Below are 57,671 nucleotides of genomic sequence, written 5' to 3'. Positions count from 1 at the left end.
GAGCTGACATTCCAACAGAACAACAAATCAAAGATAAATTAATTAATAAATATCCACACATAGCGGCTGAACAAATTAAAGTCAAAAATATTACTAGTAATTATGTAAATATTACTATAGATGGATTTTCTGGAGAAACAACACTTACTTTTATAGTTGATAAATCTATACCTTTAAACAATGTTATTGCAAACCATAATTTAGGAGAAATAGATTTTTCAAAATTAGTTAATAGTTATGAAGAACAAATTAAGTTTAGATTATTAGAATTAAACCCACAATTAGACACAACAAAAATTAATGTTACAAGTATTACAACAAGTAATGCTAAAGTTAGTTCAAATGATATAAATATTTATAATGGTGAATTAAATATTAAATATAGTAGACCAGTAAAATCAATCATTAGAAACATTGAATTAGGTTCAATTAGAACTAGTGGTTTAAATTTACCAACAGAACAACAAATTAAAGATAAATTAAAAGAAAAAAATACAGATTTAAAAAATAATATAAATGATTTTGAAGTTAAAAATATAACTTCTACATATGCAAAAATAAGTTTTAATAGAAAAGATATTTTAAGTGGTGAAGTAGTTGTTAATTTTACATCTAATATTAATTTAAATAAAATTATTAAAAATAATAATTTAGGTGAATTTAAAACTGAAAATTTATCTAATCCAACAAAAGAACAAATTAAAAATAAACTAAAAGAAATGTATACCGACTTAGATATTACAAAAATCAACGTTGAGAATATTAGTAACAGTAGCGCAAAAATCATTTCCGCTGATGAAAATGTTTATACTAATAATGTAAATGTTAACTATACTGTTTCAATAGATTCACTTAATTGATAATAAAATAGGAAATAATCAAATGAAAAAAATATTAAGCCTTTTAGGAACAATCACTTTAATTGGAACAAGTACAACAAGTTTAGTTGCTTGTAATACAACACAAAAATATACACCTGAAGAATTAGCAAAAATAAAACAAGAAAACAAAATTAAAACAAACAACCAAGAAATTAGAGATAATTTAGAATGAATAGCACCACAAGAAAAACCATTTAATAAAGTTGATAACAAATGATATTATGTGGTTTGAAAAGGTAAAACACAATGATATATAACAAATTTTTTAAATAATGAAAAAATAAATGAACGTGGCAAAAAAATCTTAAAAGAAGAAGAAGGATATGAAATTGGTTTATATCGTTATAGTTTAAATTATGAAGTTGATTTGTTTAATTATGAGCCATCTAAAATGACAAACTGACCTTGAAGAATAGACAAAGGAACTCATTTTAAATCTGTTTATCGTTGAAATTTAACTACAACAGAACCAAAATTAGTTATTGATAATGATGGTAATGTGAAAGTTAAAGGAGAATAAAAAAGAGATATTAAATCTCTTTTTCTTTTATCTTGGTGTAAATGTAATTTTAACAGGATTATTACTATTATTTATCATATTTAAAACACCTAAGGCATTTACATCTATTGTTATATCTTTATCATTACCTCATGAAGTATTATTTGTTAAACAATATCCTAATAATTTAGCAAGTAATACTTTTGAAAATCTAATTTTTAATTTCATATCATTTGTATAATATGCTTGTAAATATGTTTCTGTAATTTTATTATTATCATTATCAGATAATTTTGTTATTTGAAGTAAAAAGTTAATATCTCAGTTTCTTCATGAAATAGTATATTCACTTTGATAATTTCCACTAGATAATCCATTAGTATATGCAGTCACATATATTGTTTCAGTATCATTTACTTTTATATTCTCTGTATACAAAGTTTTTGTACTTTCAAAATTAACATTATCTTTTTGTGGCAATCCCTTTTTGTGTAAAGTTGCATCAGATAGTGGTCCAAAATTATATTCACAAGTAGAATAACCTCCTAAAATATTAACATTTCTATCACGAATAAAATGTTTTATATCAGGTTCAATACAACTAACTTGTAAATTGTCAAGATTACTTATTTCAATTGTTTTATAAGAATCTTGAAATTTACTTATACTTTGAATTGTTGGGTCAATTTGTCTTAAATCAATTTCTATTTCATAATATCCTTTATATTCTGTTGTATTATCAAATAAATTAATAAAACTTTTAGGATTATTTGAGTGTTTACATTGTGATGGTGCTGTAATTTTAGTTTTTAATGCTTGTACTGTGTTAGCATCTCAGATATCTTTTGTATAAGGTTTATAGTTATATGGTACTGGTGGCAAGACATATTCTGGGTAATTAAATGTTGGTATTTCATAGTCATGTGGTAATAAGAAACTAGTTTTATAATTAGTTGTCATATCGCGTAAATAATTATTTAATGTACTTTTTGTTTTTCCACGAAAACTTCATACTGATAATTTTAAGTAATCTTCTTCATTGTTAGTATATGGGTTATCAGCATAAAAGATAATTTCAAAATTACCTTTATATAATGCTTGGATTGAAAACATATCAATAATATAGCTACAATTTGTTCCATCAGGTGTTTGTAAAAATTCGCAATTATTATCTTTTTCACTATCACTAACTGGTGTTTGTAAATCTACTGCTCTTACTAATTCATTAATTAAATATATACGATTAGTTTTAGGATTTAATTGTTTTAAATTATATGTTGAATAAACTGTTCTTGTATCTAGTTCTCCATTAACATGTAAAACATCACCTAATACTTTATCAGTTAATAAAGTTGTAAAACCTAAACTAGTAGCATTTGCTCCAAAGATAGCACCAACTTTGTCGTTTCCTTGTTCTCTAAATATTTCAAATGGTAAATAACCTTTACCTTTTGATTTTTCAGACCAAAAGGCATCATTATAAAAACTATAAATATTAGCACTCATAAAACCATTAAGTCATTGAAAATTAGGTCAAGTTTTTTCATCTTGGTTAATTACTCATCCTCAGGGAATACCGAATGAAATAAAGTTTAAGAATTTACCAACTCCTCCTGGTATCGTAAAAGGATTAAATACTAATTTTTGTGTATAGTTTAAAGGCAATACTGTAATTTGGCGATTAATAAAATTATTCATATTTAAAATATCTCATATATTACATGCACCCATTTTATTATATTCAATTTGAACTTGACCAACAGTATTACCAAATTCATCTTTTCTTCTAAAATATGATGACGCTTGTGTACTAATAATATTATCAACATTACCACTATTTACTTTTACTTTATTTGGTGGTGTTATTTTTCAACTTTTAGACCAATAAAATTTAGAATCATTATCTTCTTTATGAATATTTCTACCAACAGTAGAATTAGATGCTGATGTTGTTGCAGGATCAGTTATTACAATACCTTCACTATTTTTTTGATTTCAAAAGTTGTATCTACTTTCCATATCTTTTTTTCAATCTTCATAACCCGTTATCATTGTTGGTTGTATCCCTTGAACATTATATCAACTTACTTCGGGTGATGAATAAGTATTGATTTTATCAGGAGGAGCAGGATACATATTATACATTAATAAATCACGGGAATTCATAACTTTTTTATTAAATTGACCTTTAATAATTGGTCGACCAATAACAGGCATATCAAAAAAGATCGGATTACCATAAAATTTAACTGCCATTGCTCTAACACCGGGGTCTTTTAATAAAACTTCATCTAATTCAACAATACCTTTATTTAGTTTTTCATCATAAGTTATTTTAGGAAAACAATATCCTTCGCCCGGGGCACTAGTTTGAATAAATTGTCGTACTGATAAACCACTATTACTAATTTTGTCATTAATACTTGAAAAAGTAATTTCTTGTCATAAGAAACTGCCATCATAAGGTGAATAATAATTAATAACATTTGATGGATATAATCATTGTCTATCTTGGGGAGCAGAATTAATATCACCACCACCAATATTTAATCCACGGTCATTAAATACAGTATAAAAATTATAATAATCATTAATATTTAATTTATCAGCATCTTCATCTAAAATTAATAAAGTATATTGTCTTTCAGTTGATTGCTGAGTAAATACTTGCTCAAATTTGGCTTCACCAAATTGAATTGAACTTCTATCATCAATCATATAAGCATCTCAATATTTACCAACCCTAACTTCTTTTGTATAAAAATTATCAGCTCTATTATCATTATTCATAAAATAACTTAATTTATATTGATTTAAGTATTCTAACATTTTATTAACATCATAAATGTTTTCACCATCAATTAATTTTCAATAATAATTAATATTTTCACCTTTTAATTTTATCGCAAAAGGTGTTTCATTATTGGTTCATATTGTTGAGTCAACTGGTTGTTTATTAAAATCATCAATCGTTAATATATTAATTTCTTCACCTTTATATTTTTGAACTATTTTTAAACTATCTTGTCATTGAGCAATAGTACTTTCCATATTATCAAATATGCGTGAATAACTACCATAATCACTAGGCTTTGCATTATTAGGTTTTCACCCAGTTTCTGTATCAGGGATATATGAACTATAAACATTAAAAGGAAATACAATTCAATGGCGATTATCTTTTATGTTTTCTCTGATATCTATTAAAGTATCGTGGGCTTGTCTTCTTAATTCTTCCATAACACGGGGGTTAATTCTACTCATTTTTTAATTCTCCTTAATTTCTGTTCTACCTTGTAAGGCATTTTGATTATTACCAGTTTCATCATATTCCATTAATTTATTATTATGTTCTATTTCTTTGGCTTGCATTTTATCTTGTCATTTTTCTATTTTTTCAAAATATTTAGTTGCTTCTAATTCATCAATATTATCATATTCAGTTATAGCTCTTATGGGTTCCATTGTGCCATTATCTAATCTAGCAGTAATTAATTCATTTTGTCGCATTTGGTCAACTAAACTAGCGCTAATAAAATCAAATCCATAAGGTCTTTCACCATTTCCATCTCATAAACCATAATATTTTAAAACTGTATCAAACATTTTAGTATAGTATTGCTTACGATATGCTTGTAAATATGCTTGTTTTTCTAAATCTTTTGTTTTAGTTAATAATGACTGTGTTTTATTTTGGTCATTATCTGATTTATCACCAAAAGGACTAGAAAAATGACATGCTAAGTATACTTGTTCAATAATTCCTTTTTGGTCTTCTGTATATGTTTCTAAGGTTGGTGTACCTTGTACTACTTGTAAAGATTGGGATAATTGACCATCTACGGCTGATTGACCTGATTGAATAAAAATATCATCAAAAGCGTCTTGTAATACTTTTTTATTGCCTTTGTTATAAGCAGTCATTAAATCATCATCTAACACCCCATATCAATGAGTACGATTTGCTCATCTTTCTTTTGATTTAATATTAAAACTATCTTCTAAATCAAATTGTAATTTATAACAATTCGCCATAGTAGGCCATAGGCTTAATGTTGTTGAAGTTGATAAAAATAATGGATTAGGTTCATTAATCATTTCTCAAAAAGGGACAATACCTAATTTATTTTTAAATTCTTGTATTAATACAGGTCTTACATTATCTTTAATTTCTGTTTTGCTTTGCCCAACAACTACTTCATTATTTTTAGGTCAACCTTTAATAACTATTTTATCTTTGGTACAAATTAAATTTAAAATAAAACCACTATCTGATTGATGATAATTTAATCAAATATCAGCACCTTGTTCAATTTCATTTATTTTACTTACTCGTGATGTAAAGTTAAAAGGGTTAATTCATAAATCAATATTGCCGTCATTAGTCTCTAATAAACCAAAGATAGTTTTACCCATTAAACTTGCTGTTAATTCATTCTTATCTAATTTTTCTTTTATTTTATAAGTTTCATATCATCAATTTAATTTTTCTAAAATGTCTTTACGATGAGACTTAAATAAAATATCTTTACCATTTACTAGTCGCATTTGATGGCGAGCAATAATATTTGCTAAATTAATAGTTCAATCATAATTATAAAATTTTAAAACACTATTAATATCATTTAAGTTTGGTAAACTAGGGAAAGTATTATTCATTGTTATTTTTCTCCTTTAATTTTAAGATAAGTGCATAATTAATAATATTTACTGTTAATAAATTTGGTTCATTTGCTAAAACTTGTACACATACTTTAACTTTTTGATATTTCTTAATATATTCGTTATATAAATTTAATTTACATATTGCGATATTATCTTTTTTTAATTCTTTACAAAGTCTTTTTTTAACTTGTCCACAAACAGACATATAAGGTCTTTTTGCATTTATTACACGCTCATCATGTATTACATAAATATCTTTTTTCATTAAGTTAATCACTCCCTTTGTTGTCATAATTTATAATCTGCTGAACTATTATGTTTAACCATTGGTACTAATTCAAAGTGTAAAGCATAAAAATCACTATCAAATGTATCATCATATAAATCTAACATTCGTTCTTCTCTGGCATCTGGTTTATCTTCTCATTGAATTAATTCATATTGGGTTTTACTTACAGGACATTTTTCTCATAATCATTTTAATTGATTAGTATTAATTAACATTGTAATTGCCTCAATACGATGCTTTATTTTAAACTTCTGCTTTTGTGCTGGTTTAAAATTCATGTATTGACCAAAAGTATAATTATATTTTTCTCTATTTAAACTTTCTAATGTTGCATAGGCACTATCATCAACATTAATTGATATACCTTGCTGAATTAAATGAAAATATTGATTTAATTGATTGTTGTAAAATTCTAAAATATCTTTTACTTGTTCTAATGGTCCTTTAAATTGTTGAGTAGCATTTGAGTGTGTATATTCTGCTACTTTATATGCTTTTTTATCAAATGAATTATATATTCAAAAACTCGCTGCTGTTGTATGTCCTTTGGGACTAGTAGAGTTTGCTAAATCAACACCACCTAATAATTTCGTTGGTTGAATAATATCTGTTGCTTGCATAATATCAATATATCTTGCAAAGATTGAACCACTAGTATTACCGGGCAATCCTCAACTTCATACTCTTGCTCTTTCAATATCTAATTGTTCTAATCTTAATTGTTCATTAACTTTATCTTGTGGTAATTCATAATTAAGTCTTCAACTAGAATAATGAATAATAATCTTCATATTTCATTTTTCAATATATTTAATTTGTTCATATTTACTACGCATTATTTGTTCATCAAAAGGCATTAATTCATTAGACTTCTTGCGATACCCTTTTTTATTAAAATATTATTATAAAATATAATTTATGAGGACATAAAAATATGAACAATAATAAATTTAATACTCTTAATGATAGAGAATGGTTAAGATTAACAGGAATAAAAAAATCCACTTTTAATAAAATGTTAGATATTTTAAAAGTTGCTGAAATAGAAAAATTTAAAAAAGGTGGTAAAACTAATAAACTATCATTAGAAAATAGATTATTGATGACTTTATTATATTGACGATAATATCAGACTTATTTTCATCTTGGTAAAAGTTTTGATATTAGTGAGGCTAATTGTTATCGTAATATTAAGTGAATTGAAGATATTTTAATTAAAAACTCTGATTTTCAACAACTTGCTGGTAAAAAAGCACTAATAAATGATTATTTTAATGATAAAACTATTATTATTGATGCTACCGAAACTCCAATCCAACGCCCAAAAAAAGACAAAAACAATCTTATTCTGGTAAAAAGAAAAAACACACGATCAAAACACAAGTAATTATCGAACAAGAAACCAAAAAAATTATTGCAACAAGTTTTTCGCTCGGAAAAAAACATGATTATGCTTTATTTAAAGAATCAAAAATCCCAATTTTAAAAAATACCAAATTAATAGTTGATAGTGGTTATCAAGGAATACAAAAAAATCACAATAATGTTCTAATACCTACAAAGAAAACAAAGAAAAACCCTTTAAACAAAGAACAAAAGCAATATAATAGACTAGTTTCAAAAATGAGAATTATTATTGAAAATATTTTTGCTATTCTTAAAAAATTTAAAATTATTACAGAAAAATATCGTAATCGAAGAAAAAGATTTGGTTTAAGATTTAATTTAATTGCCTCAATTTATAATTTACAATTATTATATTTAACATAAAATATTTATTTAAAATTAAATAATTTAAATAATAAATTAATTTTTCGTTGTGGAAAAATATTAAATTTTTAAATAAAAAACATAATTAATTAAAATTATATTTTTCTATTAGTATCTTTTTTACAAATATTTGCAATTTTTTAACAAGTAATGCAAGAAGTCTATTACAATAACCAACAATATATCTTTTTAAACTCTCAGGATTACATGTATTAATTGTTATTTTATTTTGATAACCACGAATAGCAAACTCTAAATCACTTAAATCTTTTTGTTGAAATTGGTCACATTCTTCTCTTCAATCAATAACTAATTTATATTTATTCAAATCAGCAAAAGCTTTTAATTTTTCTTTCCGACTTGGTGAATGTAAACCTTTACAATATATTTTGCTCCCATTTGATAAAGTAAAAGTAAAATTAGATAAATTAATAGTATAAGGAATATTATTTTCATCTAACATATTTCATATATTTTGAAATACACTATCTTTTAAATCTTTACTCCAATACATACTAGCAATGATACAAATTGGTTCTTTAATCAATAAACTAATTTTTAATAATTCACCAAACATTTTAATATTTGAAATAGTTTTACCACTATATCGTGTTCCAATTTGATTAATTTCATTAACTAACTCATATTTCTTAGCAAAGGGATATTTATTACCAACATTACTATTTTGTAATAACCAATAAGGTGTTTCTAACAAATAAGTAAAATGATTAAGCATTATTATCACTTTCTTTTTTAATATCTCTAATATCCGTTTGTAAATTAACAATTATTGGCTGTTGATTATTTAAGTTTAATTCTTGTTCTAACTGTTTTTCTTGCAGTGAATATTTATAATTAAATGCTCGTTGTCAATATAATTTAGCACCATCAGGTGATTTCATCATAAAATTAATTATTTCACTTTCAATTCTATCAACTTGTTTTTCAAGCAAAGGAACTATCTTTTCGCTCGCATAAGTATCATATCTTCACTTGCGAGAAAGATTGAATTCATTGGTTAAATCATTCAAAGTATATGGTTTATTAGGTGATTTATTTTCTCAAAATTGCTCTATTTTACGATAAAAAGTCGCCAAACTTGCTGTTTTTGGATTAAATTCTTTCATTTTTACTCCTTTTATATGGTTAAATATAAGTAGAGAAAAACATGTACAGAAGAACTTGACAGTGTTCTTTTTTTATTATCTATATTTTACATCAAAATAAAAAAAAGTAAATTACTTTACTTTTTTCAGTTAAATTAATTTGCTAATAATTAACACTTAAATTATAACATAATAAATAAAAAATAATATCTTTTTTTGCATTTTTATTATTTTTGTGTTAATGTGTAGAACTAAGGAAAGAGGGTAAAAAATGATGAATGTTGATAACAATTTTTTTAATAATTTTATTAATTTATTATATATACAGAGTATTGAAATTATTCAACAAAGTTCAGAAGATTATGATGAATGAATTTTTAAAAATTACAAAATTGATAAAACTTTAAAAGAATTTAAAGATTATAAAGTAAAAGATAAAATTGAAAGAACATTAGTAATTTTAAATGGAAAAATAACTTTTAAAAGAAGAAGATATTATAAAATTAATCCAGAAACAGGTAAAGAAGAATATATTTTTCCTTTGGATAAACTTTTAGGAATTGAAAAATGACAAAGAATAGATAATTCTGTTAAAGAAAAAATATTATCATTTATTACTGAGAACAAAAGATATAAAGATATTTTAGATACTATGGAGCATGTAAAAATTAGTTTAATGACAGTATCTAATATTATGAAAAATGCAAAAACTGACGAAGAATATTACTTTAATAAAAGTAATAAAAAAATAGATATTCCACACACTTTATATATTCAAATGGATGGGACTTATTTGAAAATGTTAGATTCAACAAAGCAAGGAAGAAAAAAGATAAAAAAACATACGATAGCATGTACTGTACATACTGGGTATGATGAAGAAAAATATACTGTAAAAAGACCTGTAATCGCAAATAAATTAGGTGTTTTTGAAATGGATAATATTCCAGATTATCTTAAAAAAGAAGCAAATTTAAAACCAGTTCTTATAAAATTATTTACTTTAATTGAAACTCATTTCAAATTGACACCTAATATTGAAATTATGATTTTAGGTGATGGTGCATTATGGATTAAAAATACTAAAAATTTTATGCGTCAATATTTTCCTAAAAATAAAATTCACTATACAATAGATAAATTTCATCTTACAAGTAGATTTAAAAAACTATATCCATATCAAAGTAAAAACAAAGAAAATAGAGAAATATATCATAAAGCAGTTGATAATTTTTATAATGGTAAATATGAGGGATTATTACAGTGTTTAGAAGATAGTAAATCTTTTATAAGCGATGCTAAATTAATTTTTTTGAATAAAACTATTAGATTAATTAAAAATAATAAAGAAGGAATTGAAAACCAAACACTATGGAATAATATTGGTTGTGATATTGAAGGTGATATTTCTCATTATTGAAAAGGCACTATAATTAAAAAAGCTATTTATAGTGAAAAAACTATTAGAAATAAATTAAATGCTAGTATGATGGGATTAAAAAATAAAATTAATTTATTTAATACTAATGAACAATTGTTAGAAGAAAATAAATTTAATTATTCAGTTAATAATTTTGTAAATAATAATTTACAAAAAAACTTATATTTTTATTAGTTTTATCTAAGAAATTAAATAACTTTAATAAAAATGTATTTTTTTTGTGAAAAAATTTAAAAAAATAGAAAAATATATTGACAATAAAATTAAAAGTAATACAATCTAAATAAGTAAGTGGTATATTATTCCACAATTTCTAAGATATTAATTTAAGACCCCAAAATAATTTATACGACCTAATTTTATTAATTTTACTAATATTAATTTTTGCAACGATATGTTTAATAATTCCTTTGGATTCAACTACTGCTCCACCTAAATATAAAACTCTTTCCATAATCAAAATATTACCCATTCCAGTACCTAACGCAGCAGCACCAACTCTTAACGGAGTATGGTCTTTTTTGCGTAAAATAAGGGGGTCATATTTTTTGCTAAATTTAAAGGCAATTGCATTAACTCCATTTGATAATAATTCAATTGTTCCTTCTGAACCATCTTTATTAATAATTGGTAATTTTTTAGGAACCATATAGTATGTTGTTCCTTCAACAGTTTTCATTGCTCCACTCGTTTCAATTATGCTATTTATTTGGTCGTTTGCTCCAAGTTGTAACTGTAATTTATTACGAATTCCACGAATAAAATCAGCCGAACCTAATACAACTGTTTCTGATGGGGTAAAGCCGTTTTCATATATTTTATCCATAATTTCATCGTGGATTTGTAAAGCATTTGTATCATCTGCTTTTTGTCCTTGAATAGTTGTAACTGTTCCTTTATTAATAATTTCTAAAATTTTATTGCGTTTATAAGCAACCTCAGTATCCATTGCTTGCTCAATATCGGCAGCCCAAAGATTAGGATTAAAATCACTTTCTACGGGGTCTAATTTACGAGCAAAAGTTAAAATTGTATCTAATTCAACAATTCCATCTTAAAATTCCACTGTTGAATATTTTAGTAGGTTATCATCAGTATTAAATACTTGACCGTTTGCTCCTAGACCTTCATTGTATTTAATATTTTTCTTTCTTTTATATGTTAAACCAAACTTATTTGCTTCTTTTCATGCAAATAAAGCTTCTCAACTAAATTTTTGTTGATAAGTTTGTAAATATCATTGTTCAAATGTTTCTCGGTCTCTTTTTGTTGCTTGATTAGCAATATCTCCGAAAATTCTTTGTGGGTTTTGTGCCATAATTTACTTCCTTCTTTCTATTTATTAAATACATTGTCTGTATCTAAAATATTGTTTTCTTTGTTTTCTACTTTTGGTACGCCACCAGTATTAACTGTTTGTACCTTAATTAATTCATCATAAACACTTTGTAAGTGTGCTTTAATAACTTCAATATCATCATTAATATCATAAGATTTTAGTAAGACATTTTTAAATTCGTCATTATCAGTTAAAAAATTATTGAAGTTATTAATTTCAATTTGTTTTAATTGAAGTGTTTGTTGTTCTAATTGTGAAATTAATTCATTATTTTTTGTTTGTAGTTCGTTGATTTGTTGATTGCTATTCTCTAAATTACCTGTATTAAATTCATTAATTTCTTCAGAATTTTCTAAAATAACTTCTACCGTTTTAATATCAAAACTATCATCTTCATTTTTAATTGGTTTATCATGTTCATCAATAAGAACATATTTTACATTTTTTAATGCCATGTTTTTTCCTCCTTATTTTTTAATATTTTTGTTTGTTCTTTTTCTAATTGCTTTTTGTATAATTTCAAAACTATCTACTCTAAAAGATAAAAAATAGCGTTTAGTTTTTATATTTAACTGATTAAATACTGAGCCTTTAATTTTTATCTCATCATCTTTTTTTAATTTCAAAAACTCAGTTAAAATAGATGGGTTATATATTGATAATGTTGAGTAATTTAATCCGTCTCATTGACATTTAGCCGAACAAGCATCAACTTCAACACCACCAGCAACCAGTGCCTTAATTTTAGTTTTAATCGGATTTTCATGTAATCTAACAGTTAATTCTAATTTATTAACTTTTTTATTTTTTATTTTAGGTTTATTAGTTATTGATTTTTTAGGTAAATTACTTTTTGCTTGTGCCATTTTTATCAACTCCTTTTGTTATAAAATATTGTAAATGTTTCCAAGCATCGTGTTCGTGTTCTGTCATTTTAATATTTCCTTTATAAAAATAATTTTTCTTAATAACTGGTGATTGTAAAACATAATTTAAATTAAATAGATATTTGCATAAAACTTTTAAACCACCAATGAATTTAGGAGTAGATAATGGGTTTTTTATTTTTAAACCTTTATGAAGTTGATAATCTTCAATTATTACAATAACTTTATTTAAATAAGAACAAATTTTATTTTTAAACTCATTTAATATTAAATACATATTATTTATTGCTTCTTCTTCATTTTTGGAATTAAAAGTAATATTATTAATTATTTTCTTTTGCAAAACATTATAAATAATAATACCAGTTTGTCCAATTCCAGCAGGGTCAATTGCAATAATATATTTTAATTTATTTGTTTTATTTTTTTGTCAATTTGTAATATTTTTCATCCATCTGATGCTAAATCTAAAATATCGTTAATTTTATAATATTGCATATAAGAAGCAATAACATCTCACTTGTCTTTAAATAAATTTAAGTACATTTTGGCTCATTCTAAACATTGCAAATCATAATGATTTTTATGATGTGAAATACGACAATTAACAGGCTGACAATTAGCTCATTCAAAAGATGTTGTTATTTCATTTCAAGTTTTATTAATATACAAACTTTTATATTCTGTCATTTATCTATACTCCTTAATTCTTTTTATTTGTTGCTCAAATTTCATCATTAATATCATTTACCGTTACTGGATAAGCTCGTATCATTAATTCTTGTAATTTATTTTTAATTTTTTTATTTCATTTTTTCATAAAATATTTTCCTTTCTGTAAAAAAACATAATATTCCTTTATTGGTTAATATTTTGATATTTAGTAAATAATTTATTTTAGTATTTAATTACTTCGCCGCCCGCTTCACTTTGAAGGTGAGCGGGGGCGGTAGGATATTTTAATAGAGTTTTACCCCCACGGAAATAAACAAAAAAAACAGTTTACCCAGTTATTAATTACGCTTCATCCATCCCTAGACAACTTTATATAAAGAAAATAACCTTTTGGAGCTCCAACCCTCTTGTTTTTTTAATGTCCAATATTGTTTTTTTCAGTTTAACAACACTCTTTTTATGAAAACAAGCCAAAAAACACGCGCTCTGACATTTCGCAAGTGATTAATCTTGCCGAGAATTAAAGAAATAAATAGGAGAGTAAATCCAATCGCTTTCACACTTTCTTTAAGGCTTCGTGCCATAGATGAGTTATCCATCTTTAAGCATCAAAATATTAAGTTTTAGATTGCATTATTCATCAGATAGTACCTTTATTAAAAATGATATTATTAGTTGTTAAACCGAAAAAATATAATAAATCACAGAAAGGAAATTATAAAAATTAACTAGTTTGTAGGGCAAAATAGGTTAATTTTTAATTTTAAAGATACTATCTGATGAATAATGCAAATAAAAAAATCGCTCTAATAAGCGATTAATTTAATTTGTATTTAATTACTTTATTTATATTTTTTATAAAACCTCAACTTTTTTCTTACTACCATTAACTTCTTGCATTACTTGTTAAAAAATTGCAAATATTTGTAAAAAAGATACTAATAGAAAAATATAATTTTAATTAATTATGTTTTTTATTTAAAAATTTAATATTTTTCCACAACGAAAAATTAATTTATTATTTAAATTATTTAATTTTAAATAAATATTTTATGTTAAATATAATAATTGTAAATTATAAATTGAGGCAATTAAATTAAATCTTAAACCAAATCTTTTTCTTCGATTACGATATTTTTCTGTAATAATTTTAAATTTTTTAAGAATAGCAAAAATATTTTCAATAATAATTCTCATTTTTGAAACTAGTCTATTATATTGCTTTTGTTCTTTGTTTAAAGGGTTTTTCTTTGTTTTCTTTGTGGGTATTAGAACATTATTGTGATTTTTTTGTATTCCTTGATAACCACTATCAACTATTAATTTGGTATTTTTTAAAATTGGGATTTTTGATTCTTTAAATAAAGCATAATCATGTTTTTTTCCGAGCGAAAAACTTGTTGCAATAATTTTTTTGGTTTCTTGTTCGATAATTACTTGTGTTTTGATCGTGTGTTTTTTCTTTTTACCAGAATAAGATTGTTTTTGTCTTTTTTTGGGCGTTGGATTGGAGTTTCGGTAGCATCAATAATAATAGTTTTATCATTAAAATAATCATTTATTAGTGCTTTTTTACCAGCAAGTTGTTGAAAATCAGAGTTTTTAATTAAAATATCTTCAATTCACTTAATATTACGATAACAATTAGCCTCACTAATATCAAAACTTTTACCAAGATGAAAATAAGTCTGATATTCTCGTCAATATAATAAAGTCATCAATAATCTATTTTCTAATGATAATTTATTAGTTTTACCACCTTTTTTAAATTTTTCTATTTCAGCAACTTTTAAAATATCTAACATTTTATTAAAAGTGGATTTTTTTATTCCTGTTAATCTTAACCATTCTCTATCATTAAGAGTATTAAATTTATTATTGTTCATATTTTTATGTCCTCATAAATTATATTTTATAATAATATTTTAATAAAAAGGGGTATCGCAAGAAGTCTAATAAAAGTTATCCGAGTAGGATGACACAGTAGCTATTGGAGTGGTTAGCTCTCACTTTTTTATTTTTAACCACATACATTATAAACATTATTTTTTGCATTCACAAGTATTATTTAGTTAAACCCAACTATTTTTATGGTCCAATTAATTTGCGAATAGCATCATAAGCCAATAATAACAATAATGGTACACCCATCATCCTCAACGATATAATTGACATTTGTCATGATAATAATGGCGATGTTTCAAAATTATTTTCATTAGCTGTTGATAAGAAGATTAAATTTAACCCTGGAGTATATATTATTAAAAAGTTTAATGTTAAAGCAATTAATGATGCTCCTAATAAATAATAATTAGTTGGTTCCATTTTATGATGTGCTTTAATCTGATAGTTTGGTAATTGGATTGCAAAAGCAAAAATAACTGGGGCACAAGCCATTACTAAAATTGTTGCAATTTTAGCATCTTCAACATTATTAAAAACTTCTTTTCCAATAAAAAATGTTGCAATAACAGTTCCCGCTGTAACAAATGCTAAATATAAAATCGTTATTAAACTATTAGTAAAAAAGGATTCTTTTTTATTCCGTGGTTTATCTAACATTAAACGATTATCATTATCTCCTAAACCAATTGGAATTGCCATTAGTGTTTCAACAACCAAGTTAAATCATAAAATGTTAACCGAATCAAATGGTTTGATTTGCGTCGAAACAGAAATAATAATAAAGGCCAGAACATTAGCTAACTGTGCTGCACAAACAAACGCAATTACCCGTTTGATTTTATGATAAACATTTCTTCCTTCTTCAACACCACGAATAATGGTTGAAAAATTATCATCTTGCAAAATAATATTTGCTGCCTCTTTTGAAACATCAGTTCCTGTAATTCCCATTGCCACCCCAATATCAGCTTTACTTAAACTTGGTGCATCATTAACCCCGTCACCCGTCATTGACACAACATAATTCATTGATTGTAAACATTCAACAATTCTTGTTTTATGATCAGGATTAACTCTTGCAAAAACCGAAACATCTTTAAATTTTTCTTGTAATTCTTTATTATTCATACTATCAATTTGATGACCAGAAATAACATTTGCTTCAGAAGTTACTAAATTCAAATCTTTTGCAATCGCCAAGGCTGTTGCCTTATGATCTCCTGTAATCATAATTACTCTAATGCCAGCTTCATGTGCTTTTTTAACTGCCTCAACCGCTTCTGGACGAGGCGGGTCAATCATCCCAACAGCACCCAAGAAGATTAAATCAGTTTCAATTTCTTTTTTATCATACTCTTTAAACGCAAAAGCTAATACTCGTAACGCTTGACTTAATAATTCTAAAGCTTTTTGTTGTAATTCTTCTTTCATTGCTGTTGTTAAAGGAATAATTTTATTATTTAAATAAATTTTATGACAATGTTTTAATAATTGATCAAGTGCCCCCTTGGTATAAACAAATTCTTGTTTATTAATTTGATTAACAGTTGACATTAATTTTCGATCAGAATCAAATGGAACTTCTAAAGTTCGAACATATTGCTCACGATATTTAACTTCACTAATTGTAAATCTTCTTGTAAAATCAATTAAAGCAATTTCAGTTGGATCACCAATTCGTTCTTTTTTTTGATTAATAGCATCATTACATAATGTTAAACAATTAATAAAATGAAAGGCTGCTCGATTGTCTGTTTCAAACTGAAAGTCACTTTCTTTCATCGTTTCATTATTAAAAATTACTTCCTTAACTGTCATTTTGTTTTGGGTTAAAGTTCCGGTTTTATCTGAACAAATGACATTCACAGACCCCAATGTTTCAACAGCATCTAATTTTTTAACAATAACATTAACACGAGCCATTCGTTTCACCGATAATGATAAGATTACTGACACAATAACAATTAATGACTCTGGAATAACAGCAATAGCAATTGTAACAGATGTCATTAAATTGATTGGTCAACTATTTTCATCCGTCAAGAGGAAGAACACAAAGACAAAAATCGCTAATAAAACAGCAAAAATACTTACTATTTTTGTTAATTTTGTTAATCGTATTTGTAAAGGTGTTTTTTCTTGTTTTGCTGAAATCACTCCTGCAGCAATTTTACCAATTTCACTATTAACAGCATCAGCATTAGCAACAACAATCCCAACTGCTCTCCCGTTTGTAATAAAAGTTGACATAAAAGCCATATTAGTTTGATCAGCTAAAACTAATTTTTCTTTTTTTTAAAATATGACTATTTTTTTCAACCGGAACTGATTCACCTGTTAAAGCGGCTTCATCAATAAACAAATTATTTGCTTCTAAGATACGAATATCAGCAGGAATATATTTTCCCGCTTCTAAAACAACAATGTCACCAACAACCAACTCATTAGCTGGGACCTCAATGATGTCACCATCCCGTTTTACAACAGCAAGTGGAATTGTCATTTTCTTTAATGATTCTAATGATTTTTTTGCTTTAACTTGTTCAATTGTTTGAATAAAAGCATTTAACAAAACAATACATAAAATTACAATAAAATCAATCACATGAATTTTATTATTAACAACTTTTTCAATCACAACCGAAGCAACAACAGCAATTATCAAAATAATTGACAAAGGATCTAATAATGAATATAAAAAAATTAAGCTTCAATAGACTTCTTGCATTACTTGTTAAAAAATTGCAAATATTTGTAAAAAAGATACTAATAGAAAAATATAATTTTAATTAATTATGTTTTTTATTTAAAAATTTAATATTTTTCCACAACGAAAAATTAATTTATTATTTAAATTATTTAATTTTAAATAAATATTTTATGTTAAATATAATAATTGTAAATTATAAATTGAGGCAATTAAATTAAATCTTAAACCAAATCTTTTTCTTCGATTACGATATTTTTCTGTAATAATTTTAAATTTTTTAAGAATAGCAAAAATATTTTCAATAATAATTCTCATTTTTGAAACTAGTCTATTATATTGCTTTTGTTCTTTGTTTAAAGGGTTTTTCTTTGTTTTCTTTGTAGGTATTAGAACATTATTGTGATTTTTTTGTATTCCTTGATAACCACTATCAACTATTAATTTGGTATTTTTTAAAATTGGGATTTTTGATTCTTTAAATAAAGCATAATCATGTTTTTTTCCGAGCGAAAAACTTGTTGCAATAATTTTTTTGGTTTCTTGTTCGATAATTACTTGTGTTTTGATCGTGTGTTTTTTCTTTTTACCAGAATAAGATTGTTTTTGTCTTTTTTTGGGCGTTGGATTGGAGTTTCGGTAGCATCAATAATAATAGTTTTATCATTAAAATAATCATTTATTAGTGCTTTTTTACCAGCAAGTTGTTGAAAATCAGAGTTTTTAATTAAAATATCTTCAATTCACTTAATATTACGATAACAATTAGCCTCACTAATATCAAAACTTTTACCAAGATGAAAATAAGTCTGATATTCTCGTCAATATAATAAAGTCATCAATAATCTATTTTCTAATGATAATTTATTAGTTTTACCACCTTTTTTAAATTTTTCTATTTCAGCAACTTTTAAAATATCTAACATTTTATTAAAAGTGGATTTTTTTATTCCTGTTAATCTTAACCATTCTCTATCATTAAGAGTATTAAATTTATTATTGTTCATATTTTTATGTCCTCATAAATTATATTTTATAATAATATTTTAATAAAAAAGGGTATCGCAAGAAGTCTATTGTAAGGCTGATAATAAGACCTTTTTCTGTTTAAAATAAATACTTACTTGTTTATGAAGAAAGTACGATATATGGAAAAAGGTTTTTATTATGATAATAATTATTTGACTTTTAAGAAAAATTATAATATGATAATTCTTGGTATTATACCTTAGTCATCAAAATACCAGAGACAGCAACGGATTTTTATTAAATCTTAATTATGTTGCCAAGGCATTATTGAGATATTGAACAGTTACATGTTTTTATATTATTATAATGTTTCAGGCAATTAATCTATTTGGTTAATTGCCTTTGTTTTATTGAATTATTATGGGGAGGCAAAGAATGAAGCCAGCAATGAAAATTAAAACAGCAGTTGTTAGTGAAATTGTTAATAACTTCAAAACTGCTAACTCAGCAGTTGTTGTTGAATATCAAAAATTAACAGTTGCTGAATTTACAGAACTAAGAAGAATGCTTACAAAACAGGATGTAACCATTAAAATATATAAAAATAACTTAGTGAGCTTGGCTGCTAAAGAAGCGGGATTTGCAGAATTAGATCATTATTTAACAGGTCCTAATGCTTTTGCGTTTGGTGTAGGAGAACAGATGGCTGCCGCAAAAACTTTGGCAAAATTTGCAAAAACGCATCCAGCTTTAAAATTAAAAGCCGGAATTTATGAAGGTAAAGTCTTGGATACAAAAGCAATTATTGAAATTGCTTTATTGCCAACAAAAGACGAATTACTTGCAATGTTTGCATCAAGCTTATTATACCCATTACGTATGTTCGCGATAGCGGTTAAAGAAATTGCTAAAGCGAAAAGTGAGTAATTAATTTATTCAATATTTTATAAAAATGTAATTCTTAATGAGGAGGAAAATATTATGGCATTATCAAAAGATGATATTATTAAAGCATTAGAAGAAATGAAATTATCAGAATTAAATGACTTAGTTAAAGCAATTGAAGATCATTTTGGCGTTGTTGCTGCAGCAGCAGTTGCCGCAGCACCAGCAGAAGGTGGAGCAGCAGCGGGACCTTCAGAAGTTGATATTGTTTTAACAAATCCAGGAGCATCTAAAGTTGCAATTATTAAATTAGTAAGAGAAATTACTGGAAAAGAATTAATGGAAGCGAAAGCAATTGTTGATAAATTACCAGCAGTAATTAAATCAAAAGTAAAATCTGAAGAAGCTGAAGAAATTAAAGGTCAATTAGTGGCGGCAGGTGCTTTAGTTGAACTTAAATAGTTTAATTTTATTAAAATAAAGCAGGGGTACCCCTTTGCTTTTTTTGTAAAATTATATTATGTAAAAATGAGAGCGATAAAAATGTTAACAGATTTTTTATTTGATAGTAAGTTTTATAAATTTATTACTCTAATGAATAATATTTTTTAATCAATAACATTTTGAATTTTTATTTGTTTTAGTATTAGCATTTTTATCCGTATTACTTTTTTAAAAGCAAAATCTCTTAAAACTATTAATAATAGTTTTTAATGTAAATTGTAAATGCCAAACCATAAAAAGTTAACTATCAATTTAGTTAACTTTTTTAAGTTAATTATAGGAGGTTGGAATTATGCAAACAAAGCAATATTTGATTTTGCGGTCGTTAGTGAAAAAGTATGGTAAAGATATTGTTATTAATACTGTCAATAAGATTGCAAAAGATATTGAAATTAAAAAGTAAAAGAATAAATTATTCCGCGTAATTTATTAGCGGATAATTTATTCAACAATGTTTTTTAATGGAGCAAAGCGACAACGAGCAGAACTAGTTTGCAAATTTCAATTTTTTAATTTATTGAAAGGAGATATATTATGCCAGTTTGATTAACGACAATTTTTAGTGTTGTTATTATATTAGGTATTTTTGCTTGAATTGGTTTATCAATTTATCAAAAAATTCGCCAAATTCGAGGAAAGAAAAAAGATAAAAAAGAAATTGAAAATAAGGAGGATAAAAAATAATGTTAGGTATGTATTTAACAACAGCAATTAATTTTTTAGCAGTTGGTGATAAATCTACTATTTCAGATGGAATGGGTTCTATTTGAAGTGGTTTAGGACAAGCCATGATGAAAGTTAAAGAAGCAATTTATGCTGTGTTACCACAGTTAATGACCTTTTTAGGTGATGCGTGAATTATTTTAATTCCATTTGGTATTTTTGTTATCATTAAGATTTTAAACTTTTTCCGTGTTATGGTTAAAGGATTTTAATATTTATTATTACTGATCATATATCTTAGCTATGGCACACTAGCTTTTATGTGAGTTGATTAAATAATTTTGTTGTTTATTTTTGTATTACACACTGTCTATAAGTTATTATTGAAATTATTAGTAATGAAATAATTTTTTTAAAGTAGGATTTAATAAAAATAAGAATATTTTTATTAAGGGTCATATTAATAGTAGTTTTGGAATATAAATTTTTATAATAGACTTCTTGCGATACCCTTTTTTATTAAAATATTATTATAAAATATAATTTATGAGGACATAAAAATATGAACAATAATAAATTTAATACTCTTAATGATAGAGAATGGTTAAGATTAACAGGAATAAAAAAATCCACTTTTAATAAAATGTTAGATATTTTAAAAGTTGCTGAAATAGAAAAATTTAAAAAAGGTGGTAAAACTAATAAATTATCATTAGAAAATAGATTATTGATGACTTTATTATATTGACGAGAATATCAGACTTATTTTCATCTTGGTAAAAGTTTTGATATTAGTGAGGCTAATTGTTATCGTAATATTAAGTGAATTGAAGATATTTTAATTAAAAACTCTGATTTTCAACAACTTGCTGGTAAAAAAGCACTAATAAATGATTATTTTAATGATAAAACTATTATTATTGATGCTACCGAAACTCCAATCCAACGCCCAAAAAAAGACAAAAACAATCTTATTCTGGTAAAAAGAAAAAACACACGATCAAAACACAAGTAATTATCGAACAAGAAACCAAAAAAATTATTGCAACAAGTTTTTCGCTCGGAAAAAAACATGATTATGCTTTATTTAAAGAATCAAAAATCCCAATTTTAAAAAATACCAAATTAATAGTTGATAGTGGTTATCAAGGAATACAAAAAAATCACAATAATGTTCTAATACCTACAAAGAAAACAAAGAAAAACCCTTTAAACAAAGAACAAAAGCAATATAATAGACTAGTTTCAAAAATGAGAATTATTATTGAAAATATTTTTGCTATTCTTAAAAAATTTAAAATTATTACAGAAAAATATCGTAATCGAAGAAAAAGATTTGGTTTAAGATTTAATTTAATTGCCTCAATTTATAATTTACAATTATTATATTTAACATAAAATATTTATTTAAAATTAAATAATTTAAATAATAAATTAATTTTTCGTTGTGGAAAAATATTAAATTTTTAAATAAAAAACATAATTAATTAAAATTATATTTTTCTATTAGTATCTTTTTTACAAATATTTGCAATTTTTTAACAAGTAATGCAAGAAGTCTATTGTAATTTATAAATATTTTTATCAATCTTTGGATTATTATCAAACCATTCTTGACTTTTTTCCTGACATTCTGCTACAGTATTAACATACAAATATTCAACAAATGGTGAAGTTAATAAATTATTTTCATCAGCACCAGTTTTTTTAACAACATAAGCTACACAATGTGGATTATCATTATCAACAATTGCCATCGGAATGCTTCCAATTTTAGCTAATGGATTTCAAAAAGCTCACGTACAAATGAAACCATACAAAAATGGCACAAAACAAATTAAGATGTACTTAATTATTTGCAACCGATTCTTCCCTTTTTTTCTTTTGCTTCTGTTTTAAAAACATCACTAAATTTTGGATTCTCTATCATAATGTCATCCCTTAACTTTTTATTATGCCTTACAGCATATTAATTCTACACTAAAAAAGAAAAAATACTTATTTTTATAAGTATTTTAATCAATGACAAATGGTAATAATGCCATTTGACGTGCTCTTTTAATTGCTATTGCTAACATCCTTTGATTTTTAGATGTTGTTCCAGTAACTCTCTTCGGCAAGATTTGCCCATTACCAGAAATAAATTTTTTTAATAATTCAATATCTTTGTAATCAATATATGTTATTTTATTTTTTGTAAAATAACATTGCTTTTTAAAACGTTTAAATTTTGGATTCATTATTTGGTTCCTTTCTTTTTAATCTCATAAAATTGCATCATCACCATCAAAACTAATACTATCATTATTATCTTGTGATTCTGTTTGATTGAAAGAAGTCATATTATTAAGATCATTAGAATTTGGTGTTGGGGTTCCCATATTAGCCGTAGTCCCTGTCCCTCTTGAATCTAAAAACGAAACAGTTTCTGCAATTACTTGCATAATTGTTGTCATTTGTCCATTAACATTATCTGTTCTTGTTTGTAAACGACCATCTAAAGCAATTAATGAACCTTTTTTTAAATAACGGGCCATATTTTCTGCTGTTTTATTTCAAGCAAAACATGAAATAAATGATGCTTGATCATTAAAGTTATTATTTACTGCTAAGGTAAAAGCCACAAATGGTTTATTATTAACAGAATTTTTTAATTCTAAATCACGTGTTATTCTTCCTACTAATGAAACTCGATTTAACATACCTCTTTCACCCTCCTAAATTATTCTTTTGCTTCAACTGGTTTTGTTGTTCTAGGTTCTTCACCTTCAACGCGTTGTTCATTACGTCTATAATAATCTTGTCTTTTATTTCCCGGTTTACGTTCACGGTCTGGCTTATCATTCTTAACTTCTGTTTTTGCATAAACAGTTGATTGAATATATCCTTTTTCTTTTTCAGTATTAATTACTAAAATTCGTAATACATCTTGCTTAATGTGACTGATACGAACAAACTCATCAATATTTTCTGAGGTCGTATTAACAATTAATACACCATAGTATCCTTTTGTTTTCTTTTTAATTGGATATTCTAAAGTTCTAATCCCTCATTTACCGTGTTTTTCAATTTTTCCACCATTATCTTCTAAAATTTTATGTAGACGACCTTCTAATTCGTCTAAATTCGCTGCTTCTGGATTTAAGATATACATAACTTCGTACTTACGCACTTTATTTTCCTCCTCTTGGTCTAGGTCCTATTCGGACAAGGAGCTAATAATCATCATCAAAGCATTATTAACTCGTTGTCAATTATACCTTATATTAGTTATAATTGTAAGGTTTATTTACCTAAATTTAATAATTTTAAATCATCAAAATAAGTTATTTTAATATTTTGCTTTTCCCCCAGTATTGTATGAATCTTTGTATTTTTGGCAAATAATTCAACTAAATAACTGTCATCATAAATTATTTTTTTATTTTTCGTACGAAAGTATTCATCATAAACATTATATAATAACACTGTTTTAAAAACTTGTGGCGTTTGAATCGTAAAATACTCATCACGGTTAATTGTTTTTTCAACAAAACAATGATTAACTTTTTTAAGTGTTTCTGTTATTGGTAACATTGGAATTAAAACTTCATAATTTTCTTTGTAAAAAGTTTGATTTAATTTATTAATAAAATCTAAACTAACAAAACAACGAACACCATCATGAATCATTACCATTTCATTTTTAATTTTATGATTAGTTAAACAATGATGAATTGTATCAACTCGTTCTAATCCGCCCAGGACAAACTGAAACCTTTGATCTTGATAATTTTTCTTTAATAAAAAGTTTAGTATTTCATCATTAACACCAACAATAATTTCCGTACAAAAAGGATCACTTAAGAACAAGGCTAAGGTTTCTTCAATAACGGTATTACTATCATTAATTTGATATAATAATTTATTATTTTTTTGTTTAAAGCGTGATGAATTCCCTGCTGCAACAATAATTACCGTATAATTTTTCATTTATAAAATATCAATTCCATTTTTTTCAGCATATTTTAAAAAATCATCACTCCAAACGGAAGCAATTACTTCACCAATATGTTGTTTTTCTAATAAAAATAAATCTAACTGTGATTTATAAAGACCAAATGATAATGTTACTGGCAATTCATCTTTTGCTACTTTCGCATCATATTCTGTTTTTAATTTAATTGTTTCTTTTGACACAGCTAATTGTTCTTTTAAAACATCACGATTAACACTAGCAGCACAATAACCAATACAAATTGCTTTTTCTAAAACAAAATCATAAACAAAAATTTTTGCATATAATTCTCAATTAAAAACATCTTGTGATTCACTAATTTCAATTATGTTGTTAGTAATAACTTTTTTTAAACCATATAAAATTGTCGCCCCATGTTCTCTTGTATAACGGTTTAAGCGTTCATGGTGGCTTAATAATCGCATCGCCTTTTGCAATTCAGTATTACTTGTTCAATTTAATTTCTTTCCAAATTTTTTATTTAATTGTGGAAATTTTAATAATAAAATATCTTCAACTTCACTAATAATATTAATCGCTTTATCAATTGTTTCTTGAATTTTTAATAGTGTAATTTTTTCCTCATCCAATAATAAATCAAATCCAATTTCGCTAAAAGTTACGGCCTGGCTATTTGATTGTTTAATATCACGACGAAGCACCATTGCTGTTGTTAGAATTCCTTCATTTTCATTTAATTCATAACGAACAATTGCGCTTCTTCGTCATTTATTGTGTGATTGCAAAATTTCACCAACTAAATTACTTGGTGAAATGTCAAAATCAATTGGGCGCTCTGTCATTTGAAAATCATCATTTAAACCTTTTTCTTCGCTACTAATTAAAGGCGCATCAACTTTTAAAAGATTAAATTGAATAATAAAACGACGAACCAATTCACGCTTAACTAAACTAATTGCCTCTACTGTTTCTCGTAATGTTAAAATTGAACTATATCCAATTTGGATATCGTATGCCATATATATAATCACCTATTTTCCTCTTGGTCGCATATGAGGGAATAATAAGACATCTTTAATTGAGTCTTGTCCTGTTAATAACATAACTAAACGATCAATCCCAATTCCTAAACCACCCGTTGGTGGCATTCCATATTCCAATGCTTCAACAAAATCAATATCCAACTCTTGTGCTTCATCATTACCGTTATCACGTTCTGCTAACTGACTAACAAAACGATCATATTGTTCAACGGGATTATTTAATTCTGAATAAGCATTAGCATATTCACGACCTTTAATAAACAATTCAAAACGGTCAGTAAAACGTGGATCTTGGGCATTTGCTTTTGCTAATGGTGAAACTTCAACAGGATGACCATAAATAAATGTTGGTTGGATTAATTTATCTTCAACAAATTCTTCAAAAAATAAATTAATAATATGTCCAACTGAATTATGAAATTTTTCAATAACAACATTTTTCTCTTTCGCATTTTTTTTTGCTTCTTCAAAAGTCATTGGTTTTCAAAAATCAACACCAATAATCTCTTTAATTGCATCAATCATATGTCAGCGCTTTCATGGCTGTTTAAATGAAATTGTCACCTCATCATATTCTGTTTCATCTTTATTTAAAATGTTTTTTGCAATATAACAAATTGTATCTTCTGTTAATTGCATTAAAAAACTCATATCTTGATATGCAATATAAATTTCAACGGTTGTAAATTCTGGATTGTGACGAGTATCCATCCCCTCGTTTCTAAATAAACGACCAATTTCATAAACCCCCTCAAAACCACCAACAATTAATCGTTTTAATGGTAGTTCAGTTGCTACACGTAAATAGAAATTCATATCTAAGGCATTATGATGTGTTGTAAATGGTTTTGCTGCAGCTCCACCATGAATTGGTTGTAAAACTGGGGTTTCAACTTCTAAATATCCTTTGTTATTAAAAAAGTCACGCATTAAAGCAATTATTTTACTTCGTTTAATAAAAATATCTTTTGTTTCAGCTGACATAATTAAATCAACATAACGACGACGATATTTTTCCTCAATATCAGTCATTCCATAATACTTATCTGGTAATGGACGTAAAGCTTTTGATAATAAAACAAATTCTTTTACACGAACTGTTAACTCACCAGTATTCGTTTTCATCATTACTCCGCTAACACCAATAATATCACCTAAATCAAAGTCAACAAATTCATAGTATTTTGCATCGCCAATTTCATCATTACGAACATAAATTTGAAAAATCCCATTTTGATCTTGTAAGGTTGCAAAAGTAGCTTTCCCTGCTTCACGAAATGTTTTGATTCGTCCAGCAATTTTTACTATTGCTTTATTATCAATTGCATTTAATTCTTCTTTTGATAAACTATTAAATTGTTCATTAACCTCTTTACTAGTATGTGTCCGTTCAAACTTTGCAATTATAAAAGGATTATGGCCATCTTTAATTAACTTTTCTAATTTATCACGTCTAATTTGTTCTTGTTCTGTAAAACTGCGTTTTTCCATTTTAACTCTCCTTTTATTATTTAACAAAATTATTATTATAATTATTATAATAGTCAATATATTCATTAACAAGCGTTTTTAACTCAAATATTGTATTTATTTGTGTAGCTCGTGTTTTATAGCTTGTTGCCTCTGGTTTTCCTTTAAAATAAAATGCTAAATTCTTTCGCATTTCACTAGCAGCAACACGTTCTCCTTTTAAATTTAATAATAATTCCGCATGACGGAAAATGATGCTTTGTCATTCATCTAACGATGGTTGTTCAATTTTTTCACCGGTATCAAGAAAATGTTGAATTTGTTTAAATATCCAAGGATTCCCCTGTGCACCACGAGCAAGCATAACGGCATCACAACCCGTTTCATCTAACATTCGTTTAGCATCTTCACAACTAAAAACATCACCATTTCCAATCACTGGAATACTAACATTCTTTTTTACTTTTTTAATTCAACTTCAATCAGATTTTCCTGAATAAAACTGATTACGTGTTCGAGCATGGACTGCAATTGCTTTTGCTCCCGCTTGTTCACAATATTTTGCAATTTCCACACAATTGATATTTTCTTCATCTCAACCAATACGAATTTTAACAGTTACTGGTTTCCTAACATTTTCAACAACTGCTTTAACAACTTCATAAACACGCTGTGGATGTTTTAATAAAAATGAACCCGCTTGTGATTTAATTGCAATTTTGGGTGCTGGGCAACCCATATTAATATCAATAATATCACAATCACTGTTTTGATCAACATATTTAGCTGCTTCAACAAATGTTTCAACATCAGTCCCAAAAATTTGCATTGAGATTGGGTGTTCTAATTTATTTACCTTAATCATTTGCAAAGTTCGTTCATTTCGTTGCAAAATTGCTTTATCACTAACCATCTCAGCATAAACTAATCCTGCTCCTAACTCATGGCAAATAATCCGAAATGCCTCATTGGTAATTCCTGCCATTGGTGCTAAGAAAACTTGCCCTTTAATATCAATATTCCCTATTTTCATCTTTTTAGTTCCTTCTTTAATTAATAGTCATTAAGTAAATATTAATAAAAAATGATTATAAATTCAATAAATTGCCTTTATTTTTAATATTAATTTAAACAGCATTAAAATAACTTTAATAATACTATTATTAAAGTTATTTTAATTGTTTTTTTAATTATGACAAAGTAATTTTAATTAGTAATTTCTGTTACACGGTGTTTTTTAATTGAGTTCATTGCAGTAAATCATGAAGTCAATAAAATGATAGTAATAATAGCTAAAGCGATTAATGTTCCTTTAATATCAATTGGAATATTTAAAACAATTTTAAAGAGATTGTAGATTAAAATCCCAAGGCCTTGCCAAATTAAGATTGAAACAACTCAAGCAACAATAAAGGTAATAATAACCCCGATCACATAACTACCCATAACAACAAAGTTAATTTTGCCATTATTATATCCAATTGCTTTCATTGTTAAAATAATTGGAATTAATTCATCAATAATAACCATCACAACAACTACTAACAAGATTAAAATAATTAACACAACTAATAGTTCAAACATTAACATTGAACTGTTCATTTTTGTTAACATATCATCAACTGAAGTTCGAAGAATGTTTAACGGTAACATTCCAAAATCTTTTCCTGTTGATCCTGTTCCTGCCATTCCACTAATTAGAGTTGCGGTTACTGTTTTTGTATCAATATTAAGTAAGGCATCTCAAATTGATTGATTATGACTAGCAGCAATTACTAAATTATTCCCAATGAATTTTAAATTTTTAATTGATTCTGCCATGTTTTTTAAATTAATTTTACCCTCATACATTTTTTGTTGTGAATACAAGCCATTGTAAATATTTGTCTCTGGTTGTTTTGGATCAATTGTATTTGCAACAAACAAATTATGCATAACATTATCATAGCTAGTATAAATGTCATCAGTAACCGTATTATTTTTAATAATCCCAATAATCTCAACTTCAACACTAGTTTTATTTGGTGTCTCTGTTTTTACTTTGAAAGTATCACCAATTTTATAATTAGCATTCCGTGCTAATTTATAAGAAATTAATCCTTTAATTTTATTTGGTGTATTTGTTGGATTAAAAATTTTATCGATTTGTTGTTGCGAAATTCCTTCTCAATTCAATGCATTATTATAGTATCCTCCAATATTACCATTGTTATTGATTCCTTTAATTGTCATTCTTGGTTCATCAAGATTACTATCTAAAATAACTGGAAGCGAATAGAAAGTTGTTTCTTGATTGGGGTTATATCAGAAGTCATTAAAAGTTACAACTGAATTAGCATTATCATCCATCATAATTGCATTTAACATTAAGCTCATTAAATTTGGATAAATACTTGGATCAAATTTATTTTGATAAAAAGTATTATTCGTACTCATTAGACTGAAAATTGTTTTTAAATCTTTTAGATACAAATATTGATTATCCCCGCTTTGATCTTGAACTTTATATTTTTGTAGTAAAGCAATATATTGTTGTCCTGCCATTGGTGAAGTTGGATCAATTTTATTAAAGGCGTTATGAAAGGTTGTGGCAGTCTGATTAGTTTTTGTAATATCACTAAGATTATGATAAGACTTAAACTTAAAATCATATTGTTGATAATCTTGATCGCTAATAGTCAATTGTCCGTTTGCTTGTCCATTCTCGTTAATTCGGGGAAAATTATTAAATGTTAAAGTATGATCTAATTTACTATTTAACACATTAAACATCCCACCGGTAATTGATTTGGCAATATTTGTTGCTCCTAACATTAAGATTAACAATAATGATGAAAAGAAAAATAAAATAATTGTTAAAGTAAATTTACCTTTATTTCGAGAAGTAAAAGCAAGTTGTAAACGCCAAGTAAATGCTTTGCCATGTTTCGATAATAACCGTGATATTAAACCAGCACGAACAGCCTTATTACTTTTTGCAACATTATTTACTAATGATAGAATTGGTTCTTTAATAGACTTCTTGCGATACCCTTTTTTATTAAAATATTATTATAAAATATAATTTATGAGGACATAAAAATATGAACAATAATAAATTTAATACTCTTAATGATAGAGAATGGTTAAGATTAACAGGAATAAAAAAATCCACTTTTAATAAAATGTTAGATATTTTAAAGTTGCTGAAATAGAAAAATTTAAAAAAGGTGGTAAAACTAATAAATTATCATTAGAAAATAGATTATTGATGACTTTATTATATTGACGAGAATATCAGACTTATTTTCATCTTGGTAAAAGTTTTGATATTAGTGAGGCTAATTGTTATCGTAATATTAAGTGAATTGAAGATATTTTAATTAAAAACTCTGATTTTCAACAACTTGCTGGTAAAAAAGCACTAATAAATGATTATTTTAATGATAAAACTATTATTATTGATGCTACCGAAACTCCAATCCAACGCCCAAAAAAAGACAAAAACAATCTTATTCTGGTAAAAAGAAAAAACACACGATCAAAACACAAGTAATTATCGAACAAGAAACCAAAAAAATTATTGCAACAAGTTTTTCGCTCGGAAAAAAACATGGTTATGCTTTATTTAAAGAATCAAAAATCCCAATTTTAAAAAATACCAAATTAATAGTTGATAGTGGTTATCAAGGAATACAAAAAAATCACAATAATGTTCTAATACCTACAAAGAAAACAAAGAAAAACCCTTTAAACAAAGAACAAAAGCAATATAATAGACTAGTTTCAAAAATGAGAATTATTATTGAAAATATTTTTGCTATTCTTAAAAAATTTAAAATTATTACAGAAAAATATCATAATCGAAGAAAAAGATTTGGTTTAAGATTTAATTTAATTGCCTCAATTTATAATTTACAAATATTATATTTAACATAAAATATTTATTTAAAATTAAATAATTTAAATAATAAATTAATTTTTCGTTGTGGAAAAATATTAAATTTTTAAATAAAAAACATAATTAATTAAAATTATATTTTTCTATTAGTATCTTTTTTACAAATATTTGCAATTTTTTAACAAGTAATGCAAGAAGTCTAATATATAAAAATGTTGTAATATATGAAGCAATCGTAAAGAAAACAGGAACAACTATAAAAATTATTGTCATAAATCCTCATCCTGCATAAACCTTATCATAACTAATCGTTACCATTGTTTCAAATTGTCCATACATGTAAATTTGCAATGGAATTGAAAGTAAATATCCAAAAATTAAACCACCCATAATTGTTATTAATGTTTTAACAGTGAAAATTCACACCAACTCACTAGTACGATATCCTAGTGCTTTAAAAATCCCTAATTGTTTTCTTGTTTTGTTCATTTCTTTTTTCATAACAAAACTAATAAAAATAAATGCTAAAACAATCATTCCAATTCCTAATAAGGTATAAATTGTTGTTGTTACTTTCATTGAACTGATCTTTGAAATTGGTCCTAATGAATTATATGCAATTAGAACACCACTACTTGCTAAATAAACTGATTTATCAAAATTATTTTTTTGGGTAAAAACATTGCGTAAAGTAGTAAATGATGAATTGTTCAAAAAATTAACTTTTTGATTTATGCCAAAATTAAAACCTTTTGGTTTGTTTTGGTTTAGTCAAACATTTTGATACATTTTATTTAAAATATTATCATTAATAAAAACTGCAGCATATTTAGAAGGATCCCCCGTCATTGAAAAGTAATCAGATTGTGATAAGGTATCTACTTTCGTTCCAAAACCACTAATAACTGGTTCTTTTAATTCTGGAACTAATGTTCCTAAATTATAAAAATTAATTTTATCATTTAACTGATAATTATTATCTTTTGCAAATTTATCAGTAACAACAATTTCATTATCTTGTGTTTTATTTTCTCCTTTTAGCATAACTGGGTTATCAACTCATTTTCCTAAAGTGGGATTAATTTTTTTAGTTCCACTTGTAATGTAATAATAACCATCTGGTGTGATTGTAGTTGGAGTTCCATATGATTCATAATAAAATTCTAAATCAACTGATAATGCAAACTGATTTTGATAGGTCTCCATAATCTTATTATTAACATAGTAAGATGCATCATTATAATAGTTTTTAATAATATTTTTAAAAACATCATTAAAAACTTCACTAGCTAATAATGTTTTTCCCCCATAACTAAGATCTGTTGGTGTTTCGGGATAATTAAAGTAATTATTTAGAATATTTTTTAAATCTTCTCCCCATGCCAATTGATTTTCAACATTCCCAATTGGATCATTATCTTTACTCTTTAAAGCATCATAACCAACTTGTGATAAAATCCCTAACCCATTTGGGTCTTTAATTGGTGCTAAATTATAGGCTGTTGATTCAGCAACAAAATAACTATAAGTAAACTCATTTTCAAATTTACTTGGTGAACTAATTAAACTATAGTTCCAAGTATTTGTTGCCTGATTAATACTTTTATTTTTACCTGATAACTGTAATGTTGATGCTAAAATCCCAATTACTGCTAAAGATAAAATTGTTACAAATAAAATTAAACCCAATGACTCAATTCATTGTTTAAGATAGGTTCTAATGTAACTTTTTAAAACTTTCTTCATTTTTTTCCTCTTTTCTTAAATTTTTATTTAAAAAATAAGAAAAATTAATTTCGTAGTGTTAACTTTCAACCATTAATAATAATTTTTGTTTCCTTAATACTATTATCGTTTTGTGTTAGTAACAACAATTCACAATTTTCGTTAATATTATATTCATCCGTTAGATTAACTTTACTATTTTTATCATTAATTAACTTATTAAGATAAATTAAAAAGAAATCCATTGCATATGTTGTTGCTAACGTTTTTGTGGTTGCTTGTTGCATTTTTAGTAAGAAAAAAAGAGTTTTTTCCATTTTATTAGTGCTAAACTTAATAATTGCTTTTTGTAGTAAATTTAAAAAACATAATTTTATTGTTAATAAAAAAACAAGCATAAAACATAATACTAATATACTACGTAAAATATTAGTTAAAACATTAAATAAAATAAAATTTAAAAAATAATTAATAGTTTTAAATGATACTAAAAATGTTCATGGTGTTAAAATTAAAAATAAAATAATTAATAAAATTGTTTTTGTAATTAAAAAGAAAAAATTGTTTCTTGTTAAAATGGCAGTAATTCATAAAATTCAAGTTGGAATAAAAAAATATCAAAAATATGTATATAATAAAAGAGCTGTACTTTCAAATTTTATACGGGCAAAGAAAACACTAGCATTAAGAAAGCAAAAAACAACTGTAAAAATAATATTAAAAAAATAATTTACTTGATTAAAATTTTGTTTTCTATAATAGACTTCTTGCATTACTTGTTAAAAAATTGCAAATATTTGTAAAAAAGATACTAATAGAAAAATATAATTTTAATTAATTATGTTTTTTATTTAAAAATTTAATATTTTTCCACAACGAAAAATTAATTTATTATTTAAATTATTTAATTTTAAATAAATATTTTATGTTAAATATAATAATTGTAAATTATAAATTGAGGCAATTAAATTAAATCTTAAACCAAATCTTTTTCTTCGATTACGATATTTTTCTGTAATAATTTTAAATTTTTTAAGAATAGCAAAAATATTTTCAATAATAATTCTCATTTTTGAAACTAGTCTATTATATTGCTTTTGTTCTTTGTTTAAAGGGTTTTTCTTTGTTTTCTTTGTAGGTATTAGAACATTATTGTGATTTTTTTGTATTCCTTGATAACCACTATCAACTATTAATTTGGTATTTTTTAAAATTGGGATTTTTGATTCTTTAAATAAAGCATAATCATGTTTTTTTCCGAGCGAAAAACTTGTTGCAATAATTTTTTTGGTTTCTTGTTCGATAATTACTTGTGTTTTGATCGTGTGTTTTTTTTTACCAGAATAAGATTGTTTTTGTCTTTTTTTGGGCGTTGGATTGGGGTTTCGGTAGCATCAATAATAATAGTTTTATCATTAAAATAATCATTTATTAGTGCTTTTTTACCAGCAAGTTGTTGAAAATCAGAGTTTTTAATTAAAATATCTTCAATTCACTTAATATTACGATAACAATTAGCCTCACTAATATCAAAACTTTTACCAAGATGAAAATAAGTCTGATATTCTCGTCAATATAATAAAGTCATCAATAATCTATTTTCTAATGATAATTTATTAGTTTTACCACCTTTTTTAAATTTTTCTATTTCAGCAACTTTTAAAATATCTAACATTTTATTAAAAGTGGATTTTTTTATTCCTGTTAATCTTAACCATTCTCTATCATTAAGAGTATTAAATTTATTATTGTTCATATTTTTATGTCCTCATAAATTATATTTTATAATAATATTTTAATAAAAAAGGGTATCGCAAGAAGTCTAATTATTAAATTTAAAGGCTAACTTAGAATTAATTAATAAAGTAAAACCAGTAATAATTAGAAAAGAAGCAATATAAAAAATATAACTACCAGCAATAGAAGAATAATTAACATCATTGTCTCATATCATCTTGTCGCTAACATAATCTTGATAAATCCGCATTATTGAACACTACTCCTTTCCTTTTTATTTTTAAAGATTTATAATTATTATAATAAAAAAATCTATGAAACGCTATTATTAGCGTTTCATAGATCGAATATTATTTTAGGTACCAGTTTAACAATAATTTTAGACTATTTTTAAAAATAGTTAATCATTAAACCGCTTAATTTAAAAGTATCTTATTTACACACTTATTAAAACACATTTCTTTAAAAAAGGGAATACTAAAATGGGAATATTTTAAAATATTCTTTTTTTGTAAGATTACTGGTTTTTTAACTGCTATCTTACTGCTATTATTTCTTTTAATACTTTACTAATACTAGTAGTACGATAATTCATTACAGGAATCCCTCCCTTTTTAGGATCATATAATGAATTATTAACATTATTATTTCACTTAGCCATTTTTATATTTTACAATGAAATGTCTTTATTTTCAAGCTGTTCATTAAACATTTCTTTAACTAAGTTTAATCCATTAATTTTTGCTACACGTAAGGTTAAAATGTTCCTAAATCAATCATACGAATATATCTTATTCCCATGACCTAATTGTGCTTTTATTGTATGCGATATTAATGCTTCCGCACATGCGCTTAAACATCAATCATGTTTATACGCAATAATTCCATCTTTACGTTTTTTTAAGTATTTAATTACATTTAATAAATTATTTTGTTTAGTAATTAAATTAGGTTTATTTTTAAAGTATTCTAAATGAGTAATTAATTTTGTATATTCTCCATTGTTAAAAAGACCTTTACAAATTTTAAACTGTAATTTATCATACTTACTTTTTAAATTAAATACTGTTCCAATTCTTCTAATTGCATGAAACTTATCTAAAACATATTTTGCATTTAAAAAATGAGAAGTATTTTTTATCCAATCAGCGCCATCTCCACATACAATAAATTGAGTATCAGGTGTAATATTATAATATTTTGACATTTCTTTGAAAAGTTCTTCACTATATTCTAATGTATTAATATTTGTAGCAGTTCTTAATAATTTACAATAAGCTCTTTTATTTAATAAAATTGAATTTCCAACTCTTTCATCTTCTGGCATATGACCTTGATGAAAAAATGCTGTCCGAATTCGAAATTTCTTCTTCTTATTTTTCTCTTTTAAAGAGAAAAAAGTATCATCTAGAACAATATAAATATATTTTGATGATGTTTTATTGCCAAAATTATTACTTGCATTTTCTAAATTAAGATCCAATTTATTAATTAATCTAGCTATTGAAGAATATGAAAGACTTTTAACTGGAATCATATCATTAATATCTTTAATTCTTTTTTCATCAGCTACATTAGTTAATATTAATTCTTTTAAATCATGTGTAATTTTTTGATATTTTTCAAATTTTAAATCCTCTAGTAAAAGACACTTGAATCGTCATTTTCCATAATTTTTTGTTTTATTATTATATACACTTGCATCTCAAAATTTATAACTGGATGGGTTAAGATAAATTGGACAACAATAATGTGGAGTAAGGATTATAATTAAATTAATAAATGGAGGTGTAATTATGGCAAAGAATCATTATACCGATGAATTTAAACAACAAATTGTTAGTCTTTATAAAACAGGTAAAACATCAAAACAATTGTCCAGTGACTATCAGGTCGGTAAATCAACAGTTTGAAAATGAATTTATGAATTCAATAATTCTGGTTCATTTAAAGCAAAAGATAATCGAAGCCCAGAAGAAAATGAACTAATTCATCTAAGAAAAGAAATTAAACAATTACGAATGGAAAATGATATTTTAAAGCAAGCCACACTGATAATAGGCAAAAAATAGTAATTATTAAAAACAACAAAGAAAAATATGCAATTACTAATTTATGCAAAACACTAAAAGTTCCTAGATCAACGTTTTATTATCAATTGAAATCAAATAATCCTAAATCAAACCATACTATTGATAATGCTGTTATCAGTATTTTCTTAAAAAGTCGTAAAAATTATGGCACAAGAAAAATTAAAGTTATGTTAGCACAACAAAATATTTTATTATCACGAATAAAAATTAGTAAAATAATGCAAAGATATAACTTAATTTCCAATTATACAAAACTTAAATATAAACATCAAAGTAACAAAAACGCTATATACAAATATCATAATTTGTTAAATCAAGAATTTAATAATTATAAACTACATGAAGTTGTTGTCAGTGATTTAACACAAGTTGCTATCAATAGCAAATGATATTATGTGTGCTTTCTAATTGATTTATTTAATCGTGAAGTTATTGGTTATGATGTTAGTTCTCATAAAGATGCCAAATTAGTTGAAAATACTTTTAAAAAGCTTAGTTTTTCTTTAGATAATATTAAAATATTTCATACTGATCAAGGCAGCGAATTTAATAACAATATCATTTACAATCTTTTAGCTAAAAACAATGTTGCAAAATCTTATGGTAAACCAGGCTGTCCTTATGATAATGCTGTTTCTGAATCAACCTATAAAATTTTAAAAACAGAATTAATTAAAAACAGAAAATTTAAAAATATTGAACAATTTAAATTAGAATTATTTGACTATGTTAATTGATACAATAATGTACGAATTCACAGCAAATTAAATTATTTAACACCAATTGAATATAAAAATCTTTACTCTACATAAAATTTGTCCAAAAAACCCTTGCCATTCCAGATTAAAATTTGACAACAATGAAAAATAGTATCTAACTTTTAAAATACCTGAAAAAATCCTTATTTTATCGTACGATTGCAAATAAAAAACCGCCCGTTAAGCGGTTTAGGAGGTACCTAATTTGATATTCGGTCCGTTTCATAGATTAAGACCAATCAATTTCACTTGGTTTTTTTGGATGAGTATTTTTCTTAATTTGATCAATTAATCCATTACGAACATGAATAACTGTATTTGCAATATCAGCAATATTGGGGTTATGGGTAACAATAATGACTGTTGTTCTATATTTTTTATTAACATCGACTAAAATTTCAAGTACTTTTCGACCCATTTCTTCATCTAAAGCTCCCGTTGGTTCATCACCAAATAGAATGTCAGGATTTTTGGCTAATGCTCTAGCAATTGAAACCCGTTGTTGTTGACCACCTGACATTTGATGAGGATATTTGTTCATTTGTTCTTCCATTCCAATTGTCTCAAAAATATCTTTAATTGTCATATCTTTGTTTTTATTTTTACTTAGGTTTTCACCAACTTCGGCGTTTTCTTTTGCAGTTAAATTAGTTAATAAGTTATATTGTTGAAAAATAAATCCAATATTATCTCTTCTAAATTTGGTTAAATCAACATCTTTTAATAAAGACAAATTATAACCAATAACAAAAACATCACCACTTGAAACTTTATCTAATCCTGAAATAATATTTAGCAAGGTTGTTTTCCCTGATCCAGAAGGACCTAAGATAACAATAAAGTCTCCTTTTTCTAATTTTAAATCAATTCCTTTTAAAACTGGTGTTTCAACTTCTCCTGTAATATATGATTTCTTAACATCTACTAATTCAATAACATATTTACTTGTATCTGGTTTTGTTTTGATTGTTGAAATTACTTCCCCTTTTAAAATTTGTTTTGAATATAATTTAGTTTGTTTCTTTTGTTCTTTTAGTTTTTGTTTAAATTCTTTAACTGCAGTATAATCGATTTTTTCTTTCTTTTCCTTTGGTTCTTTTACTTTAGACTGCTTTGCTTTAGCTTTTGTTTCTTCTGTACTAGGTGTTTTTCCCATTTCAGCCATTTTGTTTTTTCCTCCCCTGGTAAATATCACATTACATTTTGCAATTAATTTTTATCATAATAATATAATAACAAAATTATTTTAATTTTATCAACTTATTTATATTTATTAAAGTTATTCTTTTAACAATCCTTTTAAGTCAGCGACTTTAATTGTATATTTTTTACGACAAAAATCACATACAATTTCAACTTCGCTATTTTTTTCTAAAATTTCATTCAATTGTTCATCACCTAATAATTTAGCTGATGCCAAGGCTTTTTCATATGAACAACTACATTCAAATGCCACAGAATCAGTTTCTAATACTTTTGCATTTTCATCAATTAATTTAAAAACATTCGTTAGATCACTTTCAGCAATTAACTTATGACTAATACTTTCTAAATTACCAACTTTTTCTTCTAAATAATCAATATCTTCATCCTTATGTTCTGGTAATAATTGTGCATAAAAACCAATTGCTTTAGCAATTGTATTGTCATCATTCATTTTAATTGAACAAGCAATTACCGATTTAATTTGTTCGCTTTGTGCTAAATAATAAGTAAAATCCAAATTAATTTCACCAGAAATCAATTCAATTTGACCAGAAAAACTATCTTTCATTCCCAAGTCTTTCATTACTCGCAAATAACCATCAGTTCCTACTACCTGTGAAATTACGTTTTTACTACGATCAATTTGTTCAACATCAAATTGTGGGTTCCCACAAAAAGCACGAACTTTATGGCCAGTATATTCAGCCATCATTGTTCCAATTGGACCATTTCCATTAATAATAGCTGTCATTTTATCAGTTGCATTTTTCATATCGCTACCAATTAAAATTGTTGCCAAAACAACTCTTGACAATGCAATTATTGCTAATGGATTGGTTTCATGTAATTTGATAATGTTATTTAGCGATTCAGTTGCATCCACAACCGTCATTTTTACATTGTGAGAATTGCTAATCGCCTTAATTACTCTATCTTTATTCATTTTATCAAACTCCTTCATAATTCTGTTCACTCTGCAATTATAGTACAACTATTTTTAAAAGTAAAATAAAGAGTAGGGTTTGATTATTCCTACTCTTTATCATCTGAATCCTTATTATTTTCTTCTTCAGGATGGTCTTTTTTACGTTCTTTTGGTTTAACTTCTAAAATTTCACCTTTTGCTTCTTTTTCTTTATGTCTAGCTGCTCGTTCTTTTTCATGAACTACTTCATCTGGTACTTTATTGTATTTATTAATATATTCAATTTGCTCAGCAGTAATTGTCTCTAATATTTTTAAGCTTTCAGCAATTAAATCTAATAACTCACGATTTTCTGAAATTATCGCTTTGGCTGTAACATAACAGTCATCTAAAATTTTACGAACTTCCGTATCAATTTTAGCAGCAACATCTTCTGAATAACGTTTTGTTGCCCCAGTATATTCGTCTTTTGGTGATTCAAATTGTACTAATCCTAACGAACTCATTCCATATTCAGTAACCATATGACGTGCAATGTTTGTTGCTTTTTCTAAGTCATCATGCGCACCAGTTGTTATTTTAGTTTTTCCAAAAATAATTTCTTCTGACGCACGTCCACCTAAATAACCAGTAATTGTTGCATATAAATTTTCTTTACTATGGAACATTGTTTCTTCTTTTGGTGTCATAATTGTATATCCACCAGCTTGACCACGTGGAATAATTGTTACTTTTTGAACTTTGCTAGCTGCTTCTAATCTTAATCCTATTAAAGCATGTCCAGCTTCATGATATGAAACAATGTCCTTGTCCATAACTGAATATTTACGTGATTCTTTTGCTGGTCCCCCAACAACACGATCAATCGCTTCATCGATAATATTAATTGTAATAATTTTTAAATTCTTACGAACACATAAAATTGCTGCTTCGTTTAACACATTTTCTAATTGTGCCCCTGAGAAACCAGGTGTTCTTTCAGCGATTCGTCTAAAATCAACTTCAGTTGAAACCGCTTTATTACGGGCATGTAATTTTAAGATTGCTTCACGTTCATTAATATCTGGCAATGAGATTTGAATTTGACGGTCAAAACGACCAGGTCTTAATAATGCTGAATCCAAAACATCAACACGGTTAGTTGCTGCCATCACAATAACTCCGGTATTAGTTCCAAATCCATCCATTTCAACTAATAATTGGTTTAATGTTTGTTCATTAGCCCCACTCCCAATTGAAACGGTTCTTTTTCGTCCAACAGCATCAATTTCATCAATAAAGATAATACATGGTGCTGCTTTTTTTGCTGCAATAAACATCTCACGAATTCTTGAAGCACCAACCCCAACAAACATTTCTTCAAATTCAGACCCTGAGATTGAAAAGAATGGTACGCCTGCTTCACCAGCAACAGCTTTTGCTAACAAGGTTTTCCCTGTCCCCGGTGGCCCTTCCATTAATACTCCTTTGGGAGCGCGAGCACCCATACTTGAATATTTTTGTGGATTTTTTAAGTAATCAACCAATTCAACTAATTCTGTTTTTTCTTCGTTAATTCCAGCAACATCTGAAAATTTAACTGTTGATTGAATTTGACGAGCTTTATTTTTCCCCATTGAAAATGGATTTGCGCCGCCCATTCCGCCACCCATTTTTGACAACCGCATAATCATAAAGACAGCAACTCCTATTAACAATACCCATGGAATTAACTGAATTAATACCGTTTGTCATACTGGTACAAATTCACGGTCAATTGAAACAAGACCACCTTTTAATTTAGGACCAAAGTTTTGATCTCAAGTGTTTTGATCTTGCCCCACTTTATAAGTATAATTGTTAAATCCTTCGCGACTTCATTCTGAACTATAACGAACAGTTTTTGAAACACCATTTTCAACATACTTAATAACCCCAGACATTACAACACTATTACGACCAACTTCCGCCTTAATGGTAATTTCATCAATGTCTTTATCGTTATACCGTTTCGAATTACCAATAGTAGTCATATTACCTTCACTAATTTTTGTTTCATCTGTTCCCTTTCATAACAGAATTGTTAAGACAATCAAACCAATAAAAATAAATGCACTTATGATCGAAAATCACATTCTTTTTTTATTCATAATCATTTCCTCTCTATATAAGACTTTGAAACTAATCTTTTTAAGTCATTTAAAATAATGACCCAATTCTAAACTATTTTATCATAAAAAAAAATAAATTGTGTTTTTCCGGTCAAGTATTATTAATAAATTTATTAATCTTTAAATCAACCAAATTGTTAACAAAAACAAGTTGATTTTGAGCATCTAAAATAAAATAACTTTTCCGAGCTAGAATTGGAATTTTATTTTTAATAAACCATCGGTTCAAAGATGTTTTTGTAACAATTACTTTTTGTAAAAAAAGAACATCATTTGTAATTGTTAATGGAAATTGGTTTGCCGCTATTTTAAAATTATAACTATTTTTTGTTCCTTGCAAAATTATTTTTTCTTTTCATTTAATTGGAAGATTTGTTATTGCTGTAACTTTAACAGTTGTTGGCTGCAAAACATTATTATTAATAATTTCAACATTATCATATGATTTAACTAAAGAATAATCATTATTAACTTTAATAATAATATTGGGTTTTGTACTTTTTAGTTCTTTAATTATTTCATCTAAAAATTTTCTTTTTTTATTACTAATTAACTGAACAAGCTTATTTATTTTAAAATAATTAAAAATAATAATTTTTTGTAACTGTACATTATTGATAGCATTAAAACTAATAACATTAATTTGTCCAAAATTATCAATTAAATAATCTTTTGCCAATAATTTTAATTTTTTATTCTCATTATTTTTTTGGTTAATTTCTAATAACATATCTTGTAAATTAATTTGTTGAATTTCATTTCGAATAATATTACGGTTATAAATTCCTAAAATATTGGTTGAATCAATTGCATAGTTAATTTGGTTATGAAAAAGATATTCAATAATCTCTTCTCTAGTTATCTTTAACATCATTCGGATTATTTTAAGTTCAGATCCCAATAAGTGCGAATGATAATAACTAATTTGGTTTAAACCATAATATTCAACAATTCCGTTCCGTTGTTTTTGTAAAATATATGTTTCAATATGATCAGTTAAATTATGCGCAATTAAAACACCATGACAGTGATATTTTTTACTAATCTGTAAAAAGAAATCATAACGAATATCACGCGCAACATTTTGAAAATTATGAGAAATTGTTTGATACTTGTCATAATCTGCTGATGTTACTTTTTTGACATAAATTTTAATATTTTGTTTTTTGCAATATTCAAGAACAATTTGTTCATCATGATCACTATCCGCTCGTTTTTGATAGTTGACTAAACAAACAATAAAATTATTAATATCTAATTCAGGATTATGATAAATGTTATCAAGTAAAAACATACTATCTGGACCACCCGAGACCCCAATAATATATTTTTCATTACGATTTAAAAGTTTGTTATCCATTTTAATCACCTATTTTCGAAATAATTTTAAAACTGTATCACTATATTGATAATCATTATTATGAACCACAATTGGTTTTTCAATAATAAGACCCTCACCGCCTTGAAAACGGGCTTCAATTAAAACATTGTTGGCTTCGCTTTCTTGAAAGGGATGAATAAATTGCAACCGTTTAATATTAAAACCATATTTAATTAATAATGCAGTAATTTCAAATAATCTTGTCGTACGATGAATTATTGCAAAATAACCACGATTAGCAATTAATTTTTTTGCTGCAAAAATAATATCTTCTAATGTCAAAGTTGTTTCATGGCGAGCAGGAACTAACAATTTGTTTTTTTCGTTTAATTTTGATTCACCAATTTTAAAAAATGGTGGGTTACATAAAATCAAATCATATTTAAAATTAGTATTTGTCTTAACATACTCGTTAATATCATCATGAACAATTTTAATTTGTGCGGTTTTTTGATTTAATAGCACATTTTCTTCTGCTAACTGCACCGCTTCTTGTTGTAACTCAATCCCAGTAATCGCTGCGGAAGTTAATGTTGATAAAATTAATGGAATCGCAGCATTATTGGTTCCAATATCAAGAATGTTTTTTGTTTTAGCATTCAAGGTTGCAAATCGTGCCAACAAAACAGTATCTAAGGAAAAAATAAACATATCTGTTCGTTGATTAATTTTAATTCCCTCATAATCTAATAAATCATTTAAAACCTTCACTTTACACCTCGTTATATAAATCAATCATTCCTTTTTCTAAAACTAATTCCTTATTTAAATTCTCTAATAATAAATTAGCAATTGTATAAGAAATTTCAATTAGTTTGGTATTTTTATCATTTAGTTTTTTAATCAAAGTCTGATTTGTAATTTCATATTTACTTCATTCTTTTCGTTTCAAAACATTAGCAATTTCTAAGAAAAGTTGATGAGACTCTAAATGATCATAACCATTTAATTTTCGAATATGAATAAAATTATTTTCTGGTGTACTTGCAAAATTTCTAAAAAAAGTTTGAATAAACTTTGTTTTAAATTCATCAATATTTAATTCATTAGTTGTATTTTCTAAAATAACATTTAAACAACGTGACTTGATTGTATCAATGACTTTTGTTTTATTTCTTGTTAATAAAAAAGCATATGTATTTTTATTAGGTTCTTCTAAAAACTTCAATAAAGAATTAGCGGCTTCTAATGTTAATAAATCTGCTCCATTAATAACATATACTTTAATTCCCGTTTGTTCTAATGCTGAATAACTAAAAGTTTGAATAATTTCTTGAATTGTTTCTTTTTTAATTGTTGTTTCAAAATCTCCCCCAATTTTTAAATCATAATAAGTTTTATTATTAATGCGTTGACAAGTTTCACATTGACAATCAGAATCTTTTTTTTCCTGACATAGTAAAAACTTAATAATTTCAGTTGCAAAAGTTTCTAACTTGATTTTATTATTGCAAGAAATTAAAAGTTGATTTGATAAATTATTTTTTAAAATTAAATTTTTAAACAATGCAATTTTTTCTACATCATTTTGTGAAAATAAATTATTCATTTTCCTTATCCTTTATTTTTTGAATTATTTCATCAACATAATAATAAACTTGTTCTAAAACATCATTAACTGACTTGCGAGCATCAACTACTTTAATTCGTTCAGAATGTTCACTAATTAATACCTGATACCCTTCATATACTTTTTCATAAAATGATTCTTGCTCCAAGTCTAAACGATTCATTTCATTTTCATTTCTAATTTTCATTCTTTCATTTGCCATTGCTGGTTCAATATCAAAAAATAAAGTTAAGTCTGGTTTTGTTGTTCCTAAGACAATTGATTGAACTTCATCTAATGTCCGAATTCCTAAACCACGAGCATAACCCTGATAAGCTGACGTTGAATCCATAAAACGATCGCAAATAACAATCGCCCCTTCTTTTAACGCTGGTAAAATATCTTCCATAACGTGTTGTTTTCGTGCAGCAATATACAATAAAGCTTCCGTTCACGGATCCATTCCTAAATTATGCTTACTTAATATAACATCTCTAATTTGTTCAGCAATTTCATTGCCCCCTGGTTCTCTTGTTAAAACAACTTGGTACCCTTTTGAACGTAGTCTTTCTTTTAGTAATTTTGAAATTGTTGTCTTTCCAGAACCATCAATTCCTTCTAATGTTATAAATAGCATTATTACCCACTCTCCCCGTTCTTAAATATCTTTTCTACCTTCTAACGCTTGTTTTAAAGTTACTTCATCAACATAATCTAATGATCCGCCAATTGGAATTCCTCGTGCTAAACGTGATATTTTCACATTAAAAGGTTGTAAGACTGTTTTTAAGTATTGTGCTGTTACTTCACCTTCAAAAGTAGCACCAACAGCAATAATAACCTCTTTTATAATTTTATCATTCATTCGAGATTCTAAGACAGGAAAAGTTAATTTATCCGGTGTAATACCATTTTTAACATTAATTTCGCCATTCAAAACATGATAAACACCATTAAAAACTTTTGTTGCTTCAATTTTTATTACATCAAAAAAATTGCTAACCACGCAAAGTTTTGTTTGATCCCGTAAATCATTTTGGCAAAATAAACAAACATTATTTTGCATTAATGTTGAGCATATTGGGCATTGATGAAAATTATCTTTTATTTCCTTAAAAACATTCTCTAATGAGTCAAATAATTCCGGCTTAATAATTAACTTATTAAAAATTCTTTCTGCCACTTTTTTGCCAACACCTAAAGTAGTATTTAATTCCATAACCAATTCTTCATAAGTCATAATTAAGTCTCCTATAAATTAATCAATTATCTTAATATTATCAAAAATTTGTTTTCCCGTCTCAAGAAGTTCTTTATGATCATCATAATTATCAATTTGTTTAACTAATAAATTTTGATAAAATTCTTCCACATCCGTTAACATTACTTCTGGTAACTTATTTGCTTGTCGAATTTTGGCATAATCATCACGAACATTATTTCATTCACTTTCGCTTAAAGCAATGATAATAAAATCAAAATCAAATGCATGGAAAATTTTATTGCGAAATTCTCAATCGCACATTTCAAAACTAATTCAATTTGCTTCTGGTTTAGTATTTGTTACAATAATTAAACCTTGTTCTGATGCGGCAGCATATTTAACATCATAAAAACTAATTAGCTTATCTAATTGAACAACTTTTCCTTTTTCGTTAATTAATTCCATAAACTTACTCTCAAACTTTTCGCGGTCTTCTTTATTAGCCTTAATTAAAATATTAAAAATTTGATTAATTGAATAATTAATATTACTAAGTTCATAAATATTAATTTTATTCTTCATATCATCACGATACTTTTGCAGATCAGTTATACCTTCTAACTCTTTCCCGTGTGGAGTTTGTTCTAATTCTGTCGGAAAACTGCTCTCCTGCTGAGAACCTTTACTAACATCAAATTCGGACACAACGTCATCAGTTACTTTTTCTGATGTTGTTGTCAATGGTTGTGACAAAGAAACATTATTTGATTCTTCATCATCAAATAATGAAAAATTACGGAATAATGGTTCTGAATTTGGTATTTTTTTTTCAGTACCCAGTTCAAGATGTTCAGCATTTTTTTCTTCAACTTGTTGCAAATTTGAAACTGCTTCAATATTTTCTTCATTATAAACAGAATTATTTTCCATTATTTCTATATTTTTGGTAATTATATCCGAATTATCTACTTTGTTATCTTTGTTTTTTTCTGTTTTAGTAACAATTGTAAGATCACTTAATTCCAGGTCATCTAAACTTTTAACATTTCTTTCAAACATTGATAACGCTTTTAATAAGATTAATTCAAAATACATTTCTTGTGTTCTACTGCTACGCATCTTTGTCGACGCTTCAGTAAATAAATCAAGTAATGTTAATAATTCTTCTACAGTTAATTTTGCTGCAAATATTTTTGCTTGGTTTTCAGATAATAAATTTAAAAAAACAAGATTCCCAGTTTGTTTATATTCAAACACTTCTTTTAAAATGTCTAATAAATTTAATGTTAAAATTTCAAAATCAGAACCAGCCTCATAAATTTTTTTACTAGTTAGTAAGACCGCTTCTGTTTTGAATTCTAAAATATCTTTTAATAATTTTAATTTAATATTTTTTGAAACTGTTGCAAAAATAATATTAACATTCTCTAACGTAATATTACGATCAGAAAACATAATTACTTGTTCTAAAATACTTAACGAATCACGAGCACTTCCATCCGCTAAAATTGCAATTTCTTTAATTGCAACTAAATCATATTTAATTTCTTCTTTTTGTAAAATTTCAATTATATTATTTTCTAACTCAACTTTAGGTATTTTTCGAAAATTATATTGTTGACAACGTGAAATAATTGTTGCTGGAATTTTGTGACTCTCTGTTGTTGCTAAAATAAAGACAACATGTTGAGGCGGTTCTTCTAATGTTTTTAATAACGCATTAAAAGCTGAATTAGTTAACATATGAATTTCATCAATAATGTAAACCTTATATTTTGCCATTGTTGGTAACAACTGAACATTATTTCTGATTTCTCTGATTTCATCAACACCATTATTTGAAGCAGCATCAATTTCAAAAACATCGACTGCTCCACCACGATTAATTTCATTACAACTTGGACAAGTATTACAAGGACTACCATCATTTAAATTAGTACAATTGATTGCTTTTGCAAATATTTTTGCAATTGAAGTTTTTCCTGTACCACGTGGACCAGAAAATAAATATGCATGTGAAAAATTATTATTATTAATTGCATTTTTCAAAGCTTTTCTAATTTCAACTTGACCAACAATTTTGTCAAAAATATTTGGTCGATATTTACGATATAATGAAATATAATCCATTTTTTTACCCCCATAACTTATAATTTATAATTTTATTTTACTCCTTTAATTTGAAATATTCTATCTTAATTGTTCAAAGAATTTTTTCATTAAATCTTTAAACACTATATTTTCTGCATTTTTTCGAACATGGTGAACTTTCATTTTTGATAAATCAAAAGTATGATTTGATTTTACAAAACCAAATTTTTCATTTGATAAATAGTAATTAATAACTTTAATTCCTGAATTAATTATTGCTCCTAAACACATCATACATGGTTCAACAGTAACTCAAATTAAACAATCACTAATTTTATTTGTTCTTTTTTTGCGACATGCATTATTTAAAGCATAAATCTCAGCATGTGTTGTAACTGAGTTTTTTGTTGTTTTGTTATAACCAATCGCAATGATTTTACCTTTTTGATCAACAACTAATGCAGAAATTGGAACATGTTTTTTCTTATATGCTCGTTGTGATAATTTATATAATTTATTAAAAATTAGTTCGCTTTCTTTCATAAACTCACCCTTATCATAAAAAATGTCATTACACATAGTCCTTAGTCTTATGGCTGCTACCTTCCGGTCCTGACCAGTTTCAAATGTAACTATTGTAATGACATAAGTAATTATAACATATAATTTTTGTTTGACTATGCTTTTATTAAAATAGTCAAATGTTTCACGTGAAAAATTTATATTGTTTGGATTTTTACCCCCTTAAAATGTTTCACGTGAAACATTTTAAGGGATAACTGTTTGTCCTTGCAAATAACTTTGTATTCTTTTAGGAATACTAATAGTTCCATCTTCATTTTGATAATTTTCTAAAATTGCAACAATTAAACGATCAACCGCTAATCCCGAGCCATTTAGCGTATGAACAAAGTTTGTTTCATTATTATCGTCACGATAACGCATTTTCATTCTTCGTGATTGAAAGTCAAGACAATTTGAACATGATGAAATTTCACGATATTTATTTTGTCCTGGCATTCATACCTCAATATCATATGTTTTTGCCGAAGAAAACCCCATATCACCTGAACATAATAAGATTACTCGATATGGAATTTCTAATAATTGTAAAATTTTTTCAACATCTAAGACCATTTTTTCTAATTCATCAAACGAATTTTCTGCTTTAGTAAATTTAACCATCTCAACTTTTCGGAATTGATGTAAACGAATAATTCCTTTTGTATCACGTCCTGCTGAGCCTGCTTCTTGGCGAAAGCATGGAGTGTAAGCAGTATGATAAATTGGCAAATCTTTTCCAGCTAAAATTTCTTCCCGATACAAATTAGTTAACGGTACCTCCGCCGTTGGAATTAAATACAAATTATCTTTTTCAATGTAATATGTATCTTCTCTAAATTTTGGTAAATTTCCTGTTCCATACATAATTTGTGGTTGTACTAAAATTGGTGTTTCAATTTCAATATACCCTCGCTTTGCGTGCTCATCTAACATAAAATTCATTAAAGCTCGCTCTAATTTAGCCCCCATGCCTTTGTAAACAACAAAGCGTGACCCCGATAATTTTGTCCCTCTTTCAAAATCAATAATATCTAGTTTTGAAGCTACTTCTCAATGTTCTTTTATCTTTGGGTTTGGTGTAACTTTTCCTCATTTTCGAACTTCAAGATTATCGTTCTCATCTTGCCCAGTTGGAACTGAATCATCTGGGATGTTTGGTGTAACTTCTAAGATTGCTCTAATTTTTTCTTCAACTTGATTCAATTGATTATCAATTATATCCATTTCCTTTTTCATTGTGACAATTATTTCTTTAATTTTTGCTGCTTCATGGTCTTTTTTTTCAGCAACTAGTGTGCCAACTTTTTTTGACTCAAGATTTCGTTGTTCTTTTAATTTCTCTGATTTAACAATAAGTTCACGGCGTTGCTCTGATAATTTTTTAACATCTTGTAGATACGAAAAATCATCTTGGCGGCGACTTAATTTTTTGATTACTTCGTCAAGATTTTCAACAACTTTTTTTTGATCTAACATTTTTGTATTCTCCTTACTCACTATTGTCTTTCTTTTTTAAAATTTCAATAACTTCTAATTTATCATCTTGATCTAATCGGATAATTTTAACACCCGACGTTGTTCGGCCAAACAATGGAACCTGTTCTAATGAAACGCGAATAACATTTCCATTCTTTGTTCCTACTAAAAGATCTTCATCTCCAACAACTGTTTGGGCAAATTTTAAGTATCCTGTTTTTTCTGTTAAGTTAATAGACTTAACACCCTTTGTATTTCTCCCCGTTAACCGGTAGTCTTCAATTGGTGTTTTTTTTGCATAACCATTCTCTGTCACAGATAACACATATTTTGCGGATCGTCCAGAACTTACCCCAATTGTGACTCCTGTTTCATCGTTAGAAATTCCCTTAACACCAACAGATTGCCGACTCATTGCTCTGATTTCTTTTTCATTAAAACGAATGACCTTCCCGATGTTGTTTCCAATAATAACATCATCAGTTCCCTTTGTAATAATAACACTTACTAATTCATCTTTTTCCTTTAATTCAATTGCAACTTTCCCTGTTTGACGAATTTGATTAAATTCACTTAACTTTGTTTTTTTAATTAATCCTTTTTTTGTCACAAAAAATAAATTATCTTGCTCTATAATTTTTTCATCTAAGGCTAGAATTGTTTGAATATTCTCCGTTTTATCAATTGCAATTAAATTAATAATTGGTAATCCTCGTGCATGTCGCGAGTAGGTTTCAATTTGATAAGCACGTAGTTTATAAACTTTTCCAAAATTTGAAAAAATCAATAAAGAATCAATACTATTGGCACCAACAATTTTTTTCAAACTATCTTCCATGTTTGCTAAACCAGTAATTCCTTTTCCACCACGATTTTGTAATTTAAAAGTATCATCAGCAACACGTTTAACATAGCCATCCTGGGTTAACATAATTAAAATATCTTCACGACGAATTAATTCTTCCGGATCAATTTCAGTTAATTCTTCTTTAATAATTTGGCTACGACGTTCATCCCCATATTTTTTCTTAATTTCAACTAACTCATTAATCATAATTTCAATTTGCTTTTCACTATTATTAATAATTTCTTCTAACGCTATAATTGCTAGTTTAATTTCACTAATTTCGTTATTAATTTTTTCAATTTCCAAACCGGTTAAACGTTGTAAACGCATTTCTAAAATTGCTCGTGCTTGTTCAGTAACTAATTTAAATTTATCAATTAAAGCTTCTAAAGCAATCTGTGTTGTTTGTGATTTTTTAATGATGGTAATCACTTCGTCAATGTGATCAAGCGCAATTTTTAATCCTTCTAAAATTATTAATCGATTCTGATTTTTATGTAATTCAAACTGACTTCGTTTAACAATAATGTCAATTTGGTGTTCAACAAAATATTTTAAAATTTGTTTTAACCCCATTACTTTTGGTTGGTTTTTATATAAAGCCAAAATATTTAACGAAAAATTAGTTTGTAATGGTGTTAATTTATATAATTTATTTAAAATAACATTTTCTTGAGCATCCCGTTTTAACTCTAAAACAACACGAACCCCTTCCATGTTTGATTCATCACGAAGATCAGAAATTCCATTAATAATTTTGTCACGGACTAATTCAGCAATTCGTTCTAACAATTTTGCTTTATTAACCTGATATGGAATTTCAGAAACAATAATACGACGTTTATTATTATTTTCTTCAATATCAATTTTTGAACGAATTGTAATTGTCCCATTCCCTGTTTCATAAGCTTTAATTAAACTATTTCCGGCAGTAATTAAGGCTCCTGTTGGAAAATCTGGTCCTTTAATAATTTTCATTAATTCAACAGTTGTAATATCGCCATTTTTTGTCAATGCAATAACACCGTCAATTACTTCATTTAAATTATGGGGAGGAATATTAGTTGCCATTCCAACAGCAATTCCACTTGCCCCATTAACTAGTAAATTTGGAAAGTAACCTGGTAAAAAAGTTGGTTCTTGTTCACTACCATCATAATTATCAATAAAAATGGTTGTTTCTTTTTCAATATCTTTAATTAGTTCACCAGCAATTTTACTCATTCTTGCTTCAGTATACCGCATTGCCGCTGGTGCATCACCATCCATTGATCCAAAATTACCATGACCATCAATTAAAGGATAACGATAAGAAAAATCTTGTGCCATTCGCACCATTGCTTCATATACAGCAGTATCACCATGAGGATGATATTTCCCAATTACTTCCCCAACAATTCGTGCTGATTTTTTATGTTGTTTATCATACGTCATATTTAAATCTCACATGGCATAGATAATTCGCCGATGAACTGGTTTTAGACCATCACGAACATCAGGAATTGCACGTGAAACAATAACTGACATTGCATAATCTAAAAAACCATTTTTCATTTCATCAGCAATATCAATATCACGAATTTTACCATCATAATCATATGTATCATTATCTAAATTCAATTTGTTCACCTCCTCTTAGACATCTAAATTCTTAACATATTTTGCATTCTCACGAATAAATTTTTTACGTGGTTCAACATTTTCTCCCATTAATTCATTACAAATTAAGTTTGCTTCAAATGCATTATTAACAGACACTTTTAATAATAATCGTCGTTCTGGATCCATTGTTGTTTCTCATAATTGTTCGGGATTCATTTCCCCTAATCCTTTGTAACGTTGAATCGTATAATTTTTAATATTTTTTGCTAATAATTCTTCTTTATAAGTTTCTAATTCATTATCACTATAAGCATAACGAATATTATTCCCATTTTGAATTTTATATAATGGTGGTTGTGCAATATAAATATTCCCATTTTCAATTAAATCTTTCATATAGCGATAAAAGAATGTTAATAATAAAATTCGAATATGAGCGCCATCAACATCAGCATCAGTCATAATAATTACTTTTTGATAACGTAGTTTTTTTTCATTAAAATTATCTTTAATACCAGCCCCTAATGCTGTAATAATAGAATTAATTTCATTATTTTCAAAAACTTTTATTTGCTTTGCTTTTTCAACATTTAATATTTTTCCTCTTAATGGTAGAATTGCTTGAAATCTTCGATTTCGGCCAGACTTTGCACTTCCTCCCGCTGAATCTCCTTCAACAATATAAAGTTCAGCAATATTAGAATCTTTTGTTTCACAATCAGCTAATTTTCCTGGTAAAGAAAAACTATCCATTACTGTTTTTCGACGAGTTGTTTCTTTTGCTCGTTGTGCCGCAATTCTTGCTTTTAAAGATAAATTTATCTTTTCAATAATATTTTTAGCATCTTCGGGATTTTCCAATAAATAACTATTTAACCCTTTCCCAACAATATTTGACACAATCTTTTTAACTTCACTATTTCCTAATTTTGTTTTTGTTTGACCTTCATATTGTGGATCAGGATGACGAATTGAAATAATTATTGTCATTCCTTCTTTTACATCATCTCAAGTAAATTTATCTTCACTTCCCTTATTATTTTTATTAATATTTTTAAAATAATGATTTAATTCTCGCACAATTGCTAATTTAATTCCCTCTTCGTGCGTTCCTCCCTCGTGAGTATTAATGTTATTACAAAAAGAAAAAATATTTTCAGAATAATTATCATTGTATTGTAAACCAAATTCAACAATAATATTATCTTCAATTCCTTCCACATAAAAAACATCATTTAATGGTGCTCCGATTGTTTTATTTAATTCTAAAACATAATCTTTAATTCCATTATTAAATTGATAAACAACTGATTTTTCTTCATCTTCTTCTCGTAAATCAACTAATGATATCTCTAACCCTTTATTTAAAAAAGCTAATTGTTTAATTCGATTTTGAATTGTTGAAAAACTAAAAATTGTTGTCTCTTTAAAAATCTTTTCATCTGGTAAAAAAGTAACTATGGTTCCAGTTTCATTAGTTGGACCAACTTCTTTAATTGGTGTTAAAATTTGACCACCAATATGAAACTCCATTAAATATTGTTTATTATTTTTTTTAATCTCAATTTTTAAATATTTACTTAAAGCATTAACAACACTAGCTCCTACTCCATGTAAACCCCCAGAAATTTTATAAGTGTTTGAATCAAATTTTCCTCCAGCATGTAACACAGTAAAAACAGTTTCTACCGTTGAAACTTTTGTTTTGGGGTGAATTTCAATTGGAATTCCTCGTCCATTATCCGTAATTGTAATTGATTCATCTTTATTGATTATAATTGTAATTTTATTAGCAAAGTTGGCTAATACTTCATCAATAGAATTATCAATAATTTCTCAAACTAAATGATGTAAACCTCTTACATTAGTGGCCCCAATATACATTCCCGGACGTTTACGAACTGCCTCTAAACCTTCTAAAACTTGAATCGAACCTGAATTATAATTATCACTCATATAATTTTCCTCATTTCTGTTCAATTTTATTTTACCATTATTACCTAATTTTAGGGTTAAATTATCAAATATATTTTAAAATATATTAAAAAAATATTTTTTTATTTTTAGTGTCTAATTTTACCCTGTATAAACTTATAAAATAAAAAAAAATAAAAGGTTAAGTTTTTATTTTTAATATAACTTAACCTTTTATTAATCTTATTTCCTATCATTTAAATTGCTTTTTTCTAATTTTTAATATAATCGAATTGGTAAAACTAATTGTTGTAATGAATCATCTTCATTTGCTGTAATAATTAATGGTTTTGTTTCATCAATCATTTTAATAGTAATTTTTTTTGTTCTAAATGCTTTTAAAGCATCTAAAATATATTTTGAATTAAAAGCAATTGTTTGATCTGAACCTTCAACTTTAAATTCTTTAATTTCCTCTTCGGTATTTCCAATTTCTTGAGTAAATGAAGTGACTAAAACTTTTTGTTCTTTAATTTTTAATGTTACAATTGTTGTCATTGCTTCATTTGATAAAACACTAGCTCGTTCAATAATTTTGATTAATTCACGATTATTAATTGTTAATGAAGTATTAAAATCTTCTGGAATAACTTTACTTGTGTCAGGATATTTTCCTTCAATAATTTTTGTTTGGACAACTGTATTATTAATAATAACACTAACTGATTTATCTGTAATTTTCATTCTAATTTCTTGGTCATTTTCTGAAATTAATCGTCCAATTTCATTAATAAACTTTCCTGGAATAATAACATCAAAATCATAACTATTACTATAACTAATTTTTTTATATGACAATCGGAATGAATCAGTTGCTGTAATCACTAATTGCTTATTATTTTGATCAGTTTTAATATTTAAACCATTAAAAACAATTTTTTTTTCTTTTTCTCCAATTGCAAAACTTGTTTGTGAAATAATTTCTTTTAATAACGCACTAGTAAAAATTACCTCTTTTCCTTCCGTCTCAAATGATAAATGTGGATAATCAATTGCATTTAAAGTATTTAAAATTGAATCAAAGTTATCTGCTTTAATTTTAATTAAACTACCTTCTACTGCTTCTAAGGTAATAAATTCGTCTTCAATTTTACGAATAACTTCAATAATAAATTTATTTTTTATTAAAACATTTCCAATTGATTTAATAACTAAATCATTTCCTACCAATATTTCTGATTTTATCGATGTATCACCATCAGAAGTCGTAAAAGTTATTTTATCTTTTTTAACTTCAATTAAAATTCCTAATAATGATGGAATCAATGTTTTTTGAGAAATTATTCGGCTTACTTTTAATAATTCATCTAATATTTTATCTCTTTTAATGCTTACAATCATTTTGTTACTCCTTACTAAACATTTAACATATATAAATTATATACTATTGTTAAAATTGTTTTTTATTTATTATTATTATAATGTAGAAAATGTGGAAAACTTTATGAAATTTTGAATAATATATATTTTTCTTAGAAAAAAACGGTGGAAAACATTGTGTTATTTTCCTTCAATTTTCTTACGAATTGTATTTATTAAATGTTTAAATTCTTTGTTTGTTGCAATTTGTGATTCAACTTTTTTAACACTATTCATTACTGTCGTATGGTCTTTTCCACCAAACTCAGTTCCGATTCTTGTAAAAGGATCATCTAATAATGTTCGACAAAAATACATTGCTAATTGGCGAGCTTGCATTACATTACTAACTCGTGATTTACTCATCATTGCTTTAACAGTAATATTATAATTATCAGCAACAATTTGTTTAATTTTTTTAGGGGTAATTTTCTCATTATTTTGTAAAGGAACATTTTTAAAGGCTTTTTCAACGTCAACTAATGTAATAATTTCATCTGGTTTTTTATTCATAACTGCTAAAAATAATAAACGCTTAACCGCCCCTTCTAACTTTCGAACATCACTATTAAAATTTAAGGCAATAAATTCTAGTGATTCTTCAGAAAATAATGCCAAGTTATTTTGGTATTTTAATTTTTGTTCTAATATTTTAAGAGCAGTTTCAAAATCGGGTGAATCTAAACCAATACTTAAACCATATGAAAAACGTGAAATAATTCTAGCTTCAAATCCACCAAGATCATCAGGATATTTATCGGAAGTAATAACAATTTGTTTGTTTTTTTCAATATATGAATTAAAAATATGAAAAAATAATTCATTTGTTTTATTTCGTTTCGCTAATAATTGAATGTCATCAATTAGTAAACAATCATAAATATCATATGATGTTTTAAAAGCTTCAATGATTTCATGACCCTGATTTAAGATATCCATTGCAATTTTTCCAAACTCATTAGCTTTTAAATATTTAACACGGGTATTTGTTTTATAAATTTCATTTACTTTATTTTCAATGGCATGTAGTAAATGGGTTTTTCCTAAGCCAGAATCACCATAAATAAACAGTGGATTTCATTTTTTTCCCAAATCTAAAGCAACAGCCAATGCTGCTTGCATTGCTTCACGATTAGAATCACCACGAACAAAGTTTTCAAAAGTATAATTTTCATAATAGTTACTATTATTGTTTTCTTTTAAAGTATCAATATTGTTAATGACAGATGCTTGTTTATTAATATTTTTTTCTAATTCAAAAGAAATGTTATATTCGATCCCCGTTAGTTTTTTTAAAATATTTTTAATTTTATCATTTAAGCCTGCTTCAAAAACCCCAATTGCAATTTCTGATTTTGTTGTAATTAAGCAATTATTGTCAGATACAGTATATAAATTAGTATCACTAATGTAATAATTGTAAATTTCAGGTGAAACTGATTCATCACGGGATAGGATGTCTTTAACCTCACTTCATAATTCTTTTGTGTTCAT

Annotated in this window: 64 protein-coding genes, 1 other RNA gene, 1 pseudogene and 1 other annotated feature (1 of these 67 running past the window's edge); of the genes and pseudogenes, 16 read left to right on the top strand and 50 right to left on the bottom strand. The window is 26.0% G+C overall.

Annotation, left to right across the window (positions count from 1 at the left end):
- Both MSROBK_RS00290 and MSROBK_RS00285 read left to right on the top strand, forming a co-directional pair.
- Positions 1-863 carry the 3' portion of a hypothetical protein gene (locus tag MSROBK_RS00290; RefSeq protein WP_040092472.1) on the top strand. It extends 142 nt beyond the left edge of the window, so the window shows 863 of its 1,005 coding nt (coding positions 143-1,005); the start codon falls outside the window, past its left edge; its stop codon occupies positions 861-863.
- A 19-nt stretch (positions 864-882) separates the two neighbouring features.
- Complete coding sequence (locus MSROBK_RS00285) at positions 883-1,401, top strand: lipoprotein (protein WP_040092470.1); 519 nt, start codon at positions 883-885, stop codon at positions 1,399-1,401.
- Between the two features lie 27 nt (positions 1,402-1,428).
- Here the strand turns inward: MSROBK_RS00285 and MSROBK_RS00280 are convergent, their stop codons facing one another.
- The 4 genes from MSROBK_RS00280 to MSROBK_RS00265 are packed head-to-tail and all read right to left on the bottom strand — an operon-like array spanning position 1,429 to position 7,191.
- Positions 1,429-4,644, bottom strand: a complete 3,216-nt coding sequence (locus MSROBK_RS00280; RefSeq protein ID WP_040092469.1) for a hypothetical protein — start codon at positions 4,642-4,644, stop codon at positions 1,429-1,431.
- 3 nt (positions 4,645-4,647) lie between these two features.
- Positions 4,648-6,039: a hypothetical protein gene (locus tag MSROBK_RS00275; RefSeq protein WP_040092468.1), complete on the bottom strand. Its 1,392-nt coding sequence runs from the start codon at positions 6,037-6,039 to the stop codon at positions 4,648-4,650.
- Positions 6,032-6,310 carry a hypothetical protein gene (locus MSROBK_RS00270; protein WP_040092467.1) on the bottom strand — a complete coding sequence of 93 codons (279 nt, stop codon included), beginning with the start codon at positions 6,308-6,310 and terminating at the stop codon, positions 6,032-6,034. Before MSROBK_RS00270 ends, MSROBK_RS00275 begins: the two co-directional genes overlap by 8 nt.
- On the bottom strand, positions 6,310-7,191 hold the full coding sequence (locus tag MSROBK_RS00265; protein ID WP_040092465.1) for a PBSX family phage terminase large subunit: 882 nt from the start codon (positions 7,189-7,191) through the stop codon (positions 6,310-6,312). Before MSROBK_RS00265 ends, MSROBK_RS00270 begins: the two co-directional genes overlap by 1 nt.
- 77 nt (positions 7,192-7,268) lie before the next feature.
- Here MSROBK_RS00265 and MSROBK_RS12470 point away from each other — a divergent pair, with 77 nt between their 5' ends.
- Positions 7,269-7,460: a DDE transposase family protein gene (locus MSROBK_RS12470; protein WP_040092463.1), complete on the top strand. Its 192-nt coding sequence runs from the start codon at positions 7,269-7,271 to the stop codon at positions 7,458-7,460.
- Between the two features lie 200 nt (positions 7,461-7,660).
- Positions 7,661-8,104, top strand: a pseudogene (locus MSROBK_RS12465) (transposase family protein); the annotation flags it as partial.
- An 85-nt stretch (positions 8,105-8,189) separates the two neighbouring features.
- On the opposite strand, the gene MSROBK_RS00255 reads toward MSROBK_RS12465, so the two are convergent.
- Together MSROBK_RS00255 and MSROBK_RS00250 are read right to left on the bottom strand one after the other, a co-directional pair.
- On the bottom strand, positions 8,190-8,840 hold the full coding sequence (locus tag MSROBK_RS00255; RefSeq protein WP_040092462.1) for a phage terminase large subunit: 651 nt from the start codon (positions 8,838-8,840) through the stop codon (positions 8,190-8,192).
- Positions 8,833-9,231, bottom strand: a complete 399-nt coding sequence (locus MSROBK_RS00250) for a hypothetical protein (protein WP_040092461.1) — start codon at positions 9,229-9,231, stop codon at positions 8,833-8,835. Before MSROBK_RS00250 ends, MSROBK_RS00255 begins: the two co-directional genes overlap by 8 nt.
- A gap of 250 nt (positions 9,232-9,481) precedes the next feature.
- Here MSROBK_RS00250 and MSROBK_RS00245 point away from each other — a divergent pair, with 250 nt between their 5' ends.
- Positions 9,482-10,825, top strand: a complete 1,344-nt coding sequence (locus MSROBK_RS00245; RefSeq protein ID WP_084217920.1) for an Mbov_0401 family ICE element transposase-like protein — start codon at positions 9,482-9,484, stop codon at positions 10,823-10,825.
- A gap of 139 nt (positions 10,826-10,964) precedes the next feature.
- On the opposite strand, the gene MSROBK_RS00240 is transcribed toward MSROBK_RS00245, so the two are convergent.
- The 12 genes from MSROBK_RS00240 to MSROBK_RS12445 all read right to left on the bottom strand — a co-directional run bounded on the left by MSROBK_RS00240 (position 10,965) and on the right by MSROBK_RS12445 (position 19,171).
- Complete coding sequence (locus MSROBK_RS00240; protein ID WP_040092459.1) at positions 10,965-11,600, bottom strand: hypothetical protein; 636 nt, start codon at positions 11,598-11,600, stop codon at positions 10,965-10,967.
- A gap of 105 nt (positions 11,601-11,705) precedes the next feature.
- Positions 11,706-11,969: a hypothetical protein gene (locus MSROBK_RS00235; protein WP_040092458.1), complete on the bottom strand. Its 264-nt coding sequence runs from the start codon at positions 11,967-11,969 to the stop codon at positions 11,706-11,708.
- Positions 11,970-11,986: 17 nt separating this feature from the next.
- A complete protein-coding gene (locus MSROBK_RS00230) occupies positions 11,987-12,445 on the bottom strand; it encodes a hypothetical protein (protein WP_040092457.1) in 459 nt (152 codons plus the stop codon).
- A gap of 12 nt (positions 12,446-12,457) precedes the next feature.
- On the bottom strand, positions 12,458-12,856 hold the full coding sequence (locus MSROBK_RS00225; RefSeq protein WP_040092456.1) for a hypothetical protein: 399 nt from the start codon (positions 12,854-12,856) through the stop codon (positions 12,458-12,460).
- Positions 12,837-13,328 (bottom strand): hypothetical protein, encoded by a 492-nt coding sequence (locus MSROBK_RS00220; RefSeq protein WP_040092455.1) that lies wholly within the window; start codon positions 13,326-13,328, stop codon positions 12,837-12,839. Before MSROBK_RS00220 ends, MSROBK_RS00225 begins: the two co-directional genes overlap by 20 nt.
- Positions 13,283-13,567, bottom strand: a complete 285-nt coding sequence (locus MSROBK_RS00215; protein ID WP_040092454.1) for a hypothetical protein — start codon at positions 13,565-13,567, stop codon at positions 13,283-13,285. The genes MSROBK_RS00220 and MSROBK_RS00215 overlap by 46 nt, the downstream gene beginning before the upstream one ends.
- Positions 13,568-14,602: 1,035 nt before the next feature.
- Positions 14,603-15,001: a transposase family protein gene (locus tag MSROBK_RS12460; RefSeq protein ID WP_242441474.1), complete on the bottom strand. Its 399-nt coding sequence runs from the start codon at positions 14,999-15,001 to the stop codon at positions 14,603-14,605.
- Positions 14,986-15,438 (bottom strand): IS5 family transposase, encoded by a 453-nt coding sequence (locus MSROBK_RS12455; protein ID WP_040092446.1) that lies wholly within the window; start codon positions 15,436-15,438, stop codon positions 14,986-14,988. The genes MSROBK_RS12460 and MSROBK_RS12455 overlap by 16 nt, the downstream gene beginning before the upstream one ends.
- A gap of 202 nt (positions 15,439-15,640) precedes the next feature.
- A complete protein-coding gene (locus tag MSROBK_RS11995; RefSeq protein ID WP_258267023.1) occupies positions 15,641-17,716 on the bottom strand; it encodes a cation-translocating P-type ATPase in 2,076 nt (691 codons plus the stop codon).
- 1 nt (position 17,717) lies between these two features.
- A complete protein-coding gene (locus MSROBK_RS11990; RefSeq protein WP_258267022.1) occupies positions 17,718-18,185 on the bottom strand; it encodes an HAD-IC family P-type ATPase in 468 nt (155 codons plus the stop codon).
- A gap of 150 nt (positions 18,186-18,335) precedes the next feature.
- On the bottom strand, positions 18,336-18,734 hold the full coding sequence (locus MSROBK_RS12450) for a transposase family protein (protein WP_242441474.1): 399 nt from the start codon (positions 18,732-18,734) through the stop codon (positions 18,336-18,338).
- Positions 18,719-19,171 carry an IS5 family transposase gene (locus MSROBK_RS12445; protein WP_040092446.1) on the bottom strand — a complete coding sequence of 151 codons (453 nt, stop codon included), beginning with the start codon at positions 19,169-19,171 and terminating at the stop codon, positions 18,719-18,721. Before MSROBK_RS12445 ends, MSROBK_RS12450 begins: the two co-directional genes overlap by 16 nt.
- 218 nt (positions 19,172-19,389) lie before the next feature.
- Positions 19,390-19,548, top strand: a sequence feature (ribosomal protein L10 leader region).
- A 20-nt stretch (positions 19,549-19,568) separates the two neighbouring features.
- Between MSROBK_RS12445 and rplJ the strand changes: the two genes are divergently transcribed.
- The 6 genes from rplJ to MSROBK_RS12435 all read left to right on the top strand — a co-directional run bounded on the left by rplJ (position 19,569) and on the right by MSROBK_RS12435 (position 22,583).
- Complete coding sequence (gene rplJ / locus MSROBK_RS00195) at positions 19,569-20,060, top strand: 50S ribosomal protein L10 (RefSeq protein ID WP_040092452.1); 492 nt, start codon at positions 19,569-19,571, stop codon at positions 20,058-20,060.
- 54 nt (positions 20,061-20,114) lie between these two features.
- Positions 20,115-20,480 (top strand): 50S ribosomal protein L7/L12, encoded by a 366-nt coding sequence (rplL, locus tag MSROBK_RS00190; protein ID WP_040092450.1) that lies wholly within the window; start codon positions 20,115-20,117, stop codon positions 20,478-20,480.
- A 576-nt stretch (positions 20,481-21,056) separates the two neighbouring features.
- The gene (locus tag MSROBK_RS00185) at positions 21,057-21,206 is read left to right on the top strand and encodes a hypothetical protein (protein ID WP_004027793.1); all 150 of its coding nucleotides are present in this window, start codon (positions 21,057-21,059) and stop codon (positions 21,204-21,206) included.
- On the top strand, positions 21,206-21,457 hold the full coding sequence (locus MSROBK_RS00180; RefSeq protein WP_040092448.1) for a hypothetical protein: 252 nt from the start codon (positions 21,206-21,208) through the stop codon (positions 21,455-21,457). The genes MSROBK_RS00185 and MSROBK_RS00180 overlap by 1 nt, the downstream gene beginning before the upstream one ends.
- Positions 21,458-21,747: 290 nt before the next feature.
- Positions 21,748-22,200: an IS5 family transposase gene (locus MSROBK_RS12440; RefSeq protein WP_040092446.1), complete on the top strand. Its 453-nt coding sequence runs from the start codon at positions 21,748-21,750 to the stop codon at positions 22,198-22,200.
- Positions 22,185-22,583, top strand: a complete 399-nt coding sequence (locus MSROBK_RS12435) for a transposase family protein (RefSeq protein ID WP_242441474.1) — start codon at positions 22,185-22,187, stop codon at positions 22,581-22,583. Before MSROBK_RS12440 ends, MSROBK_RS12435 begins: the two co-directional genes overlap by 16 nt.
- A gap of 161 nt (positions 22,584-22,744) precedes the next feature.
- On the opposite strand, the gene MSROBK_RS00170 is transcribed toward MSROBK_RS12435, so the two are convergent.
- From MSROBK_RS00170 to MSROBK_RS00130, 9 genes are all read right to left on the bottom strand, one after another.
- Positions 22,745-23,005 carry a hypothetical protein gene (locus MSROBK_RS00170; RefSeq protein WP_227991300.1) on the bottom strand — a complete coding sequence of 87 codons (261 nt, stop codon included), beginning with the start codon at positions 23,003-23,005 and terminating at the stop codon, positions 22,745-22,747.
- A 195-nt stretch (positions 23,006-23,200) separates the two neighbouring features.
- Entirely contained in the window at positions 23,201-23,428 is a 228-nt protein-coding gene (gene rpsR / locus MSROBK_RS00165; RefSeq protein WP_174842689.1) for a 30S ribosomal protein S18, read from the bottom strand.
- Positions 23,429-23,443: 15 nt separating this feature from the next.
- Positions 23,444-23,887 (bottom strand): single-stranded DNA-binding protein, encoded by a 444-nt coding sequence (locus MSROBK_RS00160; RefSeq protein WP_040092439.1) that lies wholly within the window; start codon positions 23,885-23,887, stop codon positions 23,444-23,446.
- 20 nt (positions 23,888-23,907) lie between these two features.
- A complete protein-coding gene (gene rpsF, locus MSROBK_RS00155; protein ID WP_040092437.1) occupies positions 23,908-24,357 on the bottom strand; it encodes a 30S ribosomal protein S6 in 450 nt (149 codons plus the stop codon).
- 113 nt (positions 24,358-24,470) lie between these two features.
- Entirely contained in the window at positions 24,471-25,157 is a 687-nt protein-coding gene (locus MSROBK_RS00150) for an IspD/TarI family cytidylyltransferase (RefSeq protein ID WP_040092436.1), read from the bottom strand.
- On the bottom strand, positions 25,158-26,162 hold the full coding sequence (locus tag MSROBK_RS00145; protein ID WP_040092433.1) for a class-II aminoacyl-tRNA synthetase family protein: 1,005 nt from the start codon (positions 26,160-26,162) through the stop codon (positions 25,158-25,160). It abuts the gene before it with no gap.
- 12 nt (positions 26,163-26,174) lie between these two features.
- Entirely contained in the window at positions 26,175-27,677 is a 1,503-nt protein-coding gene (lysS, locus tag MSROBK_RS00140; RefSeq protein WP_040092432.1) for a lysine--tRNA ligase, read from the bottom strand.
- Positions 27,678-27,693: 16 nt separating this feature from the next.
- Positions 27,694-28,689, bottom strand: a complete 996-nt coding sequence (gene dusB / locus MSROBK_RS00135; RefSeq protein ID WP_040092431.1) for a tRNA dihydrouridine synthase DusB — start codon at positions 28,687-28,689, stop codon at positions 27,694-27,696.
- Positions 28,690-28,862: 173 nt separating this feature from the next.
- Positions 28,863-30,470, bottom strand: a complete 1,608-nt coding sequence (locus MSROBK_RS00130; protein WP_052443406.1) for an FtsX-like permease family protein — start codon at positions 30,468-30,470, stop codon at positions 28,863-28,865.
- Between MSROBK_RS00130 and MSROBK_RS00125 the strand changes: the two genes are divergently transcribed.
- The 3 genes from MSROBK_RS00125 (at position 30,445) to MSROBK_RS12425 (ending at position 31,574) form a co-directional block, all read left to right on the top strand.
- Positions 30,445-30,720, top strand: a complete 276-nt coding sequence (locus MSROBK_RS00125) for a hypothetical protein (RefSeq protein WP_052443405.1) — start codon at positions 30,445-30,447, stop codon at positions 30,718-30,720. The genes MSROBK_RS00130 and MSROBK_RS00125 overlap by 26 nt on opposite strands.
- A gap of 186 nt (positions 30,721-30,906) precedes the next feature.
- Positions 30,907-31,191, top strand: coding sequence for a helix-turn-helix domain-containing protein (locus MSROBK_RS12430; RefSeq protein WP_040093221.1), 285 nt, complete (start codon positions 30,907-30,909; stop codon positions 31,189-31,191).
- Positions 31,176-31,574: an IS5/IS1182 family transposase gene (locus tag MSROBK_RS12425; RefSeq protein WP_040092430.1), complete on the top strand. Its 399-nt coding sequence runs from the start codon at positions 31,176-31,178 to the stop codon at positions 31,572-31,574. The genes MSROBK_RS12430 and MSROBK_RS12425 overlap by 16 nt, the downstream gene beginning before the upstream one ends.
- Positions 31,575-31,659: 85 nt before the next feature.
- On the opposite strand, the gene MSROBK_RS00115 is transcribed toward MSROBK_RS12425, so the two are convergent.
- From MSROBK_RS00115 to MSROBK_RS00095, 7 genes are all read right to left on the bottom strand, one after another.
- On the bottom strand, positions 31,660-33,282 hold the full coding sequence (locus MSROBK_RS00115) for an FtsX-like permease family protein (RefSeq protein WP_052443404.1): 1,623 nt from the start codon (positions 33,280-33,282) through the stop codon (positions 31,660-31,662).
- Between the two features lie 44 nt (positions 33,283-33,326).
- Complete coding sequence (locus MSROBK_RS00110; RefSeq protein WP_040092429.1) at positions 33,327-34,034, bottom strand: hypothetical protein; 708 nt, start codon at positions 34,032-34,034, stop codon at positions 33,327-33,329.
- A 150-nt stretch (positions 34,035-34,184) separates the two neighbouring features.
- Positions 34,185-34,583 (bottom strand): transposase family protein, encoded by a 399-nt coding sequence (locus MSROBK_RS12420; RefSeq protein ID WP_242441474.1) that lies wholly within the window; start codon positions 34,581-34,583, stop codon positions 34,185-34,187.
- Positions 34,568-35,017 carry an IS5 family transposase gene (locus tag MSROBK_RS12415; RefSeq protein WP_040092427.1) on the bottom strand — a complete coding sequence of 150 codons (450 nt, stop codon included), beginning with the start codon at positions 35,015-35,017 and terminating at the stop codon, positions 34,568-34,570. The genes MSROBK_RS12420 and MSROBK_RS12415 overlap by 16 nt, the downstream gene beginning before the upstream one ends.
- A 66-nt stretch (positions 35,018-35,083) precedes the next feature.
- Positions 35,084-35,248 (bottom strand): hypothetical protein, encoded by a 165-nt coding sequence (locus MSROBK_RS00100; RefSeq protein ID WP_157944211.1) that lies wholly within the window; start codon positions 35,246-35,248, stop codon positions 35,084-35,086.
- 285 nt (positions 35,249-35,533) lie between these two features.
- Positions 35,534-35,659, bottom strand: a complete 126-nt coding sequence (locus MSROBK_RS11985) for a hypothetical protein (protein WP_258267021.1) — start codon at positions 35,657-35,659, stop codon at positions 35,534-35,536.
- Between the two features lie 9 nt (positions 35,660-35,668).
- Positions 35,669-36,736: an Mbov_0401 family ICE element transposase-like protein gene (locus MSROBK_RS00095; protein ID WP_258267090.1), complete on the bottom strand. Its 1,068-nt coding sequence runs from the start codon at positions 36,734-36,736 to the stop codon at positions 35,669-35,671.
- A gap of 58 nt (positions 36,737-36,794) precedes the next feature.
- On the opposite strand from MSROBK_RS00095, the gene MSROBK_RS00090 reads away from it, so the two are divergent.
- A complete protein-coding gene (locus tag MSROBK_RS00090) occupies positions 36,795-37,070 on the top strand; it encodes a transposase (protein ID WP_040092423.1) in 276 nt (91 codons plus the stop codon).
- On the top strand, positions 37,013-37,903 hold the full coding sequence (locus MSROBK_RS00085) for an IS3 family transposase (RefSeq protein WP_206780828.1): 891 nt from the start codon (positions 37,013-37,015) through the stop codon (positions 37,901-37,903). The genes MSROBK_RS00090 and MSROBK_RS00085 overlap by 58 nt, the downstream gene beginning before the upstream one ends.
- A 175-nt stretch (positions 37,904-38,078) precedes the next feature.
- Here the strand turns inward: MSROBK_RS00085 and MSROBK_RS00080 are convergent, their stop codons facing one another.
- The 16 genes from MSROBK_RS00080 to dnaA form a co-directional block, all read right to left on the bottom strand.
- On the bottom strand, positions 38,079-39,014 hold the full coding sequence (locus tag MSROBK_RS00080) for an ABC transporter ATP-binding protein (protein WP_040092420.1): 936 nt from the start codon (positions 39,012-39,014) through the stop codon (positions 38,079-38,081).
- A gap of 114 nt (positions 39,015-39,128) precedes the next feature.
- Positions 39,129-39,998, bottom strand: a complete 870-nt coding sequence (locus MSROBK_RS00075) for an Hsp33 family molecular chaperone HslO (protein WP_040092418.1) — start codon at positions 39,996-39,998, stop codon at positions 39,129-39,131.
- Positions 39,999-40,087: 89 nt separating this feature from the next.
- Positions 40,088-42,109, bottom strand: coding sequence for an ATP-dependent zinc metalloprotease FtsH (gene ftsH / locus MSROBK_RS00070; RefSeq protein ID WP_040092416.1), 2,022 nt, complete (start codon positions 42,107-42,109; stop codon positions 40,088-40,090).
- A 73-nt stretch (positions 42,110-42,182) separates the two neighbouring features.
- Positions 42,183-43,490, bottom strand: coding sequence for a tRNA lysidine(34) synthetase TilS (gene tilS, locus MSROBK_RS00065; RefSeq protein WP_040092414.1), 1,308 nt, complete (start codon positions 43,488-43,490; stop codon positions 42,183-42,185).
- A 9-nt stretch (positions 43,491-43,499) separates the two neighbouring features.
- The gene (locus MSROBK_RS00060; protein ID WP_040092412.1) at positions 43,500-44,222 is read right to left on the bottom strand and encodes a tRNA1(Val) (adenine(37)-N6)-methyltransferase; all 723 of its coding nucleotides are present in this window, start codon (positions 44,220-44,222) and stop codon (positions 43,500-43,502) included.
- Between the two features lies 1 nt (position 44,223).
- On the bottom strand, positions 44,224-45,060 hold the full coding sequence (locus MSROBK_RS00055; RefSeq protein ID WP_040092410.1) for a DNA polymerase III delta subunit-related protein: 837 nt from the start codon (positions 45,058-45,060) through the stop codon (positions 44,224-44,226).
- Positions 45,053-45,697, bottom strand: a complete 645-nt coding sequence (gene tmk / locus MSROBK_RS00050) for a dTMP kinase (protein ID WP_040092408.1) — start codon at positions 45,695-45,697, stop codon at positions 45,053-45,055. Before tmk ends, MSROBK_RS00055 begins: the two co-directional genes overlap by 8 nt.
- 21 nt (positions 45,698-45,718) lie before the next feature.
- Positions 45,719-46,300: a recombination mediator RecR gene (gene recR, locus MSROBK_RS00045; RefSeq protein ID WP_040092406.1), complete on the bottom strand. Its 582-nt coding sequence runs from the start codon at positions 46,298-46,300 to the stop codon at positions 45,719-45,721.
- A gap of 18 nt (positions 46,301-46,318) precedes the next feature.
- Positions 46,319-48,394: a DNA polymerase III subunit gamma/tau gene (gene dnaX / locus MSROBK_RS00040; RefSeq protein WP_040092404.1), complete on the bottom strand. Its 2,076-nt coding sequence runs from the start codon at positions 48,392-48,394 to the stop codon at positions 46,319-46,321.
- A 60-nt stretch (positions 48,395-48,454) separates the two neighbouring features.
- Entirely contained in the window at positions 48,455-48,898 is a 444-nt protein-coding gene (locus MSROBK_RS00035; protein WP_040092589.1) for a deaminase, read from the bottom strand.
- Positions 48,899-48,914: 16 nt separating this feature from the next.
- Positions 48,915-49,005: signal recognition particle sRNA small type (ffs, locus tag MSROBK_RS00030), an RNA gene on the bottom strand.
- 118 nt (positions 49,006-49,123) lie between these two features.
- Positions 49,124-50,395 (bottom strand): serine--tRNA ligase, encoded by a 1,272-nt coding sequence (gene serS, locus MSROBK_RS00025; RefSeq protein ID WP_040092402.1) that lies wholly within the window; start codon positions 50,393-50,395, stop codon positions 49,124-49,126.
- Between the two features lie 13 nt (positions 50,396-50,408).
- Positions 50,409-52,796, bottom strand: a complete 2,388-nt coding sequence (gyrA, locus tag MSROBK_RS00020; protein ID WP_242441462.1) for a DNA gyrase subunit A — start codon at positions 52,794-52,796, stop codon at positions 50,409-50,411.
- 81 nt (positions 52,797-52,877) lie between these two features.
- Positions 52,878-54,800 (bottom strand): DNA topoisomerase (ATP-hydrolyzing) subunit B, encoded by a 1,923-nt coding sequence (gyrB, locus tag MSROBK_RS00015; RefSeq protein ID WP_040092398.1) that lies wholly within the window; start codon positions 54,798-54,800, stop codon positions 52,878-52,880.
- 237 nt (positions 54,801-55,037) lie between these two features.
- Complete coding sequence (gene dnaN / locus MSROBK_RS00010) at positions 55,038-56,159, bottom strand: DNA polymerase III subunit beta (RefSeq protein ID WP_040092396.1); 1,122 nt, start codon at positions 56,157-56,159, stop codon at positions 55,038-55,040.
- A 159-nt stretch (positions 56,160-56,318) separates the two neighbouring features.
- A complete protein-coding gene (dnaA, locus tag MSROBK_RS00005) occupies positions 56,319-57,671 on the bottom strand; it encodes a chromosomal replication initiator protein DnaA (protein WP_040092395.1) in 1,353 nt (450 codons plus the stop codon).

The sequence above is a fragment of the Spiroplasma poulsonii genome (genome assembly GCF_009866525.1).
Lineage (GTDB): Bacteria > Bacillota_I > Bacilli_A > Mycoplasmatales > Mycoplasmataceae > Spiroplasma > Spiroplasma poulsonii.
Note: the sequence above shows the minus strand (reverse complement) of the source record. Positions and strands in the feature narration are given on the sequence as shown.